The following is a 45,200-nucleotide window of genomic DNA, read 5'->3' as shown; positions in this document are numbered from 1 at the left end:
GGTTCTAAGTTAAGGGGGCTTAACTTACTGTCCAATCAAATGTAGCAGGTCCAGGCCCCCTCTCAGCGTAGTTTGATCGCTCGTGGCACTGGGTGTAATTTGCTTGCCCTACAAGCTGGCCCAAGGCTAAAACAATTCACTGGATTGTGTTAGCCTTGTCCTACCCAAATATCCTAACCGATTTGAAATCGGAAATTAGTGCAATCTAGCGTCCAGCGATGAAATACAATTGCAAATTCGTTGGGATAGGAAAGCAAGATCGAGCGTAAAAAAAGCTTCAGTGTAGCTTTTTAAGGAGATGTCGGCATTCCGGGTGGGAAACCACGCTTATCGCCCGTGTGATCAAATTAAGCCGCTACCAATAATCCGCTTCTATTAAACCTTTCATTGCCAAATAATTCCTTGCTCTAGAATACACAAAGTCTTCCTGCTTTTCTACAAATCCAGATCTTACTGGATTATCGTGCATGTACTTAATACCACTTTCGAACATTCCTATTCCCAGTGGACGTTTTCGATATAGAGGAAATTGCTTATATTCAATTGTTTACAATAATTTGAGAAGATCATTAAAATCAAAACTATGGGTTCAAATAAAATTCAAGGAGAACTTTGGGGAAAGAATCCTGAAGATTGGGCATTAATCCAAGAAGCTACGGGTAGCGCAGGATATAAACACGTTTTTGATTTTCTTGATTTAAAGTCAACTGACAAACTTTTAGATGTGGGTTGTGGCTCTGGCTTCTTTAGCAACCTAGCATATTTAAAAGGCATAAATGTAGTTGGAATAGACGCAAGCGCACCTTTGATTGAACAAGCAAAAAAGCGAAATTCTCAAATTGAATTCCACATAGGAGAAATGGAAGAACTTCCTTTTGAGGATAATACTTTTGACATAGTTTGTGCTTTCAATTCAATCCAATACGCTGAGTCGGTTAAAAGTGCAATTTTAGAAAGTAAGCGTACTTTGAAAGAAAAAGGGAAATTAGTCATAATGATATGGGGTAATAAAGAAGATTGTGAAGCAGGTTCTTTCCTTAAAGTCATAGGTAGTTTACTTCCACCTCCACCCCCTGGCGCTGGTGGTCCTTTTGCACTTTCAGAAAACGAATTATTGGAAAATATTATAGCAGAATGCGGTTTAAGGATCATTGACAATACTGATGTCACCTCTGTTTGGGATTATCCAAATGCCGAAACTGCTTTAAAAGGTATATTATCCGCTGGACCAACAGCAAAGGCTATCAATAATAGTGGATTTGAAAAAGTATATGAAGAATCAGCGAAAGCAATTAAACCATACACAACAGATAATGGACATGTCGTGTATAAAAATAAATTTAGAGTGGTAATCTCTGAAAAAGAATAAGAAACTTTTGGCAACAATGGGTATCATATCATAATTCCCGATGGGACACATAGCCATCTGAATGTATTAAGATAGTAGTTTTTGAAAAATCTTCGATCAACTTTCTAGATATAGTCAGATCGTATTGAAGTCTAATTTTGGTTCCAAAATGATTTTTAACTCCTCGTCCTCTACCATTGCTTTTAAGAATGAATTTCATGCCCACTACTATCCCCCAAAACCAAAGCAAACGATTCCGTAGTATTGGTAATCCTCAGGACCTCTCTTTCCTTTGCATTTGCTAAATTGGCTTATAATAACTCCTAAAATAATTTACATGAAATTAACCTTATTGACCCTTTTCTTTGCAATGGCGCTTATGGTTTGCAAAGCTCAGGAAAGCAAACCAGGACCACAGCCACCGCCTGAAACAGGTGAAACATTCAAGGTGGGAATTGCCGGATACACCTTCGTGAAATTTGACCTGGACAAGACACTGGAAACATTGAAAGCCTTGGATGTACACTACCTGTGCATCAAGGATTTTCATTTGCCGATGGCTAGCACCGATGCTGAAATTGCTGCTTTTCATGAAAAACTGAAAGCCCATGAAATTACAGGATATGCAGTTGGCCCCATCTACATGAAATCCGAGGCCGAAATTGATAAGGCATTTGAGTACGCAAAAAGAGTTGGGGTAAAACTGATCGTAGGCGTTCCCAATGTGGAACTGCTTCCCTATGTAGATAAAAAGGTGAAGGAGTATGATTTTAAATTCGCCATCCATCTCCACGGTCCGGATATCAATATCTATCAGGATGCTGATGATGTGTGGAACCACACCAAAGACCTAGATCCAAGAATTGGAATGTGCCTGGATATTGGACATGACACGAGAAATGGGAAGGATCCAGTAGCCGATATGGAAAAGTATCACACACGCGTATTCGATATGCACATCAAAGACGTAACAGGACCTACAAAACAAGGCTATTCCCTCGAAGTAGGCCGTGGAGTAATAGACTTTCCGGCAATGGTAAAAATGATCAGAAAAGTAGGTTACACCGGTGTGTGCAGTCTGGAACACGAGCGGAATATGGATAATCCATTTATGGGGATAGCTGAATCCCTCGGATATTTCCGCGGGGTAATTGAAACGACCAAAGAATAGACTTCGAATTATTGCAAAATATGTATATCCGCTTTTCTACCAGTAAGGTGTCAAAAGCAATGTAAGATATGTTAAACTTAAGAATTGAGGCCACTTTTGCCTGTCCCGCCACTGCGGGAGTCTTCGGTCATCGATCTTCCAACCTGATAAGCAAAGAATCTAAGGTGACTGGCATCATTGCTGATAATCATATTTCAAAAACTATAAAGGCTGAATTCCCAAGGATTCAGCCTTTTTTTGATATAGTCGGATAGTAAGTCCAAGCATAATCTGAATGCCCTGCCACCCAGTCAAAGGGTAAAAAAACCACTGAATTATTTTTTAGTGACTTGGCCTCCTTTTAGCTACATCCTTACACAACTTTAAAAAACTTAATCAGTAAACTAAACCTGATATCAGTAGTTAAGATGTGTAAATGGATAAAATAAAAGAAACTACAGTAGCTATTATCGGCGGAGGGGCTTGTGGTGCGGCTACATTAGCAGAACTGATGGTGCAGCTGAAAATAGCGGGTAAGCACAAAACTACCAGGATTCTATTACTGGAAAAAAGGAAAGAGATCGGATTAGGACTAGCATTTAGCACAGATCAGCCCGGCCACTTGCTAAATACGCAGGCAGATCTGATGGGCATACATTCCTTTGAACCTAAGCACTTTTCACAGTGGCTGGAAGAGCATAAAGAAAATATCAAGCATGAGGTAAGAGAAGAAAATACCTTAGATGATTCCTATACCACGCGAAGGCTGTATGGAAATTATATCCAGGAACAGGTCAAGCATTACTTGGATGAGGCCAAAGAAATTGGATTAGAGATTACTATTGTTCACGATGAAGTAATTGATCTTATTCCCGGTAATGATCATCACTGGGAGATTAAGATGGCGAAGACGCCCAGTAGAAATGTAGATCATGTCATTCTGGTACCGGGAACGCCTAAGCCCAATAACTTTCCGGAATTTGATTCATTAAAGTCTTATTTTGGATTCCCTTGGCCAAGCGAACCCATTATCAACGGCATACCAAATGATGCCGAGGTTTGCTTGCTCGGCTCCAGCCTCAGTGCAATTGATGCGATTATGACCCTAATCGATAGCGGTCACACTGGTAAAATCCGGCTTTTTTCACTGGATGGCTTATTGCCTAGGGTTCAACCCAAGAAAGAATCACAATACGAAAGAAAGTTTTTGACGCTTGCCTGCATTCACCATATTCGTCGCACAGCATGGAGGCAACCTAAGGTGAAGGAGATTTTTAGACTGTTCCAGCAGGAGGTCGAGAATTATTTAGGCCATTCCATAGACTGGAAAACAACGGAGCGAAAAGGAATTCCTGCGGGTCAGCTTCTTGAACAAGACATCAGAATTGCTGAAGAGGGTGGTGATGCCTTTATTAATATTTTATACGGTTTACGTTACGAGGCTTCCCAAATCTGGGATTGGCTATCTGTGGCAGAGAAGCAGAGATTTAAGAAGTGGTTCGGGTCTTATTGGACAGTTACCCGCCATGGCATGCCTTTAGTCAACGCACGTAGATTAGATGAACTGTTCAAAAATGGAAAACTGGAAGTAAATTCTCCCCTCCATGACGTTAGCTACGATAAGGAAAAAGGGAAATTCATTTTTCAGTATGGTAATAAACAGAAGCATGAAGGAACATACTTAATCAACGCAACTGGTCCGGCTACAAAAATCGACAAGATGAAATCTACCTTACTTCAAAATTTACTGAAGAGTGGGGTTATTGAAGCCTATCCTGTAGGAGGGATTATGTTGGATCCTGATAAGATGGAAGTAATCAGCTCAAAAAATCCCCATAAAAATCTGTATGCCGCGGGGCATATCTGTAATGGAATGTTGCTGGATGTAAACGCCGTATGGTTTAATGTTAGGTCCATTGCAATGCTCTGTAAGAATATCACAAAAAAGATATAACATGGATGTTCTTATTGAACTTTACAAAAACTTATTACCCGTACTGGCATTTATAGGAGTTGGCTATTTCTTAAAAAAGCGGTTCAATATAAACCCAAATTTCATTTCAAATCCTTTGGTTTTTTTGCTTCTCCCTGTGCTGGTCATCTACAACATCTCTGAGGCTGACACATCCAAAATCGTAATTATCCCAATTATCTCTTTTTTAATTGCTTTGGCCATGAACCTTCCTGCTCTTTTGGCAAGGAAAACAATTGCAAAGGAGGAGGATATCAACTTGCTAAAGAGCTCCTTCACTTTTTTTAATGTTCTGTTTTTTGGAATACCTGTTGTATCAGCCCTTTTTGGCCAGGAAGCTACGAGCGTTTTGATCTGTGTATATCTGGGTACAGCGATATATGGTGATATCTTTGGATATTTTCAAGTGGCAAAGACAAAGCTGTCCACCAAAGAAGCATGTAAAGAACTGGCGAAAGTGCCTTTTATCTATGTCTTTATAGTTGCAATAGGTATTAAGATTTGGGGTGTCGAGATTCCCGATGAGGTGGATCCTGCAATGAATATTTTAGGCTGGGTCGTTTCCTGTCTCGGGATGATGATCGTGGGAGTACATCTTACTGATGTTGATTTCAGGAAAATCAAAATTCCTTATTTTGCAAAATTACTGGGTTTCAGGACGCTTTCGGCAATAGTTATTTCTATCGTATTCATCGGAGGTGAGTACTTGATATGGGAAAGCTTAGACACCGAAGATTATTTGATGTTGATACTACTGCCATTCTTACCTGTTGCATCCAATATTTCTCTATTCGCTTCTTATCTGGAAACTGAAGAAGAGCGTTTTTCACTGGTTGTGTTGCTTTCTATTATACTGTCACTGGTTCTTGTACCGGCGGTATCTCAATTTTTTCCCTCTTAAGGAATAGGTGTAGCCGCTCTAAACTCAGACAAGAGTATGTTGCGGTTGGCTATGTTTTATATGATCTACCAATAGCCTAACCCCCCAATTCGCTGGATTCTTATACCCTTGACGCTTTTAAGGATATATTAACCTTTTCTGGCTCAATCATCAACTGCTACCCATGGTGCTAATTAAAAAAGTTATCAGGTTCTCTTGTGCAATCAAATAATTGCATATATTTGAGCAACCATTTAGTTGCGGATAAGAAATGAAAACCAGACGAGACGTATTCCAAGCCATTGCGGACCCTACCCGACGGGCAATTATTTTGCTTTTGACCGTAGGTGCAATGACTCCCAATGCCATAGCAGAACATTTCAACTCGAGTAGGCAAGCTGTTTCCAAACACCTGCAAATTCTCACCGAATGTGAACTGGTACAGCAAGAGCAACAAGGCCGGGAAATAAATTATCACCTGAATGCTGATAAGATGAAGGACATAGAAAAATGGCTGGAGCAGTTTAAGCAACTTCTTACACAGCGATTCGACCAACTTGATACTGTTTTAGAACAATTAAAATCCAGAAGAAAATGAAAAGCAATCTAAAATTTGACTTTACTGTCAACAAGGAAAACAACACCGTAAACGTAAGCCGTGAATTTGCAGCAAACCTGGAGTTGGTTTGGGAAGCTTGGACCACGCCTGAGATTCTTGATAAGTGGTGGGCACCTAAACCCTACCGGACAGAAACAAAATCAATGGACTTTAGAGAAGGCGGAATGTGGCTTTATGCCATGATCAGTCCTGAAAACGTAAAGCATTGGTGCAAAAATGACTACCATAAAATTGTTCACCAATCTATGTTTTCGGGTTTGGATGCTTTTTGCGATGAGAAAGGAGAGGTAAATAAATCAATGCCAAGAACATTTTGGACCAATACATTCAACGAGCAGGGGGAAACTACAACTGTGAATATTGTAGCCCAATACGATAGCCTGGCTGATTTAGAGAAAGTTATCAAAATGGGCTTTAAAGAAGGCTTCACCATGGCGCTCGAAAACCTTGACCAATACATAGAATCACAGTTTAAGCTTCGCCAGCAAAACAAAACCAGCACTAAAGCTAGAGTTTCGAGCTACTTGAATTTTGACGGGAAAACCGAAGAGGCATTTTTGTTTTATAAGCAAGTATTCAAAACAGAGTTTTTAGGAAAAGGCATTGAACGCTTTGGTGACATTCCTGAAGAACCTGGAAATCCACCAGTAGCGGAAGGAATTAAGAAAATGGTCCTTCATGTAGAGCTGCCCATTCTCGGTGGACATATTTTAATGGGAACGGATGCGCCAAAGGAAATGGGCTTCACACTCTCAAAAGGAAACAACATGCATCTGTGCCTTGAACCTGAAACAAGGGAAGAAGCAGATCGCCTTTTCAATGAACTCTCAGCAGGTGGAAATGTCACCATGCCAATGGCCGACATGTTTTTTGGAGCTTACTTCGGAGAGTTTTCAGATCAATACGGGATTAATTGGATGATCAATTACCAAAATCCAGCCTGATGAAAAGAAGGTTTAATTGAGCACCTTATATATTGATAACTCGTACGCATTTTAAAAAATAGTAAATCACAATTTAGCCAGCCGTTTAAATGGCTGGCTAATTGATAATTAAAACCTACGGTATTGACGAGCTTATGATAACCTACAGTCTGGCTGCTCACATTGCTTGTTCAATAGGAAAATCCTTAACTCTCCCTCCTCACGAAAAGGGTGATCTCGTGGCAAGAGGTTTCAGAGACTGAATTAATTCTTTGTCCTACAATCCATACTTTTCTCCCATTCCCCTTATCAGTTCAAACCCCTTCTCTGCCATATCCCATGGCTCAGAAAAATTCCTCCACACACCTATGGAGTTAGCAAAAGCGGGATCATTTCTGGTAAAACCTTCGATAGTCAACCATCCTTTGTATTGGATATCTGCTAGAGCTTTAAATGTCTCATCAAAATCCACATGACCTGAACCCGGCGTACCACGGTCGTTTTCTGAGATATGGAAATGCCCTAATTGTGGCGCAATAAACTTGATCGCATCTCCCAGCTTTTTCTCCTCTATATTGGCATGGTGCGTATCAAACATGGCTTGCACATTTGGATGATCCACTTTCTTGAGCAAATACGAAAGCTGCTCCATGGTATTGCAGAGGTAGCATTCAAAGCGGTTTAATGCTTCCGGAGTCAGCAATACTCCAGCTTGCTGAGCATAGTCACCCATTGCATGCAGATACTCTGACGACCAGTTGTATTCATCTTCAATTGGTTCGCGGGAGGCAAAAACCGTAAATGCCGAATGATAAGGGCCACAAAGTACTTGGGCATGTAAATCAACTGCTCTATCGATCACCCATTTGAGTTGCTCGCAAGCCGCTGACCTTACTTTAGCATCGGAAGAAATTGGGTTTTGCTCTGGGCCCATGACAGTCACAGCAGTCACTTCCAATCCTATATCTGCACAGTGCTTTCCAACTAATTTGAAGGACTCCACAGGCGAACCACCTATAAAAAATTCCGCTCCATCATATCCTATCTTTTTTAATCTATCCAGAACAGGCAATAGCTCCTCAGACATTTCAGCTGACCAAGCCAGCACATTAAATCCTATTTTGTTCATTTTATTATTGTCAACAGACTACAGACCATAGTCCACTGCCGCATCTCTATCGACTGTTGACTGTGGTCTATGTACTTATTTTATTTGAAATCACTTACTTTCATTCCCTTTCTAAAGCTGTCAAAGCCAAACATAGTAGGCTCATAACTCCCAACTATCTCTACAGAAAGCTCTGGTGTGATCACCTCTGGCATGTCCAGCAGCCAAAAGGAAGCATTCACTATCAAGCGACGCATATCCTCCACCTGAAAATCTAATGAGGAGCCTAGTGTACTTCCTAGTACTTTTCCGGATTTGCCACCATCCATGGAATACTCTTTTGTCCAGGCTATCGGCATAATTGATTTATCCCACATCAGTGGAGACTCCGGAGTCATTCCAGCTGTAGATTGGCCAAATAACAATACGTTAGCGTCTGAAGATAAATTCTTAATCGAATACACATCAGTCGGTACCCAGATATCATCCACTCCACGAAGAATCGGATGATCAGCATCGCGATCTATTCCATCGATCAACACTCTAGTTCCTTCAGATTTGTGGATTCCGTGATGATTAATCCAAGTTTCGCCTACGATTTGCTGACCGAAACCGCCTTCCCAACCTGAAACTTTACTATTCCAATTCCACTTGAAATAAGGGGAGTTTTCATCTTTTATTGCAAAGGGATGAGTAGAAGTACGCAGAGCAATGAAGGGTTTCCCGGATTTGAAATAATCCTCCAAATGTTTCATTTGATCTAAAGGAAGATCCCTAAAACGGATCAACATGATGACCAAATCAGCCTGCTCTAAATACTCTAATCCAGGGATGTTATTTTGGTAGCTTGGCACCACATTTCCCGTTTCAGGTTCGATTGGGAAAAGCACCGTGGTATTAAAGCCATACTGTGTGGAAAGAATTTTCGCCATCATTGGCATAGATTCCTCCGACCTGTATTCATCATCTCCTGAGATGAGCACAACATTCTTCCCTTTACCGGGGCCATCTTTTCCCTCGAATTGCAAGTAAGTTTTGCCATTTTGGGCTGAAGCACAAGAAACTCCAAAGGCTGCTACAAAAATCAATAGGAAGTGGAGCGTTTTCAAATAAGAATTAATCATAATTTGTCAGAAATGAGTTCGGAAAATAGTGAATCTTTTAAGGCTTTTCATCCTGAAAGTGAATTTCTCTTTCGGTATCGATTCCGTTAATTCTTTCACCTTTCAACAGAAAAATGAAAAAAGTAGCAATAAAAAATTCCTACTTTCTCATCCAAAATAAAATTGTACAACCCAAATAGCCTCAAAACATGAATTGAAGCATAGCTTATCCTCTTTAAAAAGGATATTTATTGACTATGCGAGATTCTTCCGACGAAAATTGGGACAGGCTGTCTGACGATTAAAACAATAATAAGCTCATGAAAAACGACAGAAGAAACTTCCTCAAAACCGGTTCGCTTGCGGCGTTAGGACTTAGCGGAATTACATTCGTTCCTTCGAATGTACTAGGCAAGACAACTGGACACATAGCTCCAAGTGATAAGGTAAATCTTGCCTGTTGCGGAATTGGTAATCGTGGTGCTCAAATAATGGATGCACTACATGCTACTGGGCTATGCAATATCGTAGCTCTTTGCGATGTGGATATGGGAGCTCCCCATACTACGGAAATGATGAACAAATTTCCCAACGCCAAACGTTTTCAGGATTTTAGGAAGATGTTTGATGAGTTTGGAAATGGATTCGAAGCGATAACCGTCGGAACTCCTGATTTTTCCCACTTCCCGATTACTATGCTAGCAATGTCCGAAGGAAAGCATGTGTACACAGAAAAGCCCATGGCACGTACTTTCAATGAGGTGAGCTTGATGATGGATTCGGCAAAAAGGCATAATGTAGTCACCCAAATGGGGAATCAGGGACATTCTGAAGGGAACTATTTCCAATTTAAAGCTTGGAAGGAAGCTGGGATTATCAAAGATGTCACTGCGGTGACTGCTCATATGAACAGCCCACGAAGATGGCACGGTTGGGATGTGAATATGCAGAGTTTCCCTAAAGCTGAACCTATTCCTTCTACTCTAGACTGGGATACTTGGCTTATGGCAAGATTCCCGCATGATTATAACAAAGACTTCATCAATGGACAATGGAGATGCTGGTATGACTTTGGGATGGGGGCGTTAGGAGACTGGGGGGCTCATACTATGGATACAGCCCACGAATTTCTTGATCTTGGTCTACCTTATGAAGTAGAGCCGGTGATGCTGAAAGGTCATAATCCATTCTTTTTCCCCATGTCATCAACACTTGCTTTCAAATTTCCAGAGCGTGGAGATATGCCGGCTTTGACCATGACTTGGTACGATGGCGTGGACAATGTCCCTCCGGTACCTGAAAATTACGGAGTGTCTGAACTGAACTCGGATATTCCTGCAGCCAGCACAGGACAGATCCAACCTGCGAAGCTAAATCCAGGAAAAATAATTTATGGCAAAGACCTCACCTTCAAAGGAGGATCTCATGGCAGCACACTTTCAATTATAGGTGAAGAAAAAACTAAGGATATGGCAAGCAAGCTACCTGAAGTACCTGAAAGTCCTTCCAACCATTTTGCAAATTTCTTAAAAGCTTGTAAAGGCGAGGAGGAGACACGCTCAAGATTTGAGATTGCTGGACCGCTAAGTCAAGTATTCTGCTTGGGTGTACTTGCTCAGCAATTGAATACTACATTGAAATTCGACAGGGAAACTCAGAGAATTACTAATAATCCTCTTGCTAATCAATTGCTTGGAGGGGAAGTTCCTAGAAAAGGATGGGAAGAGTTTTATACTCTTTAATATGATTATCCACACTGGTGCCATTCGCGCCTTACATTCTTTGCTTATTTGGTCGGAAGACAGAAGACAGAAGTGGCCTCCATTATGAGTTTAAACATATCCTAGATTGCTTTTGACTCTTTACTTGTAGAAAAGAGGATATACATACTGAGTAAAAAATGATTGTTAATAAAAAAGCTGGAACAATTTCTTGTTTCAGCTTTTGTTGTTTTTAAACCTCTCAGTTCATAGAAGTTTCGAAAGGGCATGGTAAGAATCCCCAAAAAGCTAAACCTTAGTTATTTTCTAATCCAATCAAAAGCATTGAATTAAAAGGGAGCTTTGGTAATTCTGGAAAGTCGCTAATAGAAAATCTTCAATTAAAATTTAGGGCAAGGAAGCAAGGTATCGCGTCTCTGTGGCTTGCCTTGGTTATTGTTAGGTAAGGTCCAGGATAAACTTAGCTCATGGGCTCCACCTGATTGGATACCTAACTGGGATACGGTATAATCAAAGCTATATCCGATGTTCAACCCGGAGAGCAAGTTCAATCCAACCATCATGACAATCGCATCGCGGTTACTTTGCTCCTCCACTTTTTTGTAAGGCAGTCCTCTATACCATACACCAAATACGATAGGCTCCACATAAAAATATGCTCCCACATCAAGTTGCTCGAACGGACCTTGTTTTTTATAATTAATAGTAGGCGTTAAGTAGCGCTGCCTTCTAATGTGGGTAAAATCGCCTCTCATGGCACCTTCTCCCAAAGAAATTCTATATCCGGCATGTGCAGAGAATTTAGCCGGTAGAGGACTATCTCCATCTATAAAAGACTGGTTCGGCTGATTCACATGATGTGCAGATCCCCCAATCCAGAAATCTTCTGTGAAAAACAACCCTCCAAAAGAAAGGGAAAGCATATTTACAGGATCTCCCAAACCCGGAATATCACTTCCAGGAAGTGTAGGACCAAAAGGGTCACTCGGATTTATTTGATTGGCAAAAATTAAATTTTCATAGAAGCCGATTTCCCTGCGGATATAACTAGCCTGAAATCCAGGCCTGAAATAAGCATTCTCCCCCAATTTCAATTCATAAGAATAAAGGGCTGAAATAGTAGTAGAGCGCAGTTTGGAAGCACCTTCTGTGTCCTGCATAACCATCACACCTATCCCAGAGTTGTAATCATTCAGATAGGTATCGTAGTAAGCGGAAAAAGTAGTAAACTGTGCATCAATACTTGGCCACTGGTTTCTATAATTAAAACCCACACGGCCTGTTAACTCAGATCCTGCAAAAGCTGGATTTAAGTAAAGAGGCGCCGCATAATATTGGCTATATTGCGGATCTTGTGCGTAAGCATGGGTTCCAACAAATAGTCCAACCACGCAAAGAAAAACAACGTAAACCTGAGACCGTAACAAGTATTTGTTCGTTAATTTGAATATTCAGTAGGCTTGTTCAACGATACAAAACGTATCTAGTTGTAGAAGCAGTTCGAAAATTATGAAAAGCAGCCCTAATTCCATAAGGTTACCGTACATTTTTATTATTAGCCTCCTATTTACAACTTTTGTATTTAATACTATCGGCTATTCTCAAGGATTTAACGACAATGAATGGATTTTCGGGTATTGCAGTGGTTCTACCGAAAATAATTACATATCATTTGGCAAAGGAGGCAGTCCAACGGTACAGTCTATTCCCGGGTCAATAGTATTTACAAAGAATAATTCAGCGCTGGCCATCGACCCCATAACGGGTCAACCCTTATTTCTTACAAATGGTGAGTTGGTCTACGACTACAGCCAAAATCCCATCCAAGGAGTTGGTTCTGGTCTCAATGGAAACATAGATGGCGTACAGCAAGTAGCTACCGGTTTCTTGGAATATGATCCAGATGGAAATAAGCTATTTTACATATTTTATCTTTCCCTGGGAGGTGAGTTGCAATATGCATTGGTAGACATGAATGCTCCAGGTCAAGCAACCGGAAATGACAGACCTCTAGGCGAAATCACCTCCAAGGATAATGTAATTGGCTCCGGATCCGGGGCAGTCTTAGTCGTCAAAGCCCCTTCATCATCTTCTTATTTGATCAGTTTTGATAATGGAAATTTGATTTCTCGCAGTGTCGATGCCGGTGAGGGCAATTTCACCACCACTGACAGTCAGGGAATTGATTCCACCCCAAGGCAAATCGTTTTTTATGATGATACCAATCAACTAATCATTATACCTGAGTCTGAAAATAACCCTATACTTCTTTTGGATTTCGATACGGGTAGTGGGACTTTCGGGGCTCCTACTCCGATCACCCAATCATCTGGAATGGGGGCTTATGGTGGCGCGGAGTTTTCTCCGGAAGGTAATTTCATTTATTATTCCGCAGGTGATTCATTGCTACGTGTACCCACTGCTGACCTCACCGCTACTCCGGAAGTAATTCCTATCGAAGGGCCCGGCACTCCTCCCTCAGGAATTTTTGCAGTGTATGATGTGAAAGTAGGACCAGATGGAAACATTTATTACATCTATGAAGAAGTAGAAGGCGGGCCTCAAATGGTTGGTAAAGTAACCAATCCAAATGAATTGGACTTAAATCTGATTGAAGTAGAGGAAGACCCATTTGCAGGAGCAGACTTTTGTGGAACAATATTCCCTACGTTTGCTCCCAATACCGATATTGCTCCAACAGTTGATTTTACATGGGCTCCAGAAATGCCATGTGCAAACAATCCTGTTCAACTTACTTCGATATTAACTCCAGAAAACTACAGACCAGTTAGTTTTGAATGGTCATTTGATCCTCCACTTCTTGATTCGGCGGGTAATGAACTTCCTGCCGATTATTCTCAAGAACATTTTTTAATTCCTGCTGATGCAGCACAAGAAACCAGTGTGAATGTCACTCTAACGGTAACTTTTGCAGATAGTATTACTCAGGTGGTTAATCACACTATCCCTCTTACGGAAAATAATTTACAGGCTAATTTTTCCCCATCGGACACCACGCTGTGCGAGACTTGTATTGATATAGGTCCATTGCTTTCTGCCCAATCCGGAGAAGAAGATGGCCCAGGAGGAGGGACCGGGGGCGGTGGTCAGGGAGGCCAAGACAACTATGAATATTTCTGGTCAAATTATAGAGACGAAGGCTGGGGCACCAGAACTGAAAATACGGTGTGCAAACCAGGTGTATATTGGGCATTAGTTCGTGAGCCAGGATCGTCTTGCTATGCATACGCTGAGATACGCGTTAAAATGTGGGATGTAGACGATCAGACCAACAACATTTGGTACTTTGGTGATGGTGCAGGACTGGACTTCAATCCTGATCCTGATAATCCTGAAGGCCCTACTCCTAGACCTATAGCCTCACCACATCCGCAAAATATACCTTCCGGAACGACTACTATTTCAGATCAGGCAGGTCAAGTACTCTTTTACACTGATGGCCAATCTGTCTGGGATCTGAATGGAAACTTGATGGAAAATGGTGAGGATATCGGTGGGGATAATTCGAGTAGTCAAGGCGTAATCGCCGTGCCGGTTCCTGGAGAACGAACTCTCTTTTATCTATTTACTTCCCAGGTATCTGCAAATGGAAGCAACGAGGCAAATTACACGCTGGTAGATATTAAGTCAGAAAATCCTACAGGTGTAGGAAACGTGGTGACTAAGGATAATTTTCTATTTAGCCCTTCCACTGAACATACTGCTGCATTGGAATCAGGAGATACGACATGGGTAATGTATCACGAACTAGGCAATAACACCTTCCGTGGCTATCCGGTTTCTGCACAAGGTATAGGTCAGCCCGTGCTTAGTTCCGTAGGCAGTAATCATGGATTTAACTCTGGAGTCGGGGCGATGAAATTCAACTCAGATGAAGACAAACTTGCTGTCACTATCACAGAGGGAGGATGTAGCAAAGTTGAAATTTTTGACTTTGACAGCGACACGGGTGAAGTGACCGAATATGCGCGAATTGATCTGGGTTGTGAAGGGGAAGTTTACGGGCTTGAGTTTTCTGAAGACGGGGAACGAGTCTTGATTTCCTACCTGAATGGCGGACCGGGCATAGAGGAGTTTATTATCAAAGCGACTGAAAATGACGACCCTGATGCTGCTGTTTGTCCTACATGCTTCGAAGGAGCAAGCACCCGAGCGGAAATAGAAGCTTGTATCCTTAGCACCAAAAACCAACTCAGCGGAACTGCAGGACTTAATCTTGGGGCGTTGCAGATAGGTCCAAATGGTCAAATCTATGTAGCCGTAGTAGGTGACAATAGAATAGGGCAAATCAACGTAGGTACAGGTTGTACTTCTGAAAGTACTTTTACCCAAGACGGTATAGATGCTATGCCGGGAACTTCAAACCTTGGGCTACCTTCCTTTGTCCAAAGTTCTGGAAGCTCAATTCCCGAACCTAGTTTAGCCGCTCCACCAAGACTTTGTCTTGATCCAGAACTCGGTGCAGGTGCATTATTAGAAGGTGGTGGAGAACCTGACATAGACAGCTATTTCTGGACAATTACCAACAATGATGATGGTACCGTGATCAGAAGTGACTACGGAGGACCTGGAGATGAATTTCAAAATTTGGAGCAGATATTCAGTGAGGCAGGAACTTATACTGTGGAACTAAGAGTCGATAGATGTGGTGATCCTGAATTTTTCCGGGCTAGCACAGAGATATTGGTTGAAGCTCCCCCACAGTTGACACTAGCGGATGATGCGACGCTTTGCGCTGGCAATCCTATTACCTTAACTGCAATAGACGGGTACGATCCAGCTGAAGGCTTGTATGATTTCGAATGGACAAATGCTGCGGGTCAAGTATTTGGGGATGAAAACTCAAACACAATTACGGTAGAAGAAGAAAGCATTTATACTGTAACTGTTAATTATAGATTGCCTGAGGGAATTTCTGAAGAGGAAGCCCTTTTATACAATACCTGCCCTGCTACTGCAGAGATTTTTGTAGGTCCTGCATTTGAATTTGAGCTTACACAGACTGCTGAGGAAGTTTGCTATGAGGAAACCACAGTCACTTTTGCTCCAAACACCCCTATTACAGGTCAATGGTTCTATGAGTTGGAGGGAGATCCAAACCGGGTTTCTTTAGGTGAATTCTTTGAGCTCGAACTCAAGATCCCATCCCTTCCTGGCCCAGGTAATTACGAGATAATTTTCGTAACACAAGATCCTATTTTGGAAGGTTGCACAGTTGAGAAAAAATTAGATCTGCTGGTTAACGAGTTGCCGCTGTTCATTGCTGCACAAACTACTCCAGCTACCGATTGTGTGACGCCCGATGGATCTTTTGAGATCACGATGCAATCTCCTGCCAGCACTGTCAATGTAGTGGGTGAAGACATCTCATTTACCAATGTGAATCAGGGCGATGTATTGACTGTACCTAATCTTCTTCCGGGGAATTATAGCATTGAGAGTGAAAACGCGACGGGATGTACCTACTCACAAACAATTACAATAGAAAACTTGAACCCTCCAATAGGTTTTGATTATACTATTTCAGTTGAAAATGAGCAATGTAATGATTCTGGTGTAGAGCCTGGATCTATCCAAATATCATTTTCTGCTCCTGTAACAGCAGGCTATGTGATTACAAGACAGGGTGATGGAGCTGTTTTTCAAGGAAATATAATTGCAAGCCAGCAAGTAACAGTACCACTGGGATTTGGAGATTATTCTGTAGAAGTAATAGACCCATTAGGATGTGCTATTCCTGATTCGAACATCTATACAATTACTGAGACCCTCGAGGTAGTATTCTCAGTTCCTTCAGATTTCACAGCATGCGAAAGCTTCACCTTCACTCCTACTTCTCCTGACGAATTAAATTATACGGTGACAAACTCTAGCGGAACTGTGATACCTGCCGATGCAAACGGAGAATATATAATTATTGAATCAGGGACTTATACAGTGACAGGCGAGGATCCAAGTGGCGTAAATTGCCCATCTGAGAAAACAATTGTGGCTAATATTACCCAACCTATAGATTTTGAAATTTCTGATCCAATTGTTGATTGCGAAGTGGGTGTTCAGTACGAAGCAATCCTGAACAATGCAGACCCTGCTGATGTGGTTTTCCTTTGGAAAGACAATGCTGGTGTGATTGTAGGAAGACGGCAAACATTTGCACCTAGCAGATCAGGAGAATATACCTTGGAAGTTCAGCCCATTTCCGGAGGATTATGCATCACGGAAGAAATATCCTTTACAGCTGAGGTAAGTTCTCTAACTGTAGATGTAAGTTTGGATATTGCTCCCTTCTGTGTTGAGCAGACGAGCACTACAATTACTGTAATAGCAGACACACAGGATGTTGCAGATATAGAATGGTATAGTGTAGTAAATGGTACCCGAACAAGAATTCCTGCTTTTGATGGCTTGCCAATTATAGAGGTTTCTCAGGAAGGAACTTACGAAGCATTGTTAAGGAGCAGCTTTGGATGCGAACTGGGCCGTGCAAATGGGGTTGTTTCCAAATCCACCATCATCCCTCCGATAGTTCCAGCTGAACTTACTATATGTGCTGTTGAAGGAGTTACCCAGGAAATTGACCCGGGCACCTATGACAATTATTCCTGGAAGCTAAATGGAATTGAAGTTTCCCAGGCTCCTGTGTTTACCCCAACTCAGGAAGGAATCTATGAACTTACTGTTTCTGATAATTTGGGTTGTGAATACATCACCAGTTTTGAAGTAAGAGAAGATTGCTCGCTGAAAATAATTTTCCCGAATGGCATAGTACTCAATGATCCAAATAGAAACTTCATACTTTATGCAAATGAATACATAGATGATGTAGAAGTATATATCTACAACCGATGGGGAGAACTGATTTTCTACTGTACACATGAGAATCTAGAACCACAGCAGCCATTCTGCCCTTGGGATGGACAGGTAAGAGGAGAATTGGTGCCGAATGGAACATATGCTGTGGTAGTGAAGTTTACCAGCGAGGACCAAAATAAAACAGAAAAATTAACCAAAGCGATTACAGTAATTCAATAGTATGCTTATTCTGATATCTCCAGCAAAAACCCTGGACTATAGTACACCAAATTTTCAAACATCTACCCAGCCTGATTTTCAAACAGATACTCGCTCACTGGTGAGGATTATGAAAAAAAAGTCAGCGAAAGAAATCAGTGATTTAATGCACATCTCTGATAACCTAGCTGAACTGAATACAGAACGATTTAAGAATTTTCAGAATGATTTTACAGTCGAAAATTCAAAACAGGCAATTCTAGCCTTCAAAGGTGATGTGTATACCAAAATGGATGTCGATGATTATTCCAAGGAAGATTTCGATTTTGCACAAAAACACCTTCGAATTCTTTCCGGTCTTTATGGCTTGCTAAAGCCATTGGATTTGATCCAACCTTACCGCTTGGAAATGGGGATCCGACTAGAGAACAAAAAAGGAAAAAACCTATATGAGTTTTGGGATAAGAAAATCGCCAAAGCCATCAATGAAGCATCGAAGTCCAAAACTATCATTAATCTCGCTTCACAGGAATACTTTAAAGCTGTGCATCTCAAGACTTTGAAAAGCCCTGTTATAAACATCGAATTCAAGGACCAAAAAGAAGATGGTTATAAAATCATCGGGTTTTTCGCAAAGCAAGGGAGAGGCATGATGAGCAATTTTGCTATCAAAAACAGAATCACTGATCCAGAGAAATTAAAAACCTTCAATGAAGGTGGGTACGAGTACTCTGAAAAAATGAGTGATCAGCACAACTGGGTCTTTATCCGCTAGTACTCCTTTGCTCCAATTTATTCATGCATAGTTGTTTAAGTCTTCTGTTAAATTTGAAACTATATAATAGGTTAATATATATAGTTGATAATAATAATAGGTAAGATTAAACAATTACATATTTAGGCGGATTTTATCTTATCTAAAGATCAGATATTATGCATAACTAAATTATTTTTTGGCATTAAATTGGCAAACCGGATTGAATCTGATATACGTATGTATCTGTCAGCATAAGTCACTTATTTTCTAGGTGATGTGGTGAACTTCGAAAAATCAGGGATTACAATTCATGTTCTTAAATAGACGCACTACCTTTAATTAAAAACATCTCAATAGTTCATCTGAATTAAGGGTAGAATATTTTTATTCACTCATAAAGGAGATACTTCAATCATAAAAGGTATTGTTACCTTTGTGAAGAATCTAATTTGAAATTATTGAGACCTCGCCACCAACTTACTACAATGATGATTAGGTTAATTTTTGTTTTCACCATCCTTATTTTAAATCTTCTAGCAACTTGGGGGAGCGATTTTAAAGATGAGATTGAAAACAAAAGCGCCAACAACATAGCAGATCTGGGAATCACTGGTGACGCGGATATGTGTATGGTCAATGGTTTTGTAATCGGAACATATAGCGCAGGAGGTGAAGCAGGGGATGTTTATGAATGGATAATCACAAATTCCTCAGGGGCAGAACTTTTAAAAAGAAGCGGTGGTGACCAATTTGAAACTATCCAATTCTTATTTAATGAAGTGGGTAACTATACAGTCTCCCTAAAAGTAAGAAGAGGTACTGAAGCTAATTTTTATCAGGAAAACTTTCCTGTTTCGATACAGAGTGGAGCTACACTTATATTAAAACCAGATTATTTATTGTGCGGCGATTCACCAGCTACACTTTATGCTTTAGATCCTGGGTCCCCTAGCCTTTCGCAATATTCGATTGTTTGGAAAGACATTAGTGGTAACATACTTGGAACCGGGAATGAGTTTCTTGCCTACAATGCAGGCTACCATTTTGTGGAATTAATCCTCTCCGATCCGAATGTCACGCAGGCTTGTTCTATCAAAGGAACCACCTTTGTGGGACCACCTATTGACTTTCAGATTATCAAAAGTTCAGATAAAATCTGTGAGGGAAACAGTATAACCTTAAGACCAGACACTCCTATAAGTGGAGAATGGTTCGTTAAAAAAAGTACCGACGCTACCAGAACAAGTTTGGGAAAAGCATTTGAAATTGATATTCGCTCTCAAGATCTTAGTGGTCCAGGGATTTATGAGGTAGTTTTCAGTGCTGAGTACGACGAATATCCAAATTGTGCATCCCAAAGAACTACTACATTCGAGCTATTGCCTTTTAGACAGGTAGATACTAAAGTTCTAATAGAACCTGATAATTGTTCGGACGAAACTGGAAGTTTTAGTGTTACGAGTAATTCTAATCTAACTTCTATAGAAATACCTGAACTCGGAATAACCGAAAGCCCTGTAGCAGCTGGACAAGTGTTCACTTACACTAATTTAAAATCAAAGGTATATTCTGTCATCGCTACTCAAAATGGCTGTAGGGTTACAAAATCGGTTACACTTGACCCGATAAACCCTCCTACATCGCCTGTGCCAACAGTGACGATAACACCCGAGTCCTGCTCCGCAGAAGGAGTGTCTAGAGGGACTATGGGAGTTAGTTTTGGAGAACCGATTGTAAACGGAGAATATCGTCTATTCTCTCCTAATAGGGGAATAGTAGATTCAGGCACGATTCCAAATAGTGGTGAACTAAGCTTAAGTCTTAATTCTGGTGATTATTTGATTGAATTGACTCTTGACGGATGCACCTACCCTACTGAATCATTCACCATAATAGACCAGCCTCAGGTACAGTTCACTGTCCCTGCTAATTTTCAAATATGCGAAACGTTTGATTTCATCCCTGAAACAAATCAGGATTTGATTTTCACAGTAACTTATCCTAACGGAAGCACTCAAACGTCAAATTCGGGAGAAATTTTTGTATTGGATATGGAAGGTGATTATTCTATCAAAGCTGTAGCTAACGATCCTTCATCACCATTATGCCCACAGATCAAGAGTTTTAATGTAAAGCTTTCCAAAACTTTCACATACGAACCTACTAAAATCGAAGCGGGTTGTGTTGCTCCTATCAAGTATGGTCCAAATATCCAAGGAATTGATCCTAACGAAACCACGATAAGATGGTTAAATTCAGCAGGAGAGGTCGTTGGAAGAGGTATCGAATTTTACCCTCAGACAGTAGGTTTATACTCCCTAATAGTGCAGCCTAGGTCTAGTGGTTTTTGTGATGTCGCTCCTGCGGAATTTGAAGTGGTAGCGCCAATAACTTCTGTACCAATGGACCTGGTAGCTACACCACTTTGCCCTGATCCGGGAAGTGCTATCATCACTTTGACTACCAATGAAGATGAAGTCTTGACTACAGAATGGAATTTCTATGATTTAAATGACCAGCGTGCAGAATTGCCTGAGTTCAACAATCTCTTAGAAATAGAAGTAAATCAGCCAGGAACTTACGAGGCCGTTGCATTTAACCGTTTAGGATGTGAGATAGGAAGAAATCTAATCGCGGTAGAAGAAAGTGCCCAACCGAAACTTGAGTTGGAGGAGACATACCCAATTTGCTCCATCAAAAACAATATAACTCCAATAGATCCAGGAGAATATCAGAAGTACGAATGGTTTTTTGGAGAGGATTTAGTTTCAACTGAGCGATTATACATGCCAGGAGAAATAGGCGAATACACATTAGTAGTTACTACAGTTGATGGATGTGTATTTGAAGACAGCTTTATGACCGAAGAAATCTGTGACTTTAAAGCAGCTTACCCAAATGCAATGATTTTAGGAAATTCCTCGAGAAATTTCGGAGTAATGTTGAGCGAAGACATCACTGAGGCAGAAGTTTATATTTCCACTAGGCAGGGCGAGTTAATTTATCATGCGACTACTGATGAAATAGCTTTTGGTGTACCCGTGCTCACCTGGGACGGAATAGTCAATAGAAAATACGTGGCGACTGGAAATTATGTGGTGGTTTTATTCATGAGAAATCCTCTTCTTGGTTTGGAAGTAAAAGAAACAGGATCTTTACTCGTAATAGATTAAAGACGTAATTCTGAACAATATTTTTATTAGCGGAAAAGGTCAAATCCGATATTTTCCCTATTTTTCCGCCTTTGGAATCAATTGTTCACAACCCAAAATTCAAAAACCTATAAATATGAATCAAACCATTAACAAATCGGCACTTTTCAATGGCAGCTGTTTTGCGCTAATTACCACTGGCTTATCCTTCTCTATCCGTTCAGGAATTCTGACTCAACTTGGAACCGAATTTTCCCTATCAGGCGAGCAGCTTGGTTTCATCAACTCCATGTGGTTCTTTGGTTTCCCTATTTCAATGATTATAGGTGGATTATTCTACCATTCAGTTGGGCCAAAAAATATCATGAAGATTGCTTTTGTAATGCACACGCTAGGTGTCTTATTAACGGTATTCGCAACAGGATATGTAGGACTACTTATTTCAATGCTTTGTATTGGATTAGGTACAGGCTGTACTGAAGCTGCATGTAATCCTATGATTGCTGACATGTACTCCGGAGACAAAATGAACAAGATGCTTAACAGATTTCACATGTGGTTCCCTGGAGGTATCGTGATGGGAGCATTGATTTCCAAGTTCATGACAAATATGGATCTAGGTTGGCAAGCTCAAATGGGAGTAATTATGATTCCTGCCATTACCTATTTTATATTGTTTTATGGGAAAAAATTCCCAGAGCCAAAAATTAACGAGGCAACTTCACTTAGTAGCAATCTAAAAGCAATGATGTCCCCATTATACATCTTCCTGATTGTTTGCATGGCACTTACTGCTATTTCTGAATTTGGACCGGGACAGTGGGTAGAGATCATTCTAGGTAGTAGCGGTGCGGATCCAATGATAATTTTAGCACTCACTGCTGGTTTAGTGACTATATTGAGATTCTTTGCTGGACCTGTAGTTAGTTCATTGGGACAAACAGGTGTCTTGTTGGGAGGAGCAATTTTTACTGCTATAGGCATTTATCTGTTTAGTGTTGTTACAGGACCTGTTGCCTATTTGGCAGCAATCGTTTACGCATTAGGATATGCGTACTTCTGGCCTGTCATGGTAGGAGCGGTTGCTCAGCGTGTTCCATTAAGTAGCGCGTTGGGAATGTCAGTAATAGGGGCAATTGGAATGTTTTCTTCTGGATTTTTCCAACCGATTATTGGTAACTGGATTGACGATTCGACAATCGAAAACACTGCAAAAGGACTTACTGGTAATGCACTAGAGCTTGCGACAGGACAGGATACACTTCAGAAAATGATGGTCTTCCCAATCATTTTGATAGTAATGTTCACCATACTGTTCTTCTGGCAGAAAGGCAAAAAACCAGCTGCAGTTGCGGCTCACTAAACATTATTAAAAGCAGCCTTCGGGCTGTTTTTTTTGCTTCAATTCTTTTAAGAAAATTCTCTAATGCGAGAACTCAGTTCATATTTAGTTACTTTTCCTTAATTTGAATCTGCAATTTTAAAACTCTATTAACCTCTCCTCCTATGTTCAAGAATTTTACTGTGATTAGTCTTCTGGGACTTCTACTTTTTTCCTGTGAGAAAAAACCGACAACTCTGACGGATGAAGAGTATTCTAAGCTCACCGACGAGCAAAAAAGATCCCCAGAACATGGGGTAGACGGAATAGTCGTGGCAGACGAAAGATTGGAGCTCACTCTATTCGCATCAGAACCTATGATGTCCAACCCTACCAATATGGACATCGATGACCGTGGTCGGGTATGGATCGCTGAAGCTTACAATTATAGAACTACCTTAAATCCCCGTAACCCAACCAAAGCGGAAGGCGATCGAATCCTGATCATGGAGGATACAGACGGAGATGGAGTAGCTGATGAATCTAAAGTTTTCTATCAAGGCACCGACATCAATGCGGCTTTGGGAATTGCAGTTTTCGGAGATAAAGTTTATGTGTCTGTAAGTCCTTATGTATATGTATTCACTGATGCAGACGGGGATGATATTCCTGAAAAAAAGGAAATATTATTTGAGGGCGTAGGTGGTGAGCAGCACGATCATGGCATGCACTCCTTTACTTTTGGACCCGAAGGCAAGTTGTATTTCAATTATGGAAATGAGGGAAAAGGAATCCATCATGCGGATGGATCCCCGATTTTAGATCCGCTAGGCAGACCTGTGAACAACGAAACCTCTCCGTATCGGGAAGGGATGGTTTTCCGGATGAATCCAGATGGCTCTGACGTAGAAGTGATGGCTTGGAATTTTAGAAACAATTTTGAAATCACTGCCGACAGCTACGGAAGAATGTGGCAATCTGACAACGATGATGACGGTAATAGAAGTACCCGAATCAACTACGTTATGGATTATGGAAACTACGGCTTTAAAGATGAAATGACAGGAGCCGATTGGAGAGCTAGAAGAATCAACATGGAAGACTCCGTTTATCAACAACACTGGCACTTAAATGATCCGGGAGTAGTTCCAAATTTACTTCAGACTTATGCTGGTTCTCCTACGGGTATTCTAGTATATGAAGGGAAACTACTACCTGAAGAATATCATAATCAACTCATACATTCTGATGCTGGACCCAACATCGTACGAGCTTATCCAGCTGTACCAGCCGGAGCAGGGTTTGATGCCAAAATCATTAACATTCTGGATGGTAATTCACGTGACAATTGGTTTAGACCATCTGACGTGACTGTATCCCCTGATGGATCACTTTTCGTTTCAGATTGGTATGACCCAGGAGTTGGTGGGCACGCGATGGGTGATTTGGAAAAGGGGAGAATATATCGTGTAGCTCCAAAAGGAGTTGAATATTCCATTACGAAGCCAGATTACACAAGCATTCCATCGTTGATTTCTTTACTTCAAAACCCAAATCGTGCGACACACTTCAAAGCTTTCATGGCTTTAGTGGAAAAAGGCGAGGAAGCGAAAGATGCATTAGAAACACTCTATGCTGAAGGAGAAAGCAGAATGCGGGCAAGAGCATTCTGGGTACTGACCAAATTGCCAAATGGCAATAATTACATCAAAACGGCAGCAACAGATTCAGATGAAAACATCAGAGTGGCAGCCATTCGAGCTTACAGAAACAATAAAATGAGTGATGTATCCTTCTTGCTGGAGATGGCTGGGGATGAATCAGCACAGGTACGCAGAGAAGTAGCCTTGGCAATCAGATACAAGTCTAATCCTGAGGTGTGGCTAAAGCTGGCAAATGGGTATGAAAGTGGAGATCGCTGGTATTTAGAGGCACTAGGTATCGCTGCAGAAGGCTTTTGGGATGATTACTTACCGAAATACCTAGAAGCAGTTGGTTCGGGATGGATGGAAAGTCAAGAAGCAAAAGACATTGTCTGGAGATCCAGAGCAGCTAATACTGCTGAATTACTCGGCAAATTAATCCTTACCCAACCAGGAAGAAATAACCAATCCTATTACAGAGCGCTGGACTTCCAATCACCTTCCGCAAAGAATGAAACGTTAAAAAGCCTTCTAGCAAACGCTCCTGAGGAAGATCAATTGATAATTTTGAGACAAATCAGTTTTGATCCAAAAAATCCGGATAGGCAGATACTCTCTCTTGCCAAAGAAACTGCGGGAAGCATAGCAGATGATAGAGACTTTATGGATATAGTAAGTAAATACAGCTTGTCCGATCAAAAAGAAAGACTTCAAAAGCTGGTTTACCAAACGGAAAACAATCAACATTCCCAAATGGCAGCAAACATCTATGCCTCACTTTATGGTATGGATGACATTGAAAAATCATTTGCAAATTCTGATGAAGCGCAGAGCATTCTCGCTATTAAGCAATTTGGTTCCATTGACAATGAGGCTATGGCAAGATCCCTTTTTGCTATTTATTCCGATGAATCCAAATCCTTGGAACTAAGAACTGCTGCCATGGAAGCTGCAAAAGGCTACAATTCTGAACCCTATCTGTGGGAACTTGCTAAAGCTGATCAGATACCTGCCGATATGCTTCCAATTGCCCAAAAAATTCTCCTCTCCTCATGGAATGGAAACATCCGAGCAGAGGCAAATGAAAAATTCGGCAGTGATTCCGCAAATTCAACTATTGATATAAATAAATTAGTCTCACAGCAGGGCGATGTTGAGCAAGGTATTCTTATTGCGGATAACTACTGTCTAGCCTGTCACAAAATCGCGGATAAAGGAATTGATTTCGGTCCTGGATTATCAGAGATCGGAGATAAACTCTCTAAAGAAGGGCTGTTCAACGCCATCATAAATCCTTCCGAAGGGATGGGCTTTGGCTATGAAACACAACTGGTGAAATTAAAGGATGGTACTGAGTTCACTTGTATTGTCAACTCTAAAACAGAGAATGACCTGGTAGTGAAAATGGTGGGTACTGCAGAACAAAAAATCTATAAGTTGGTGAACGTAGAAAGCATAACCCAGCTTGAAGAATCACTTATGCCTAAGTTCCCGCTCTCTGAAACTGAGCTGGTGGACTTGGTTAGTTATTTGGAAACACTGAGGAAATAGGGAGTTAGCGAGTCAGAGAATAGATATTGGAGATTTGATTCGTTAATATCTGTTCTCTTAATCTATTAAAGATTAACTATATATAAATTAACCAAACCTCCATTCCACTAAAACGTCTCTAATATTTTAAGTTTTAAAAGCTGTGATCCCAATTATTAAAAAGAAACTTAAGCAGATCGAAATTTTGTGCAGAGAGCATAAGGTGGATTCATTTGCTCTTTTCGGATCAGCCGCAAACGGGGAATTCAATAATTCTAGCGACATCGATTTCCTGGTGAAATTTTCTAACTCCGTCGAACTACTTGATTATGCGGACAACTATTTCAATTTGTTGGAAAATCTAGAGAATCTTTTCGAAAGACCAATTGATTTAGTCTCGGAAAAAACCCTGAAAAACCCAATCCTCATCCAAGAAATAAACAAGTCAAAAATCCCTCTTTATGAATGCTAAGCATTTAAAATACACCCTTGATATTCAAAGTATCATAGAGGAATTAGAGATAATAAAAATCCGCGTGGGAAATGATTTTATTGTGAAAAGGGCGGTAGAACGAGATTTGGAAATTATCGGAGAAGCGGTTAAAAAACTTACGGAGTTGGACTCTACCATTAAACTATCCTCAATCAAGAAAATTATAGGATTGAGAAACATGATTAGTCACGCTTATGATTCTATTGAAGACGAATTGATTTGGGCAATTATCCAAAAGGACATCCCAATTCTCGAAAAGGAAATCAAAAGTCTCAGAGATCTATAAATTAAGCCCAAGAATTAGATGAAACTAAATTTTATCAGCACAATTTTTCTATTATTAGCAACCGTCTTAAGAGTCTACAGCCAGCAAGTAAAATCGGTGTACGAATCTGAAACACTACAAATCGAGCAAATCAGCCCAAATACATTTGTACATATCAGCTACCTAAATACCGATGATTTTGGAAAAGTGGCCTGCAATGGGATGATTGTCTTGAACGATGGAGAAGCGCTGGTTTTTGACACTCCGGCAAATGATGATGCTAGTTTAGAATTAATTAATTGGATAGAAAATGATCAAAAAGCCAACGTCAACGGAGTTGTTGCTACTCACTTTCACTGGGATTGCTTGGGCGGTTTAAACGAGTTTCATGCGAAAGGAATCCCTTCTTACGCATCTGACAAGACAATTGAGTTAGCAAAAACTGCTGGCTATACCACCCCAGAAAATGGCTTTAAAAAGAAACTTATTCTAAAAGCTGGCAGCATAAAAGTAACAAACCAATTCTTTGGAGAAGGCCATACTAAAGACAATTTTGTCGCTTATATTCCTTCAGATAAAGTGATCTTCGGCGGTTGTATGATCAAGGAGCTAGGCGCTGGAAATGGTAACCTAGAAGATGCTAATGTAGCCGAATGGTCTGCAACTGTTAGAAAAGTAAAATCAGCTTACCCGGAAGCTCAACTTGTAATACCTGGCCATGGAAAAATTGGTGGGACAAATTTGCTGGATTATACGATAGAGATGTTTGCCAAAATGCCGTAACCAAAAAAAAAAGCTCTTGCAGATTTCCGCAAGAGCTTTTCAATTTCAAACCATAATTCTATTACTTTCTATCTACTATTTTAAAAGTTGTTTTACCTGTGTGCACTTGGCCAAATCTATCCGTTGCCTCAATTTGGATAACATGTTCACCAGCTTCTAACCCTGAAGGAATACCTCCACGCCAAAGATGCTTACTTGCAGCAGGATTAGATGGGCGACGACCGTCAATTAATTCTTCTGTCACATCCCACTGATACAAATCAACCAAATAGGCTGGATCGTAATCCTCCACTTTATTAGCTTTCTTCCATTCTCCCTCATCAACTTTGATCAACACCTCATCTCCTTCGCTTCCCATAAAGAAGTTTACAAAGATGCCTGCAGTAGTCCGTTTGTCTTTTTCGAGGACTTTCGGTGCGAAAATCTCCATCTGATAATCACTCGACTTACCTGCTACTTGATAGCGGATTTTATACTGATTTCCTTCGAAATGAATCAGTGCATAGCCTTTCGGAGTACCATCTCGCATGGTAGATACGGGAATTCCCTTTTCATCCAGCGTACCCTTGTACCAATCACCAGAAGTAGTGCCTACATTATAATGATGATGTGGCTTATCCTGTCTCCATCCATCTTTTTTGTAAAACAAATCCTGCTTCTGCAAATGGGTGTGGGCAGATAGGGAAAGTGTATTTGGAAAATCAGCCAATAAGTCAAATATCTCCTGACGGTCTTCATCGCGGAAGGAATCCCCTTCCTCAGCCAATGGAATGTGCATAGAAATCACAATCAAGTGATCCTTTGGCACAAACTTCAAGTCGTTTCTCAGGAAGTCCAATTGATCGGCCCGCAAACCTCCCCAATATCCTTGCTGATCCCGAGGATCTGGCCATAGGATGTCGTCAAGGACGATAAAGTGAACTTTGCCCACATTATATGCATAGGCACTCGGACCAAAGTTAGCCTCGAATGCTTCATCGGCAAACTCATCACTTTCCACATCGTAATTCTGATCGTGGTTCCCCATGACGTTATACCAAGGAAGACCAACTTTCGCCACAGCTTTAGCATAAGGACCAAACAAACTCAAATCATCACCGACCAAATCTCCCAAAGAAAGACCGAAAGCTACGTCCTGAATTCCTTCCACTTCACTGACAATCCCTCGATCGAAGAAGTCAACTTCCTCTAAAGTGTAGGGCTGCGGATCTCCGAAAATCAGTGCCGTGAAGTCATCGGGCTCTTCCACCGCCGTCATTGCAAAGTTGATTTCCTTTGGAAGCTCACCTATGGGAGACGAACCTGCATACTTTAACGCCGGAGAGCCACTTGGCTTATGGATATGATAAAACTGTGGTTTGTTCAATGAATCCAGCTCAACCGTATAACCTGTTGGCTTGATCACAAATAGTAATTGCCCGTCTTTCAGTCCAATCTCATAGTAGCCATTTTCATCTGTCTGGACTACTTCCTGACCGTTAGAAATGCTAACTCCCGAAAGTCCTGCTTCCCTACGCTGCTTTTTACCATTTCCATTAGCATCGTGATAGACATAGCCTTTTGCCTGTTCTTGCGAAAAAGCTGTTAGACTTGTGAATCCCAAGACTAGGATTAATACTGTTTTTAATGAGTTTCTCATTTTTGCCACCATACTTTTGTATTGATATCATCAGCTCCCATTCGGGCTACCGCTGCATTATAATTATCAGGATTATTGATTTGTACACTTACAGGATACCGGAATCGTACTGGAGCCTGTTGGTTGTTTAGCATTCCCTCATTTTTTGGAAGTACAGGAAATCCTGTTCTACGGTATTCGAACCATTGTTGGTAATCATTGAAATATAATCCTATATACTTTTGAAGCATGATTCGCTCCAGCGAGCCATCATAAGCAGCTTCAGAATTAGCAAAATAACCAGGCGTCAATTCTACTCCCCACTGCTCCATTGCAGCTTTTACACCATTTTCGTAGTGTGTTTCCGCCTCTGTGTCTATCACTCCCCGCTGAGCAAGTTCTGCTTTTATAAACTCCACCTCGGCATATGTCAATAGTAAGGAAATCATTGGGGCTTCAACCAAAATCCGATTATGGTTGCTCGGGATAAACTGGAACTGATTGTCATTCCCATTGTATCCGCTAGGAATTCCTTTGTACCCTATGGCTGTCGTTCCATCTATATCCCGCGCCTGAGTCATAAACTTGGCTCTTCGAGGATCTTCCAAAGCATTCAATCTATCTACAAAAAACTCAGAAATTGAGCGGAAAGTAGTGAAGTCAATTGCCCTTCCCCAAGGAGATAGATTTGGCGTCACGCCGGTTATCTGAAGTATAGCTGATTCAGCTGTATTTTGAAAAACCGGATACTGCTCAGGATTATTGATCATGGAAGCCATTTTCGCAAATGAGTTCATCTCAGCTCTACCTGAAACTCTTAGTAATAACCTCAAATGCAGGGAGTTTGTAAACTTTCTCCATTTTTCTACATCATTGTGAAAAAGAATATCATCTCCGTAGATCATAGCCTTCGTGTCATCGTAAAGAGAATTTGCACGCTCTAGATCCTGGAAAATCTGAGTATAAACTGCCTCCTGAGAATCGAATGCTGGTTGAAAAATCCCATCTTCCGCCCGACTTGCTTCGGTCATAGGAATATCGCCAAAGCTATCTGTCAACTGACTCAAACTGTAAGCTCTCAAGGTCAATGCAATTGCCTCATAGTTCACATCAGAATTCTCAATAGCAGAAGTCTCCATCTCCTTGATGTTGATCAGCCATCTGTAATAGGTGCTCCAGGTGGAATTTCCCGCACCCTCGGATATATCATAGCGGTGAATCCCACCATTTGCACTAGGAAAAGGCAAGGCTACTTGCATCACCTGAAAGGTAAATGCATCAGCTCTATCCGTGCCAAAGCTTGATATTCCATAAATAGTTGGATTAAGCAAAGTTCCTGGACTAATCTGGTCGATCCTGTTTGGATCTGTGTTGATTTCCTCAAAATCATCGGTGCAGGAAGTCGAAGCCCAAGCTAGCGTTCCCAGCAAAAGTGTTGCAATATATTTGTTCATACTGTTCATCAATTAAAATTTAAGGGTAAGATTCACACCCATATTTCTTGTAGTCGGCAACTGCCCCATTTCCACTCCAGGGAGCAACGTGCCGCCATTCAGTGCAGCCGTTTCTGGGTCAAACATTGGGAACTTGGTCCACATCGCTAGGTCTCTACCATAGATGGCAATGGATGCCTGACGAATACTGGTTTTCTGTAGGAATTTGACAGGAACACCGTATTCCAATCTCATTTCCCGAAGTTTGATAAATGAAGCATCAAATGAATTTGATTCTACGTTTGCTCTTCTATAATAATCAGCATAGTAGCTAGCCAAATTGACCTCTGTGGTATTTGGAGAAAAAGTACCATCTCCATTATCCACCACGCCTTCACCAACAATAAAACCATCTTCTCTTCCCTTCAAGGTGTGCTTTAGCTTTCCTTGTTCAGACATTTTATGGTGCGTCTGTGAATAAACTATTCCTCCATACTGACCGTCAAAAAGCACACTCATCCGAAGGTTTTTATAGACAAATTCATTTCTAAAACCGCCTTTCCAATCTGCATAAGCATTTCCTTGGTATTCGATTTCGGCAGGTCTGGCAGGAAGACCATTGCTTCCATATACTATTTCACCTTCTGGTGATCTCACAAAACCAAACCCATAAATATCTCCTGTAGTCCCGCCTACTTTGGCTATAATTGTAGCATTTCCTCCATAGCCAATAACTTGGCTACCATCGACTTCGTCTGGAAGAGAAATGACTTCATTGTCATTTTTAGCCCATGTAATGAAAGAATTCCACTGGAAATTATTGGTTTTCACAGGACTGCCGTTCAGTACTAATTCTATTCCTCTATTCTGCACTTTTCCCGCATTAAGGACTGCACTGGAATATCCTGTAGTGATATCTACAGGCACTTCAAGAATCTGATTTTTGGTCTCAGAAATGTAGAAGTTGACATCAAAACCCAATCTTCTGTTGAAGAAAATCATCTCTAAGCCTGTCTCGAAACTTGTAGTAATCTCAGGTTTGAAGTTTGTATTGTAGAGCGTAGAAGGTACAGAAGCAGAGCCTGGAAACTCACTTTGCCCATAATATTTCGACGTACGATACGGATCTGTATCATTTCCCACTTGAGCGCCTGATACTCTTAGCTTCGCAAAAGAAATCGGTTCCGGCATTTCGAAAATGTCAGAAAGCACAAAGCTGGTACTTACCGATGGGTAAAAGAAGCTGTTGTTTTGAGTAGGAAGTGTACTTGACCAGTCATTTCTTCCTGTGATGTCCACGAATATTTTCTCATCAAAATCCAAAGTCATCAAGCCGTAAAGGGAATTGATCACTCGATTATTATTATTTGTTGAGAGGACCGGATTGTTAATACCATTAGCAAGTTTGTACACACCTGGGATCACCAAACCATCCACATATGCAGACATCATGCGATACTTTCTAGACATATGGTTTCCACCTACACTTGCTCTCAAAGAGATTTTCTCAGCCAATTTCCCGGTGTAAGTGAAAAGAAAATCTGAGTTTTGCTCGTAGTTAGTGATGTTTTGTTCTTTATAATATCCTCTTTGGAAATTTGCAGTGCTATAAGGTCTTTGCTGTGCACGCTCTTCCTGACTCATCGCCAAACTCGTACGAAGCATCAATTCAAAATGATCATTGAATTTGTAATCGGCCGATAGATTTCCAAAGACTGTATTATTATTCACAGAGTTAGTCATCTCATAAGCGATCAAATATGGATTGTCTATGAAAGAGCTAAATGGATGAATCTGGTCTACATTTTCCTGGCCTTCCTTCCAAATAGGCCTGTACCAATTCAGGTCAATACTGGGGTTTTGAAAGATCATGAAATAAGAGATTGACTGATTGTTATATCCGGTAGCGGGAAGGTTGTCCGAACTCTTGTTGGTGTAATTTACTTTAGCATTTAGCTTCAACTTTTTGCTGATTTGCTGGGAAGCCGAAAGTGCAGCTACTAAGCGATCAAACCCAGTATTTGGCATGATCCACTCATTCTTGGTCTGTGTGATAGATGCTCTCAGTGAGCCACCTTCATTGGCTCCTTCCAAGGACACGCTGTTTACCATATTGAAGCCTGTTCTCCAGAACCCAGTCACATTATCCTCGTAAGGCCGCCAAAGCTGGCGTTCTGCAGACTGACCTTCCAACGTAGGATCATATTGAAAATAAGATTGACCTTCAAACTTTGGCCCAAAGGCACTACTTGTACCGCCTGTATTCGAGCCATCTTCTGAAACTCCATAGCTGTAGAATAAATCTCCATCAGCATTAAAAGCCCTTCCTGTCCCCTGTCCATATTCGTATTGTCTGTCTGGCCACTTTAATGCATTTTGGAAGCTAAAATTAGAATTTATTGTCACCCCTAATCCTTTGGTCTTTTTGGAGCCGCTTTTGGTAGTCACGATCAAAGCTCCGTTGGCAGCACGGCTACCGTAAAGTGCTGTTGCGCTGGCACCTTTAAGAACGTTGATGGTCTCAATATCATCAGGATTCAGGTCGGCAATGCCGTTTCCAAAATCTACAGGAACATCATTTCCTGATCCAGCTCCATAGGCATTACTAACTCCTGATGAAGTCAATCCAGAATTCATAGGAACTCCATCCACTACAATCAAAGCAAAGTTGCCATTCGGATTAAGGGAATTATCACCTCTCAGGCTGATCTGAGAAGAATTCATTGGTCCAGAACCTGCAGAAAGCACATTCAGGCCTGCCACTTTTCCGCGCAAAGCATCCGACCAGTTGTTTGATCTTGCATCCAAAAGCTGTTCTGAATCCACTTTTTGAGTAGCATATCCCAATGCTTTTTCCTCTCTTTTGATACCCAAAGCAGTCACTACAACTTCACCAAGCACGTCCCCATCCAATCTTAATCGGACAGTTAACTCTGTTTGGTTTTGAGCAGATATTTCCTGCCTATCATAACCTACATAGGAGAAAACCAAAACAGCTCCTTCATCTACGGTTATTGCAAATTTCCCATCAATATCAGAGGTGGTTCCTTTGGTAGTGCCTTTTATGATGATGTTGACACCGGGTAGGGTTTCTCCAGTCTCTTCATCAATGACAATTCCTGAAATCTGAACCCTTTCTTCCATTTGAGGCTGCACTGCAGAATTGTTCTTGGTGCTAACAGCAATGGTGTTGTTGACTTGTTTGAATTTCAAATTAGACTGAGCAGAAATCTCCTCCAGAATAGTCTGCAGATCATTTTTCCTTTTGCTATAGCTTATTTTTGAATTAATGTCTAATCCAGCTTCATAGGAAAACTTAAACCCAGACTGTTTTTCTATCTGTACAAATGACTCAGATAAAACCAATTCATTAGTGCTTAACGAGACCATAGTCTCTTCCAGTTTTTGAGCATTGACGCCACTGGCAAACACCATGGAGTGCATCCAGCAACTGAGAAGGCAAGCCGTAAATAATCTCATAGCCAAGGTTTTTAAGGCAGGTGGTAACTTTTTTTTCATAGATTTGATGTGTTCATGTGATAAAATGTCTGAATCGTTTTTTTACTCGAACTGAATGGATTCGTTGGCGCGGATCCATTCGTCTTTTAAGGGCAATTTTTGAAGGTTAGCATTACATTTTTAGCCTCTATCTCATAAGTTATTGGTATAGAATATTGAATCAATTGCAGTAGGTTTTCCAAATTTTGATTCTTGTAGGTTCCTGAAATTCTGCAGGTATTTGAAGCCTTGAGATCAGAAGTTATCTGCACTCCATACCAATCTTCCAGCGTCTTTAACATCTCTTGCATTGGAGTTTCATCAAAAACAATGATGTCCTCTGTCCAGGCGAAAAGCGGGTCGGATTTGGGAATAGTGGAAACGTTACCTCCTTGATCAGAATAATCAAGGCGTAGATTGGGAGTAAGCATAAAAATTGAATCCAAAGGGTCAGAGACCTTTACCAAGCCAGTTTTCACAGCTACTACTACTACTTCCTGTTCATCGGGTTGATTTTTGATCAGAAATGATGTACCAAGGACCTCAGTTGTTAGAGTCGCTGTTTCTACTCGAAACGGATGAAGACTGTCACGTTTTACCTCAAAAAATGCCTCGCCTGAAAGTATTACCAATCTATTTTCTGAGAAGTTTTCTGAAACCTGAATTTTGGTATCATGGAATAAGCTTACTGTTGAACCATCAGGTAGGCTTACCTTTTTAATCATCCCTTTACCATTTTCGAAAGTCAATAGCTTCGCTTCCTGAATTAGTGAATTCTCAGAAGGCATCAACTTCGTGACAAATAGCCCTATTCCAATTAGAATAATAATTGATGCTGCAATCTTCCAACCCAAAAAGCTTTGTTTAGGAGATGAATCCGGAATTCGGGAACGGGTAGCTTTCTGAATATTCTGGAGCATTTCAGATTCAACCTGGTCTTTGTTCCGCTTTTTATAATCCTGAATATGCCAAGGAGTGTCAATCCCCTGGTTGTACCAAGAATTGAACTTTTGAACATCTTCTTTGGAAGCTTTGCCTCGCAGCATTTTAGATACAATGTCCGAAAGGACCGATGGTAATCTCATGTATTGTCGTCTTTCACTTATAGAGTACCGAAACGACTACTCGACTACCGCCCATTTTGATTAAGTAATCATGAATAATGAGCTGAGAAAAATTAATCTCGCGGTAACAAAGAAGTGCTTATGCCACTAGGTAGATCGCCAATGCCGGAGCCAAATGTTTCAGCTCACCACGCAAAATTTTTAGGGACTTAGAAAGTTGATTGTGAACTGTCTGAGGAGAAATAGTAAGCTTTTCTGCGATCTCATCTACAGAATATCCTTCCATTCTACTCATACGAAAAATCAGCTGAGCTCTTGGAGGAAGCATCTCTACTGCAATTTCTATTTCCTTGTACAATTCATCAAAACCAAAAATATCCTCTTCATAAAAAGATTCAGGCAATGCATCAGTTCTTTTCGACTTACTTTTTGCCTGCTCATCAAAATACTTCATCACCTGATATTTCACCGATGTGAGGAGGTACCCTTTGATTCCGGATTTGATTTCCAGTGAAGCACGTCTCTGCCAGATATCTATAAAAATCTCCTGCAGGATGTCCTCTACGATGGATTGATCACCTATTTTACTATAGGCACTTTGGTACATTAATTCCCAATTGTCCTTGAAAACCTGTTCGAAATGTGCTGTATTCTGAAAAGTGGACATAATCCTATGAAGCGTATATATCAAAATTAATTCGCCCTAGATTAAAAGGTGAAAATGATAGGTTAAGATATTATTAAGAGGTGAACTCAAAAAGTGGTTTTAACCTTTCAATTATCAACCAAGAAAAATATTTTATGCAATCACTAAAAGGAAAAAGCGCGCTGATCACTGGCGCAGGAAAAGGATTAGGTAAAGCTATTGCTCTGGCTCTTGCCGCAGAAGGAGTTAATTTGGCAATTCTATCCAGAACAGAATCTGACCTAATTAAGGTAAAAGAAGAAGTCGCCGCAATTGACTCCTCATTGAAAGTTGCGATTGCTGTCGCTGATCAGTCAGATTTTTCTAGCATCAAAACCGCCATCGCTTCTTTGATCTCTGAAGTCGGAGTTCCCGACATTTTGGTCAATAACGCCGGAACTGGCAAGTTTGGCAATTTCCTCGATCTGGAAGTAAGTGAATGGGAAAACATCGTAAAGGTGAACCTATTCGGGGTTTACTATGTGATCCACGAAGTTCTTCCAGGAATGCTGGAGAGAAAATCAGGAGATATTGTAAATGTGTCTTCTACCGCCGGACAGAAAGGTAATGCGATGACTAGTGCTTACAGCGCATCCAAATTTGGATTGAACGGACTGACAGAATCATTGATGATGGAAGTTAGAAAGTCAGATATCCGAGTATTCAGTATGAGTCCTAGCACTATTGCCACTGACTTAGCCATGGACAATAATCTGACCGATGGAAATCCTGATAAAGTTTTGCAGCCGGAAGATTTTGCAGAGTTGCTTGTAGCCCATCTGAAATTGCCAAAGCGTGCTCTTGTGAAAGAAGTAGGGCTTTGGTCTACTAATCCTTAACGGGTTTTTCTTCCAAGATCACTAATTCTTACCTACTCATTAATGCAACAATATTGCATTAATGAATGCTTTTTCTACCTTTGCCCAACTAATCAATATAAAGATGGAAGAAAGCAATTTCGAGGTAATTATTATTGGAGGCAGCTACTCAGGCTTATCCGCCGCTATGGCACTGGGAAGATCATTGAGAAAGGTATTGGTCATCGACGCTGGACAACCATGCAATCGCCAAACTCCTCATTCCCATAATTTCTTGACGCAGGATGGAAGAACTCCCGCAGAATCTCAACTATTGGCAGAGAACAAGTAGCTTCCTATGAGACCATAACTTTCCTTGATGGGTTTGCAGTTGAGGGAAAAAAGACGGATTCCGGCTTTGAAATCAAAACTGAAAAAGGCGAATTATTTGAATGTAAGAAGTTGATTATTTCCACTGGGGTCAAGGATATTATGCCTAAAATCCCTGGCTTTGCGGAGTGCTGGGGAATATCTGTGATCCATTGCCCGTACTGCCACGGTTATGAAGTTAGAAAACAAAAAACCGGTATTCTAGCTAATGGAGAGTTTGGATACGAGTTTGGGAAATTGATCACCAACTGGACCGATGATTTAACAATTTTTACTAATGGGAAATCGACATTGACAGATGAGCAAACGGGTAAATTGGCTGGGAAAGGCGTGAAAATTATAGAAACTGAAATAGAAAAAATTGAGCACACCAATGGTAAACTTGACCATTTAATTCTAAAAGATGGTACTCAAGTACCGTTGCAAGCAGTTTATGCAAAAGCTGATTTTGTACAGAGTTCTGGTATTCATTTAACTCTGGGAATTGAATTGACAGAGCAGGGTCATATTAAAGTGGACCCAATGCAAAGAACAAATATTCCTGGCGTTTACGCTTGTGGGGATACTACCACGCAGTTCCGCTCAGTGTCATTTGCGGTTTCTACCGGCACAATGGCTGGAGCTGCTTGCAATAAGGAATTGATAGACCAAGATTTCTAGAAACTAGCTTTTCAAGCAATAAAGGCACAAATCCATCAACTTTGATTGTGCCTTTATTGATAATTTTAATTTCTATTTGACTACACTGGCAACTTTTTCAATCACTACATTCTTTGGCTCCAAATTCCTATCAAATAGCAAAGGGTAATTAGTTCTTCCCCTCACCGGAAAATTATTCAGCCAGCTCGTTCTATCACTTAATCCCCAAAATGTTACCCGTGTGATCTTGTCCTTATGCTTTTCATATATGCCAAAAATTTCTGTATAACGTGCGGCAAGTTGTGCTTCGGCTTCTGGGGTAATGCCCTCTTTATACGGATTATATTCATCCGAATTAGCAAAATTCATATTCAGATCAGCACCCTCAGCTCTTCGTGGTCTAGGCAGCACATCTACATCGAGCTCAGTAATCATTACTTTAAATCCAGCCTCATGAATATCAATGATTCCCTGTTCGATCTCTTCTAAGGTGGGTGAGTCCAATTGATAGTGCCCTTGCATTCCTATTGCATCCACTTGGATTCCTTCAGCCACCATTTCTTTTGCGAAATCCAGAATCCCTTTTCTTTTAGAAGCCTTCCAAACATTGTAATCATTATAATACAACTCAGCATCTGGATCCACCTCGTGAGCTTTTCGAAAGGCTGTTTTGATAAAATCTTTTCCCGCCACGTTAAACCATTTGGATTCACGGAAAGAACCATCTTCATTAAATGCTTCGTTTACTACATCCCAGCCATCAATTTTTCCTTTATATCTTCCAGCTACAGTTTCTATATGATCCTCCATTCTGGCTAATAAAGCTTCTTTGTCCAGCATTTCCTTTCCCTCATTTTCAAAGACCCAATTCGGAACTTGCTGATCCCATACCAAACAATGCCCGATAATAAAAGAGTCAAGTCTTTCCCCTAGGGCAACATATTTATCGCCAAACTCAAAATCGTATCGGTTAAGTTCAGGATGAACCAGTTGCCATTTGAGTCCATTTTCGGGACTTAAGCTGTTGAAATTCTTTTCAATGAGAGACTTTACTTTTGGATCAGAACTGTCAACTTGACGGGAATTGAGAGCTACACCAATGTGATAGCTGTCTGAAAATATATCTTTCAGCCCTTCGCTTTTAGGTTTTTGAGATGAAAAAATAAGAGTGAGTAAAACAAAGAGTATAGATTTTTGAAGCATAGTTGTCGTGATTTTACCGGAACCGTAAGGTATTAAAAAAGAACAATATTTGTTTAGATGTCAATAATTAAGAATTTAAAGTTTAAATCTGATCATACCTCATAACAAAGCATCATTTATTGACAAAAGTCAAGGCATAAGAATAGGCATCTGGCTAGATTTAAAATGTATTTTTAATCCCTCCCAAAATGACCATGAACCGACTCAACTACCTAGCTCTCTTTTTCATTTTGCTTGTTGGATTCAGCTGCAGCAGTTCTTCCAATGAACAGACTTTTGACAGCTCTGCACTTCCGCGAATGACTCAGGAGCAAACTGAAAAAATTATTGAGGATTTCATCATGGCTGAAGATGGGCAGACGATTGAGATTCCGAGCGGATTTTATGAGTTAAATACCCAATTGATACTTGACAACAAATCCAATATCACAATCCAAGGCTCCGGCATGAAGGAAACGGTGCTATCTTTTAAAAACCTTAAGTCAGGTGGAGAAGGAATTAAGTTGGTGGGAAATAATCTAACTATTCAAGACCTGACAGTAGAAGATGCTCCCGGGGATGGAGTGAAAGCCCAGCATGCAAATGGAATTACTTTTCGTAGAATAAATGTCACTTGGACTAACGGAGATAAGTCAAAGAATGGTACTTATGCTATCTACCCAGTGCAATGCAAAAATGTGATGATAGATGATGTCATCGCATCCCACTCTCGCGACGCTGGAATCTACGTAGGTCAGTCTGAAAATATCATTGTCAAAAACTCACTTGCTTTTGGAAATGTAGCTGGGATAGAGATTGAAAACTGTGATAATGCAGAAGTATTTGGAAATGTTGCCCGAGACAATTCTGCTGGAATTTTGGTATTTAATCTACCCGGTTTGCCAAAATCTGACGGTGCAAAAACCAAAATCTACGACAACGACATCATTGAAAACAACCACGAAAACTTTGCGACAGCTACAGGAGAAGGTGCAAATGGCAATACAGTAACTATGATTCCTCCCGGTTCAGGTGTAATTCTTTTGGCTGCAAAAGAAGTGGAAATTTACAATAACCGTATCCTTCGCAACAAGACAACAGGAGTGGCTATAGCAAGTTACCAGATCACAGGTTTCCCAAGTGATGCTCCAAATTGGTCGCCATTCACAAAAGATATTTTTATTCATGATAATGAATATGACCGCACCAAAGGCTTTCCGGATTTAAGCAGAGAGTTGGGACAATTGATCAGTATTTACAATGCGCATGGTAAAGCCAAAACCCAGGACATTATCTACGATGGAATTTGGGATGAATCCATCAGCAACGACATCACCACCAATCCGATGAAGGTATGTCTGACCGAAAAAAATATGGCTGATCTATTCTTTACCAGATTTGATTTCAGTGAAGGTGAGGATAATATAAAATCTTTTGCTGATGCCACTCCATTCCAAAACTGCAAAGTTTCTGTAGAAACCAACGTCAGCGAAATAGCTGAAATGTAATGGGGACTAAGAATATTTACAGGAGGCTCTATCTATTATTAGCAATTGGAATTGTAATGGTTGCCTGTAACACTGACCCCAAAAACACAGCTGTAGAAGAATTAGCCTTACCGGAGGAATCGGCAGACGAAAAATACCCTTATGGAAGACTATCTACCTATGGTTTCTTTTCCGGCGAGTTACATCAATTAACTCCAATGGAAGAAGTTATTCCATACAAACCCGCCTCTTCATTATTCACCGATTACGCTTTGAAAAGCCGCTATATATTTTTCCCAAAAGGAACAAAAGCCACTCTTACTTCGAATGAACTTGTTTTTCCTAAAGGAACTATTCTAATCAAGAACTTCTACTATCCAATAGATTTCAGAGAACCAGAAGGTGCCAGAAGAATTATAGAAACAAGACTATTAATTAATGAGGAAAATGGGTGGGTTGCCTATCCTTACATCTGGAATGACAGCCAAACCGAGGCAATACTAAAAGTAGTAGGTGGGGAAATTCAGGTTTCATTTACTGGCTATGAAGGCAAAGACCAGGTAATTAACTATCTAGTACCAAACAAAAACCAATGCAAAACTTGCCATAATAAAAATGAATCCCTTGCTCCCATTGGAGTGAAAGTTCAACATTTAAACAACGAACTGGAATTTAACTTCGGCAAAGCCAATCAATTAAAGCATTGGGTTGAGTTAGGAAAATTGGAAGGTTTTGAAGGGGAGAAAGCTCATCCCTCTATGATCAATTACGAAGACAAAGATCTTCCTCTGGATGATAGAGCCATGGCCTATCTTGACATTAACTGCTCGCATTGTCACAGTGCGGAAGGTCCGGCAAGTACATCTGGCCTTTTCCTAACTTATGATCAAAAAGATCCAAGGAAACTCGGAGTGAATAAAATCCCTGTGGCAGCGGGGAACGGTGCTGGAACCTTCGATTTTGATATTGTTCCAGGCAAGGCCAATGAGTCCATCCTAACTCACCGCATGAATTCCACGGAAGTCGGGATCGCTATGCCTGAACTTGGCAGAACGACAGTCCACAAAGAAGGTGTACAGTTAATCAAAGACTGGATCAATAGTATGAATTAGTATTCCGATATAACAATTAAAGGTTGGGATGGCGAAAAAGTCAAACTGGAGTCGAGCTCCCTTCGACTTCGCTCATGGTGACATAAATATTCACTTATGCATAAAAAAGCACTTCCCTCATTAAAGATGGAAGTGCTTTATCAGTTAAATATTTTTCTTAGAAAGTATAACCTGCGGACAATTTAAACCCTCTGTTATATACGTCGTCATCACTGTCCTTGAAAATTGGAGTGAAGCCATAATCATAAGACGCCTGAACATTAAAGCCTTTTGGAAGATTATATCCTACACCCAAAACCGCTGAAAAGTCAGTTTCTTTAATCGCGTCAGAATCATAGGAAATTGTGTTTCCGAAGAAATCGCCTTCGAATTTAGAACTCGCTAGGAATGAAATCTGAGGACCTAGAAATACATTAAATCCATCTGAAGGATATAACCTAAAAAGAACCGGCACATCTACGTAATTCAGAATAGCTCTGCTATCAGCAAAATCATCATTTTGTGTTCCCTTTACAGAGTAATAAACTCCAGGCTCTAAAGCCAAGCGGTCAGTCATAAACAACATAGTGTAACCACCCACGTGAAATCCTACTCTATTGGTGTAATCATTTTCCGAGACATCATCACCTCCAAAATTGAAAAGACTTGCACCACCTCTGACACCGAATCCTCCTGGTTTTTCAGATGATTGAGCCTGTGACAATTGGACTACTCCGAATCCAAGGGCAAGAAATAACAATACTTTTTTCATAGTCAAATACTAGTTGGTTTCCCTATAGTATTCCCATGACCATGCCAAAAATAATTTTTTAGTCTAAATTATCAATTACCTTCTTGTCGATATAGTCGGAATTCAGGAGGCTGAGAGCTCCCATGTATTTCATGTCAAAATTCAACGTATCGCCTACTTTATAGCCTTTTGGATTTTGACCCAAATTGATAATCAGCATATCAGAACTTCCTCCAAGAATCTCAAAATCCTCATCGCTAGGAATTAAATATTTCGGATCTACATCCAATAATCCTATATCGATGATTGCCCGGAAAGAACTTTTTCCATAAAGAGATTCATCAATCGCCGCGGTTTCGCCCTGAGGGTTAGCTGCCAGATTACCAACTGGTAAAAGTGGTTTTTCCTGCATTTCTATAATCTCCGCATGCAGCTCAAACACATCGCCGTTCATACCCTCGATTACTTTTTCCTCAAACAGATCAAGACCAAAATACAAAGTCTCACCTACCCTAAAGTGATTGATTCCTTTGGGAAGTTGATGGGTAAGCATCAACGGAATGGTCACAGAAGTCCCGGCAGAAACCCACGGAATTTCTTTATTGAATTTCAGCTCAATGATTTGCTTGTAAAGAGACAACTGAATAAGCTTATCTGTAGAAGGCATCACACCGTTGAGGCAGTTTAAATTCGTGCCCAAACCTATAATTTCTATATTGGGAAGATGGAAGATTTGGGAATAAAATTCCACTAATCGCTCGCCCATCACGCCTTCCCGCAGGTCTCCAGTCTCTACCATAATGATGATCTTATGCTTCTTTTCCTGCTTGACCGCTTCCTGGCTGATCCATCGTATAGTCTCCAGTTCGCTATTAAGACTTACGTCTGCAAACTCTACCATTTTAGACACATACCGTTTGGAAACGGGCTTGATGTAAACAGTTTGTAGTTCCGGGTGTAGCTTTTTTGCAATCTCGAGATTACCTATTCTACTATCGTGAATCTCTTTCACACCCAAATCTATCAGTTCCTGTAGAAAAAGTTTGTTGCCACAAAGTAACTTGGATACTACTCCCCAAGAGATGTCGCTATCTTCAAAAGTCTTTTTGAGAAACTCAAAGTTCTCTTTGAGCTTAGCTCTATTTAATGTCAGGTAAGCCATTTCACTTATTCAACCTCATTTCAAGGTATTTGTTGGTAAAGCCGATTCTTTCGTAAAGTTTCTTAGCTGGGTTTTCTGGCTCTACGTGCAAAGCGATGGAGCCATTGGCCATTTTAATTGCCATGTCCATAATTTTCCCACCAATTCCTTTTCCTCGCTGCTCTGCATCCACTGCGATATAAACCAGAATATTTTCAGGAATATATCCCGACATCCCGGTTTTATTCATAATCAATGCTCCTAGAATCTTGCCTTTTTCTCTTGCCATCACCACAAATCCTCCTGCATGTAAACTTTGATCAAGCGCATAATCAAGGCACTTCATAATATCCTCTTTCGGATCACCGTATTGGCCAAGATGAATAAAAAGAAAGTCTGCAATTTCCTTTTTTTGGAGATAGGTCGCAGAGTCAATAGTGGATAGAGTTTCTAGTTTGATCATATAGATTTTAACTTTGAACTGTTATTTTTTTCGAAATAAATCACTGACAAAAATGTCAGCAAAGAGAGCGTAAGCCCAAATAGGTTGGCATCTAGACCAAATGGCAAACTGACTTCTGAAATTATTAGACCTGCCGTCAGCGAACCTCCCATAATCATAGATGCCGTAGCAGCTTTGGCACTTGTCTGATTGAAAAACAAACCTGCTACCACTGGCACTAGAAGACCAGAAACCATAAATGCATAGGAATATAACATCAAACTGAGCACCTCTGTCATCTGCCAGGCAATTATAATTGCCACAATTCCAATCGCTAAAGTCAGTAACTGTGAAATCTTCATCTCTTCTTTAAGAGATTTTGATGTGTAATATTTACCTAAAATATCTGTAGTCAAGTTTCCAGACGCAGCCATCAGACAGGAATCTGCCGTAGATAGCACTGCCGAGAAATATGCCGACATCATCAGACCCAAAATGCCAGCAGGCAGGATCTGACTAAGCAAAACCGGTAGCCCCATCTCTGGATCCATTGCAGTGGTAAAACCTTCCAATGCTCCCTGTTCTACGGCTACCCTTGATAGTAAACCCAAAGACACGCCTAAAAGTGCCATGATGGGCCATTCAAATAACCCTGCTATAAACCAAGCCTTTTTGGCTGACTTCACATCACGGGCTGCAAAGATCCGTTGATAAAGCGTCATACCCACAAACCAAATTGGAATAATGGTAATCCCCCAGTTAGCCAAATCCTGCCAAGTCAGATTGGAGAAAGAGAAAAATTCCTGAGGTAAAGTACTCTGAATACCTTCCCAACCTCCTACATGATTATATGAAATAGGAATTCCAATAAACATCAAACCAGCCATCAAAACAATCCACTGAATAGTATCGGTATAAATTACCGCCTTCAACCCTCCCATCACAGTATAAATCACTGCCACAGCTCCCATGATCAGAAGCGCATAAGAAAGATCAAGTTCTTCGAAAGTTCCTGAAGCTAGTTTGGCGCCAGCTAGAAGCTGTGATGAGGTAAAACCGAGATATCCGAGAAAACAAATTACTGCGGCAACCTTTGCAGTAGTGGAATTATACAGATGGCCGATGATCTGCGGAAAGGTGAAAAACTTAGCAAAAGCCGGGTCAGACTTCACTCTAGGAATT

At 40.7% G+C, this 45,200-nt stretch carries 34 protein-coding genes (1 of these 34 cut by a window edge); 21 read left to right on the top strand and 13 right to left on the bottom strand.

Translation table 11 applies throughout. The annotated features are described in order from the left end of the window. The first annotated feature begins 583 nt into the window (after positions 1–583). From AACZ73_RS13975 to AACZ73_RS13945, 7 genes are all read left to right on the top strand, one after another. Positions 584–1,369: a class I SAM-dependent methyltransferase gene (locus AACZ73_RS13975; protein WP_339878740.1), complete on the top strand. Its 786-nt coding sequence runs from the start codon at positions 584–586 to the stop codon at positions 1,367–1,369. A gap of 358 nt (positions 1,370–1,727) precedes the next feature. Next, positions 1,728–2,519: a sugar phosphate isomerase/epimerase gene (locus AACZ73_RS13970; RefSeq protein ID WP_339878749.1), complete on the top strand. Its 792-nt coding sequence runs from the start codon at positions 1,728–1,730 to the stop codon at positions 2,517–2,519. Between the two features lie 68 nt (positions 2,520–2,587). Continuing rightward, positions 2,588–2,773: a hypothetical protein gene (locus AACZ73_RS13965; protein WP_339878738.1), complete on the top strand. Its 186-nt coding sequence runs from the start codon at positions 2,588–2,590 to the stop codon at positions 2,771–2,773. 161 nt (positions 2,774–2,934) lie between these two features. Next, positions 2,935–4,452, top strand: a complete 1,518-nt coding sequence (locus tag AACZ73_RS13960) for an FAD/NAD(P)-binding protein (RefSeq protein WP_339878736.1) — start codon at positions 2,935–2,937, stop codon at positions 4,450–4,452. Position 4,453: 1 nt separating this feature from the next. Continuing rightward, positions 4,454–5,371, top strand: a complete 918-nt coding sequence (locus AACZ73_RS13955; RefSeq protein WP_339878734.1) for an AEC family transporter — start codon at positions 4,454–4,456, stop codon at positions 5,369–5,371. A 250-nt stretch (positions 5,372–5,621) separates the two neighbouring features. After that, entirely contained in the window at positions 5,622–5,948 is a 327-nt protein-coding gene (locus tag AACZ73_RS13950; protein ID WP_339878732.1) for a metalloregulator ArsR/SmtB family transcription factor, read from the top strand. After that, the gene (locus AACZ73_RS13945; RefSeq protein WP_339878730.1) at positions 5,945–6,913 is read left to right on the top strand and encodes an SRPBCC domain-containing protein; all 969 of its coding nucleotides are present in this window, start codon (positions 5,945–5,947) and stop codon (positions 6,911–6,913) included. Before AACZ73_RS13950 ends, AACZ73_RS13945 begins: the two co-directional genes overlap by 4 nt. 256 nt (positions 6,914–7,169) lie before the next feature. Here AACZ73_RS13945 and AACZ73_RS13940 read toward each other — a convergent pair whose 3' ends face one another. Together AACZ73_RS13940 and AACZ73_RS13935 are read right to left on the bottom strand one after the other, a co-directional pair. Further along, the gene (locus AACZ73_RS13940) at positions 7,170–8,021 is read right to left on the bottom strand and encodes a sugar phosphate isomerase/epimerase family protein (protein WP_339878728.1); all 852 of its coding nucleotides are present in this window, start codon (positions 8,019–8,021) and stop codon (positions 7,170–7,172) included. A gap of 80 nt (positions 8,022–8,101) precedes the next feature. Beyond that, positions 8,102–9,124 carry a ThuA domain-containing protein gene (locus AACZ73_RS13935; protein ID WP_339878726.1) on the bottom strand — a complete coding sequence of 341 codons (1,023 nt, stop codon included), beginning with the start codon at positions 9,122–9,124 and terminating at the stop codon, positions 8,102–8,104. Between the two features lie 299 nt (positions 9,125–9,423). On the opposite strand from AACZ73_RS13935, the gene AACZ73_RS13930 reads away from it, so the two are divergent. After that, positions 9,424–10,845: a Gfo/Idh/MocA family oxidoreductase gene (locus AACZ73_RS13930; protein ID WP_339878724.1), complete on the top strand. Its 1,422-nt coding sequence runs from the start codon at positions 9,424–9,426 to the stop codon at positions 10,843–10,845. Positions 10,846–11,204: 359 nt separating this feature from the next. Here the strand turns inward: AACZ73_RS13930 and AACZ73_RS13925 are convergent, their stop codons facing one another. Next, on the bottom strand, positions 11,205–12,251 hold the full coding sequence (locus AACZ73_RS13925; protein WP_339878722.1) for a type IX secretion system membrane protein PorP/SprF: 1,047 nt from the start codon (positions 12,249–12,251) through the stop codon (positions 11,205–11,207). Positions 12,252–12,333: 82 nt separating this feature from the next. Here AACZ73_RS13925 and AACZ73_RS13920 point away from each other — a divergent pair, with 82 nt between their 5' ends. The 8 genes from AACZ73_RS13920 to bla all read left to right on the top strand — a co-directional run bounded on the left by AACZ73_RS13920 (position 12,334) and on the right by bla (position 27,800). Continuing rightward, positions 12,334–17,877 carry a gliding motility-associated C-terminal domain-containing protein gene (locus AACZ73_RS13920; RefSeq protein WP_339878720.1) on the top strand — a complete coding sequence of 1,848 codons (5,544 nt, stop codon included), beginning with the start codon at positions 12,334–12,336 and terminating at the stop codon, positions 17,875–17,877. Between the two features lies 1 nt (position 17,878). Then, positions 17,879–18,631, top strand: coding sequence for a peroxide stress protein YaaA (yaaA, locus tag AACZ73_RS13915; RefSeq protein ID WP_339878718.1), 753 nt, complete (start codon positions 17,879–17,881; stop codon positions 18,629–18,631). 467 nt (positions 18,632–19,098) lie between these two features. Beyond that, positions 19,099–21,786 carry a hypothetical protein gene (locus AACZ73_RS13910; protein ID WP_339878716.1) on the top strand — a complete coding sequence of 896 codons (2,688 nt, stop codon included), beginning with the start codon at positions 19,099–19,101 and terminating at the stop codon, positions 21,784–21,786. 115 nt (positions 21,787–21,901) lie between these two features. After that, positions 21,902–23,128, top strand: a complete 1,227-nt coding sequence (locus tag AACZ73_RS13905; RefSeq protein WP_339878714.1) for an MFS transporter — start codon at positions 21,902–21,904, stop codon at positions 23,126–23,128. A 143-nt stretch (positions 23,129–23,271) separates the two neighbouring features. Beyond that, positions 23,272–26,280 carry a PVC-type heme-binding CxxCH protein gene (locus tag AACZ73_RS13900; RefSeq protein WP_339878712.1) on the top strand — a complete coding sequence of 1,003 codons (3,009 nt, stop codon included), beginning with the start codon at positions 23,272–23,274 and terminating at the stop codon, positions 26,278–26,280. A gap of 142 nt (positions 26,281–26,422) precedes the next feature. Further along, complete coding sequence (locus tag AACZ73_RS13895) at positions 26,423–26,731, top strand: nucleotidyltransferase domain-containing protein (protein ID WP_339878710.1); 309 nt, start codon at positions 26,423–26,425, stop codon at positions 26,729–26,731. Further along, complete coding sequence (locus AACZ73_RS13890) at positions 26,721–27,038, top strand: HepT-like ribonuclease domain-containing protein (protein WP_339878708.1); 318 nt, start codon at positions 26,721–26,723, stop codon at positions 27,036–27,038. The genes AACZ73_RS13895 and AACZ73_RS13890 overlap by 11 nt, the downstream gene beginning before the upstream one ends. A gap of 18 nt (positions 27,039–27,056) precedes the next feature. Beyond that, entirely contained in the window at positions 27,057–27,800 is a 744-nt protein-coding gene (bla, locus tag AACZ73_RS13885; RefSeq protein WP_339878706.1) for a subclass B1 metallo-beta-lactamase, read from the top strand. 61 nt (positions 27,801–27,861) lie between these two features. On the opposite strand, the gene AACZ73_RS13880 is transcribed toward bla, so the two are convergent. The 5 genes from AACZ73_RS13880 to AACZ73_RS13860 all read right to left on the bottom strand — a co-directional run bounded on the left by AACZ73_RS13880 (position 27,862) and on the right by AACZ73_RS13860 (position 36,080). Beyond that, positions 27,862–29,439 (bottom strand): calcineurin-like phosphoesterase C-terminal domain-containing protein, encoded by a 1,578-nt coding sequence (locus AACZ73_RS13880; protein ID WP_339878704.1) that lies wholly within the window; start codon positions 29,437–29,439, stop codon positions 27,862–27,864. Next, the gene (locus tag AACZ73_RS13875) at positions 29,436–30,872 is read right to left on the bottom strand and encodes a SusD/RagB family nutrient-binding outer membrane lipoprotein (protein ID WP_339878702.1); all 1,437 of its coding nucleotides are present in this window, start codon (positions 30,870–30,872) and stop codon (positions 29,436–29,438) included. Before AACZ73_RS13875 ends, AACZ73_RS13880 begins: the two co-directional genes overlap by 4 nt. 12 nt (positions 30,873–30,884) lie before the next feature. Beyond that, positions 30,885–34,370 (bottom strand): SusC/RagA family TonB-linked outer membrane protein, encoded by a 3,486-nt coding sequence (locus AACZ73_RS13870; protein ID WP_339878701.1) that lies wholly within the window; start codon positions 34,368–34,370, stop codon positions 30,885–30,887. Positions 34,371–34,456: 86 nt separating this feature from the next. Beyond that, positions 34,457–35,434, bottom strand: a complete 978-nt coding sequence (locus AACZ73_RS13865; RefSeq protein WP_339878700.1) for a FecR domain-containing protein — start codon at positions 35,432–35,434, stop codon at positions 34,457–34,459. Between the two features lie 118 nt (positions 35,435–35,552). After that, positions 35,553–36,080: a sigma-70 family RNA polymerase sigma factor gene (locus AACZ73_RS13860; protein WP_339878699.1), complete on the bottom strand. Its 528-nt coding sequence runs from the start codon at positions 36,078–36,080 to the stop codon at positions 35,553–35,555. A 134-nt stretch (positions 36,081–36,214) separates the two neighbouring features. On the opposite strand from AACZ73_RS13860, the gene AACZ73_RS13855 reads away from it, so the two are divergent. The 3 genes from AACZ73_RS13855 to AACZ73_RS13845 all read left to right on the top strand — a co-directional run bounded on the left by AACZ73_RS13855 (position 36,215) and on the right by AACZ73_RS13845 (position 37,945). After that, positions 36,215–36,937 carry a 3-ketoacyl-ACP reductase gene (locus AACZ73_RS13855; protein ID WP_339878698.1) on the top strand — a complete coding sequence of 241 codons (723 nt, stop codon included), beginning with the start codon at positions 36,215–36,217 and terminating at the stop codon, positions 36,935–36,937. A 103-nt stretch (positions 36,938–37,040) separates the two neighbouring features. Continuing rightward, on the top strand, positions 37,041–37,247 hold the full coding sequence (locus tag AACZ73_RS13850; protein WP_339878697.1) for a hypothetical protein: 207 nt from the start codon (positions 37,041–37,043) through the stop codon (positions 37,245–37,247). 110 nt (positions 37,248–37,357) lie between these two features. Then, positions 37,358–37,945, top strand: coding sequence for an NAD(P)/FAD-dependent oxidoreductase (locus tag AACZ73_RS13845; protein ID WP_339878695.1), 588 nt, complete (start codon positions 37,358–37,360; stop codon positions 37,943–37,945). A gap of 72 nt (positions 37,946–38,017) precedes the next feature. Here the strand turns inward: AACZ73_RS13845 and AACZ73_RS13840 are convergent, their stop codons facing one another. Further along, positions 38,018–39,127: an endo-1,4-beta-xylanase gene (locus AACZ73_RS13840; protein ID WP_339878693.1), complete on the bottom strand. Its 1,110-nt coding sequence runs from the start codon at positions 39,125–39,127 to the stop codon at positions 38,018–38,020. Between the two features lie 194 nt (positions 39,128–39,321). Here AACZ73_RS13840 and AACZ73_RS13835 point away from each other — a divergent pair, with 194 nt between their 5' ends. Both AACZ73_RS13835 and AACZ73_RS13830 read left to right on the top strand, forming a co-directional pair. Continuing rightward, positions 39,322–40,614: a parallel beta-helix domain-containing protein gene (locus AACZ73_RS13835; RefSeq protein ID WP_339878692.1), complete on the top strand. Its 1,293-nt coding sequence runs from the start codon at positions 39,322–39,324 to the stop codon at positions 40,612–40,614. Then, the gene (locus tag AACZ73_RS13830; protein WP_339878691.1) at positions 40,614–41,705 is read left to right on the top strand and encodes an SO2930 family diheme c-type cytochrome; all 1,092 of its coding nucleotides are present in this window, start codon (positions 40,614–40,616) and stop codon (positions 41,703–41,705) included. Before AACZ73_RS13835 ends, AACZ73_RS13830 begins: the two co-directional genes overlap by 1 nt. Positions 41,706–41,862: 157 nt before the next feature. Here the strand turns inward: AACZ73_RS13830 and AACZ73_RS13825 are convergent, their stop codons facing one another. The 4 genes in view from AACZ73_RS13825 to AACZ73_RS13810 are tightly spaced (at most 58 nt apart) and all read right to left on the bottom strand, a layout consistent with a single transcriptional unit that may run on beyond the window. Beyond that, positions 41,863–42,456: a porin family protein gene (locus AACZ73_RS13825; protein ID WP_339878690.1), complete on the bottom strand. Its 594-nt coding sequence runs from the start codon at positions 42,454–42,456 to the stop codon at positions 41,863–41,865. 58 nt (positions 42,457–42,514) lie between these two features. Further along, complete coding sequence (locus AACZ73_RS13820) at positions 42,515–43,597, bottom strand: alanine/ornithine racemase family PLP-dependent enzyme (RefSeq protein ID WP_339878689.1); 1,083 nt, start codon at positions 43,595–43,597, stop codon at positions 42,515–42,517. A 1-nt stretch (position 43,598) separates the two neighbouring features. Next, positions 43,599–44,039, bottom strand: coding sequence for a GNAT family N-acetyltransferase (locus tag AACZ73_RS13815; protein WP_339878687.1), 441 nt, complete (start codon positions 44,037–44,039; stop codon positions 43,599–43,601). Next, positions 44,036–45,200, bottom strand: partial view of a sodium:solute symporter family protein gene (locus AACZ73_RS13810; RefSeq protein ID WP_339878686.1) — the 3' portion only. 272 nt of this gene lie beyond the right edge of the window; only the last 1,165 of its 1,437 coding nucleotides appear in the window; the start codon falls outside the window, past its right edge; its stop codon occupies positions 44,036–44,038. The genes AACZ73_RS13815 and AACZ73_RS13810 overlap by 4 nt, the downstream gene beginning before the upstream one ends.

The sequence above is a fragment of the uncultured Algoriphagus sp. genome, assembly GCF_963974835.1.
Classification (GTDB): Bacteria; Bacteroidota; Bacteroidia; order Cytophagales; family Cyclobacteriaceae; genus Algoriphagus.
Note: the sequence above shows the minus strand (reverse complement) of the source record. Positions and strands in the feature narration are given on the sequence as shown.

Coding starts and splice junctions, on each gene's coding strand:
- AACZ73_RS13870 (WP_339878701.1), bottom strand. CDS start 34,370: ATGAAAAAAAAGTTACCACCTGCCTTAAAAACCTTGGCTATGAGATTA.
- AACZ73_RS13920 (WP_339878720.1), top strand. CDS start 12,334: ATGAAAAGCAGCCCTAATTCCATAAGGTTACCGTACATTTTTATTATT.
- AACZ73_RS13940 (WP_339878728.1), bottom strand. CDS start 8,021: ATGAACAAAATAGGATTTAATGTGCTGGCTTGGTCAGCTGAAATGTCT.
- AACZ73_RS13945 (WP_339878730.1), top strand. CDS start 5,945: ATGAAAAGCAATCTAAAATTTGACTTTACTGTCAACAAGGAAAACAAC.
- bla (WP_339878706.1), top strand. CDS start 27,057: ATGAAACTAAATTTTATCAGCACAATTTTTCTATTATTAGCAACCGTC.
- AACZ73_RS13900 (WP_339878712.1), top strand. CDS start 23,272: ATGTTCAAGAATTTTACTGTGATTAGTCTTCTGGGACTTCTACTTTTT.
- AACZ73_RS13815 (WP_339878687.1), bottom strand. CDS start 44,039: ATGATCAAACTAGAAACTCTATCCACTATTGACTCTGCGACCTATCTC.
- AACZ73_RS13935 (WP_339878726.1), bottom strand. CDS start 9,124: ATGATTAATTCTTATTTGAAAACGCTCCACTTCCTATTGATTTTTGTA.
- AACZ73_RS13835 (WP_339878692.1), top strand. CDS start 39,322: ATGAACCGACTCAACTACCTAGCTCTCTTTTTCATTTTGCTTGTTGGA.
- AACZ73_RS13840 (WP_339878693.1), bottom strand. CDS start 39,127: ATGCTTCAAAAATCTATACTCTTTGTTTTACTCACTCTTATTTTTTCA.
- AACZ73_RS13955 (WP_339878734.1), top strand. CDS start 4,454: ATGGATGTTCTTATTGAACTTTACAAAAACTTATTACCCGTACTGGCA.
- AACZ73_RS13905 (WP_339878714.1), top strand. CDS start 21,902: ATGAATCAAACCATTAACAAATCGGCACTTTTCAATGGCAGCTGTTTT.
- AACZ73_RS13970 (WP_339878749.1), top strand. CDS start 1,728: ATGGTTTGCAAAGCTCAGGAAAGCAAACCAGGACCACAGCCACCGCCT.
- yaaA (WP_339878718.1), top strand. CDS start 17,879: ATGCTTATTCTGATATCTCCAGCAAAAACCCTGGACTATAGTACACCA.
- AACZ73_RS13850 (WP_339878697.1), top strand. CDS start 37,041: ATGGAAGAAAGCAATTTCGAGGTAATTATTATTGGAGGCAGCTACTCA.
- AACZ73_RS13930 (WP_339878724.1), top strand. CDS start 9,424: ATGAAAAACGACAGAAGAAACTTCCTCAAAACCGGTTCGCTTGCGGCG.
- AACZ73_RS13825 (WP_339878690.1), bottom strand. CDS start 42,456: ATGAAAAAAGTATTGTTATTTCTTGCCCTTGGATTCGGAGTAGTCCAA.
- AACZ73_RS13875 (WP_339878702.1), bottom strand. CDS start 30,872: ATGAACAAATATATTGCAACACTTTTGCTGGGAACGCTAGCTTGGGCT.
- AACZ73_RS13965 (WP_339878738.1), top strand. CDS start 2,588: ATGTTAAACTTAAGAATTGAGGCCACTTTTGCCTGTCCCGCCACTGCG.
- AACZ73_RS13865 (WP_339878700.1), bottom strand. CDS start 35,434: ATGAGATTACCATCGGTCCTTTCGGACATTGTATCTAAAATGCTGCGA.
- AACZ73_RS13855 (WP_339878698.1), top strand. CDS start 36,215: ATGCAATCACTAAAAGGAAAAAGCGCGCTGATCACTGGCGCAGGAAAA.
- AACZ73_RS13960 (WP_339878736.1), top strand. CDS start 2,935: ATGGATAAAATAAAAGAAACTACAGTAGCTATTATCGGCGGAGGGGCT.
- AACZ73_RS13950 (WP_339878732.1), top strand. CDS start 5,622: ATGAAAACCAGACGAGACGTATTCCAAGCCATTGCGGACCCTACCCGA.
- AACZ73_RS13910 (WP_339878716.1), top strand. CDS start 19,099: ATGATGATTAGGTTAATTTTTGTTTTCACCATCCTTATTTTAAATCTT.
- AACZ73_RS13890 (WP_339878708.1), top strand. CDS start 26,721: ATGAATGCTAAGCATTTAAAATACACCCTTGATATTCAAAGTATCATA.
- AACZ73_RS13860 (WP_339878699.1), bottom strand. CDS start 36,080: ATGTCCACTTTTCAGAATACAGCACATTTCGAACAGGTTTTCAAGGAC.
- AACZ73_RS13880 (WP_339878704.1), bottom strand. CDS start 29,439: ATGAGAAACTCATTAAAAACAGTATTAATCCTAGTCTTGGGATTCACA.
- AACZ73_RS13820 (WP_339878689.1), bottom strand. CDS start 43,597: ATGGCTTACCTGACATTAAATAGAGCTAAGCTCAAAGAGAACTTTGAG.
- AACZ73_RS13830 (WP_339878691.1), top strand. CDS start 40,614: ATGGGGACTAAGAATATTTACAGGAGGCTCTATCTATTATTAGCAATT.
- AACZ73_RS13975 (WP_339878740.1), top strand. CDS start 584: ATGGGTTCAAATAAAATTCAAGGAGAACTTTGGGGAAAGAATCCTGAA.